This window comes from Mesoflavibacter sp. (assembly GCF_964226795.1).
Taxonomy (GTDB): Bacteria; Bacteroidota; Bacteroidia; order Flavobacteriales; family Flavobacteriaceae; genus Mesoflavibacter; species Mesoflavibacter zeaxanthinifaciens.
This window is the reverse complement of sequence record NZ_CAXQQP010000003.1, coordinates 1-57671: the sequence shown is the minus strand read 5'-3', so window position 1 is coordinate 57671 and position 57671 is coordinate 1. Positions and strand designations below refer to the sequence as shown.

General features: G+C 30.4%; 49 protein-coding genes (1 of these 49 running past the window's edge). 22 read left to right on the top strand and 27 right to left on the bottom strand.

Annotation, left to right across the window (positions count from 1 at the left end):
- Together ACEQT4_RS01335 and ACEQT4_RS01330 are read left to right on the top strand one after the other, a co-directional pair.
- Nucleotides 1-19: the 3' portion of an N-acetylglucosamine kinase gene (locus ACEQT4_RS01335; RefSeq protein WP_027879054.1), read on the top strand. The gene continues 842 nt to the left of window position 1, outside the view; only the last 19 of its 861 coding nucleotides appear in the window; its start codon lies beyond the left edge, outside the window; it ends in the stop codon at nucleotides 17-19.
- Nucleotides 20-31: 12 nt separating this feature from the next.
- On the top strand, nucleotides 32-394 hold the full coding sequence (locus ACEQT4_RS01330) for a methylglyoxal synthase (protein WP_370225646.1): 363 nt from the start codon (nucleotides 32-34) through the stop codon (nucleotides 392-394).
- Between the two features lie 19 nt (nucleotides 395-413).
- Here the strand turns inward: ACEQT4_RS01330 and ACEQT4_RS01325 are convergent, their stop codons facing one another.
- The 3 genes from ACEQT4_RS01325 to ACEQT4_RS01315 all read right to left on the bottom strand — a co-directional run bounded on the left by ACEQT4_RS01325 (nucleotide 414) and on the right by ACEQT4_RS01315 (nucleotide 4733).
- Nucleotides 414-1454 (bottom strand): GMP reductase, encoded by a 1041-nt coding sequence (locus ACEQT4_RS01325; protein ID WP_027879052.1) that lies wholly within the window; start codon nucleotides 1452-1454, stop codon nucleotides 414-416.
- A gap of 109 nt (nucleotides 1455-1563) precedes the next feature.
- Entirely contained in the window at nucleotides 1564-1944 is a 381-nt protein-coding gene (locus ACEQT4_RS01320) for a Rid family detoxifying hydrolase (protein ID WP_370225644.1), read from the bottom strand.
- Between the two features lie 8 nt (nucleotides 1945-1952).
- The gene (locus tag ACEQT4_RS01315) at nucleotides 1953-4733 is read right to left on the bottom strand and encodes a putative LPS assembly protein LptD (RefSeq protein ID WP_370225643.1); all 2781 of its coding nucleotides are present in this window, start codon (nucleotides 4731-4733) and stop codon (nucleotides 1953-1955) included.
- 87 nt (nucleotides 4734-4820) lie between these two features.
- Between ACEQT4_RS01315 and ACEQT4_RS01310 the strand changes: the two genes are divergently transcribed.
- From ACEQT4_RS01310 to bshA, 9 genes are all read left to right on the top strand, one after another.
- Entirely contained in the window at nucleotides 4821-5930 is a 1110-nt protein-coding gene (locus tag ACEQT4_RS01310; RefSeq protein WP_027879049.1) for an N-acetylmuramoyl-L-alanine amidase, read from the top strand.
- Nucleotides 5931-5981: 51 nt separating this feature from the next.
- Nucleotides 5982-6938, top strand: coding sequence for an MlaD family protein (locus ACEQT4_RS01305; RefSeq protein WP_051169811.1), 957 nt, complete (start codon nucleotides 5982-5984; stop codon nucleotides 6936-6938).
- Nucleotides 6939-6959: 21 nt separating this feature from the next.
- The gene (locus tag ACEQT4_RS01300; protein ID WP_370225642.1) at nucleotides 6960-8273 is read left to right on the top strand and encodes a 4Fe-4S dicluster domain-containing protein; all 1314 of its coding nucleotides are present in this window, start codon (nucleotides 6960-6962) and stop codon (nucleotides 8271-8273) included.
- A gap of 17 nt (nucleotides 8274-8290) precedes the next feature.
- Nucleotides 8291-8611, top strand: coding sequence for a hypothetical protein (locus tag ACEQT4_RS01295; RefSeq protein WP_223076695.1), 321 nt, complete (start codon nucleotides 8291-8293; stop codon nucleotides 8609-8611).
- A 12-nt stretch (nucleotides 8612-8623) separates the two neighbouring features.
- A complete protein-coding gene (locus ACEQT4_RS01290) occupies nucleotides 8624-9412 on the top strand; it encodes a (Fe-S)-binding protein (RefSeq protein WP_106677643.1) in 789 nt (262 codons plus the stop codon).
- 219 nt (nucleotides 9413-9631) lie between these two features.
- A complete protein-coding gene (locus tag ACEQT4_RS01285; protein ID WP_106677645.1) occupies nucleotides 9632-10114 on the top strand; it encodes an ABC transporter ATPase in 483 nt (160 codons plus the stop codon).
- Nucleotides 10115-10125: 11 nt separating this feature from the next.
- Entirely contained in the window at nucleotides 10126-11349 is a 1224-nt protein-coding gene (gene serB, locus ACEQT4_RS01280) for a phosphoserine phosphatase SerB (RefSeq protein WP_370225641.1), read from the top strand.
- Nucleotides 11350-11462: 113 nt separating this feature from the next.
- Entirely contained in the window at nucleotides 11463-14423 is a 2961-nt protein-coding gene (locus ACEQT4_RS01275) for a glycoside hydrolase family 3 N-terminal domain-containing protein (protein ID WP_370225640.1), read from the top strand.
- Between the two features lie 89 nt (nucleotides 14424-14512).
- On the top strand, nucleotides 14513-15649 hold the full coding sequence (bshA, locus tag ACEQT4_RS01270; protein ID WP_370225638.1) for an N-acetyl-alpha-D-glucosaminyl L-malate synthase BshA: 1137 nt from the start codon (nucleotides 14513-14515) through the stop codon (nucleotides 15647-15649).
- 51 nt (nucleotides 15650-15700) lie between these two features.
- Here bshA and ACEQT4_RS01265 read toward each other — a convergent pair whose 3' ends face one another.
- Entirely contained in the window at nucleotides 15701-16189 is a 489-nt protein-coding gene (locus ACEQT4_RS01265) for a hypothetical protein (protein ID WP_027879039.1), read from the bottom strand.
- Between the two features lie 133 nt (nucleotides 16190-16322).
- On the opposite strand from ACEQT4_RS01265, the gene ACEQT4_RS01260 reads away from it, so the two are divergent.
- The gene (locus ACEQT4_RS01260) at nucleotides 16323-19217 is read left to right on the top strand and encodes an FAD-binding and (Fe-S)-binding domain-containing protein (protein ID WP_370225637.1); all 2895 of its coding nucleotides are present in this window, start codon (nucleotides 16323-16325) and stop codon (nucleotides 19215-19217) included.
- On the opposite strand, the gene ACEQT4_RS01255 is transcribed toward ACEQT4_RS01260, so the two are convergent.
- The gene (locus ACEQT4_RS01255; RefSeq protein ID WP_370225636.1) at nucleotides 19209-20045 is read right to left on the bottom strand and encodes a hypothetical protein; all 837 of its coding nucleotides are present in this window, start codon (nucleotides 20043-20045) and stop codon (nucleotides 19209-19211) included. The genes ACEQT4_RS01260 and ACEQT4_RS01255 overlap by 9 nt on opposite strands.
- 52 nt (nucleotides 20046-20097) lie before the next feature.
- The gene (locus ACEQT4_RS01250; protein ID WP_027879036.1) at nucleotides 20098-20934 is read right to left on the bottom strand and encodes a UDP-2,3-diacylglucosamine diphosphatase; all 837 of its coding nucleotides are present in this window, start codon (nucleotides 20932-20934) and stop codon (nucleotides 20098-20100) included.
- A 175-nt stretch (nucleotides 20935-21109) separates the two neighbouring features.
- On the opposite strand from ACEQT4_RS01250, the gene aroC reads away from it, so the two are divergent.
- The 3 genes from aroC (at nucleotide 21110) to ACEQT4_RS01235 (ending at nucleotide 24769) form a co-directional block, all read left to right on the top strand.
- A complete protein-coding gene (gene aroC, locus ACEQT4_RS01245; protein ID WP_027879035.1) occupies nucleotides 21110-22168 on the top strand; it encodes a chorismate synthase in 1059 nt (352 codons plus the stop codon).
- A 73-nt stretch (nucleotides 22169-22241) separates the two neighbouring features.
- The gene (locus ACEQT4_RS01240; protein WP_370225635.1) at nucleotides 22242-23567 is read left to right on the top strand and encodes a dicarboxylate/amino acid:cation symporter; all 1326 of its coding nucleotides are present in this window, start codon (nucleotides 22242-22244) and stop codon (nucleotides 23565-23567) included.
- 53 nt (nucleotides 23568-23620) lie between these two features.
- A complete protein-coding gene (locus tag ACEQT4_RS01235) occupies nucleotides 23621-24769 on the top strand; it encodes a sulfurtransferase (protein ID WP_370225634.1) in 1149 nt (382 codons plus the stop codon).
- A 390-nt stretch (nucleotides 24770-25159) separates the two neighbouring features.
- Here ACEQT4_RS01235 and ACEQT4_RS01230 read toward each other — a convergent pair whose 3' ends face one another.
- On the bottom strand, nucleotides 25160-25576 hold the full coding sequence (locus ACEQT4_RS01230; RefSeq protein WP_370225633.1) for a thiol-disulfide oxidoreductase DCC family protein: 417 nt from the start codon (nucleotides 25574-25576) through the stop codon (nucleotides 25160-25162).
- 41 nt (nucleotides 25577-25617) lie between these two features.
- Here ACEQT4_RS01230 and ACEQT4_RS01225 point away from each other — a divergent pair, with 41 nt between their 5' ends.
- Nucleotides 25618-26076 (top strand): DUF962 domain-containing protein, encoded by a 459-nt coding sequence (locus ACEQT4_RS01225; RefSeq protein WP_370225631.1) that lies wholly within the window; start codon nucleotides 25618-25620, stop codon nucleotides 26074-26076.
- A gap of 1 nt (nucleotide 26077) precedes the next feature.
- On the opposite strand, the gene ACEQT4_RS01220 is transcribed toward ACEQT4_RS01225, so the two are convergent.
- From ACEQT4_RS01220 to ACEQT4_RS01200, 5 genes are all read right to left on the bottom strand, one after another.
- Nucleotides 26078-28252, bottom strand: a complete 2175-nt coding sequence (locus ACEQT4_RS01220) for a DNA mismatch repair protein MutS (protein ID WP_370225630.1) — start codon at nucleotides 28250-28252, stop codon at nucleotides 26078-26080.
- Between the two features lie 115 nt (nucleotides 28253-28367).
- A complete protein-coding gene (locus tag ACEQT4_RS01215) occupies nucleotides 28368-29549 on the bottom strand; it encodes an AbiH family protein (RefSeq protein ID WP_370225629.1) in 1182 nt (393 codons plus the stop codon).
- A 102-nt stretch (nucleotides 29550-29651) separates the two neighbouring features.
- On the bottom strand, nucleotides 29652-30365 hold the full coding sequence (locus ACEQT4_RS01210; RefSeq protein WP_370225628.1) for a DUF3307 domain-containing protein: 714 nt from the start codon (nucleotides 30363-30365) through the stop codon (nucleotides 29652-29654).
- Nucleotides 30362-30961, bottom strand: a complete 600-nt coding sequence (locus ACEQT4_RS01205; protein ID WP_223076708.1) for a SatD family protein — start codon at nucleotides 30959-30961, stop codon at nucleotides 30362-30364. The genes ACEQT4_RS01210 and ACEQT4_RS01205 overlap by 4 nt, the downstream gene beginning before the upstream one ends.
- 96 nt (nucleotides 30962-31057) lie before the next feature.
- Nucleotides 31058-32548: a YfcC family protein gene (locus ACEQT4_RS01200; RefSeq protein ID WP_370225626.1), complete on the bottom strand. Its 1491-nt coding sequence runs from the start codon at nucleotides 32546-32548 to the stop codon at nucleotides 31058-31060.
- Nucleotides 32549-32887: 339 nt separating this feature from the next.
- Here ACEQT4_RS01200 and ACEQT4_RS01195 point away from each other — a divergent pair, with 339 nt between their 5' ends.
- Complete coding sequence (locus ACEQT4_RS01195; RefSeq protein ID WP_370225625.1) at nucleotides 32888-33553, top strand: uracil-DNA glycosylase; 666 nt, start codon at nucleotides 32888-32890, stop codon at nucleotides 33551-33553.
- 204 nt (nucleotides 33554-33757) lie between these two features.
- Here the strand turns inward: ACEQT4_RS01195 and ACEQT4_RS01190 are convergent, their stop codons facing one another.
- The 5 genes from ACEQT4_RS01190 to ACEQT4_RS01170 form a co-directional block, all read right to left on the bottom strand.
- Complete coding sequence (locus ACEQT4_RS01190; protein ID WP_370225624.1) at nucleotides 33758-34612, bottom strand: substrate-binding domain-containing protein; 855 nt, start codon at nucleotides 34610-34612, stop codon at nucleotides 33758-33760.
- Between the two features lie 61 nt (nucleotides 34613-34673).
- On the bottom strand, nucleotides 34674-35543 hold the full coding sequence (locus ACEQT4_RS01185) for a nucleoside phosphorylase (RefSeq protein ID WP_370225623.1): 870 nt from the start codon (nucleotides 35541-35543) through the stop codon (nucleotides 34674-34676).
- On the bottom strand, nucleotides 35543-36475 hold the full coding sequence (locus ACEQT4_RS01180) for a DUF1835 domain-containing protein (protein ID WP_370225621.1): 933 nt from the start codon (nucleotides 36473-36475) through the stop codon (nucleotides 35543-35545). The genes ACEQT4_RS01185 and ACEQT4_RS01180 overlap by 1 nt, the downstream gene beginning before the upstream one ends.
- Nucleotides 36476-36477: 2 nt before the next feature.
- Nucleotides 36478-36804 (bottom strand): translation initiation factor, encoded by a 327-nt coding sequence (locus ACEQT4_RS01175; RefSeq protein ID WP_370225620.1) that lies wholly within the window; start codon nucleotides 36802-36804, stop codon nucleotides 36478-36480.
- A gap of 71 nt (nucleotides 36805-36875) precedes the next feature.
- On the bottom strand, nucleotides 36876-37823 hold the full coding sequence (locus ACEQT4_RS01170) for an isopenicillin N synthase family dioxygenase (RefSeq protein ID WP_370225619.1): 948 nt from the start codon (nucleotides 37821-37823) through the stop codon (nucleotides 36876-36878).
- Between the two features lie 135 nt (nucleotides 37824-37958).
- On the opposite strand from ACEQT4_RS01170, the gene ACEQT4_RS01165 reads away from it, so the two are divergent.
- Nucleotides 37959-39935 (top strand): thiamine pyrophosphate-dependent enzyme, encoded by a 1977-nt coding sequence (locus ACEQT4_RS01165; protein ID WP_370225618.1) that lies wholly within the window; start codon nucleotides 37959-37961, stop codon nucleotides 39933-39935.
- A gap of 36 nt (nucleotides 39936-39971) precedes the next feature.
- Here the strand turns inward: ACEQT4_RS01165 and ACEQT4_RS01160 are convergent, their stop codons facing one another.
- Nucleotides 39972-40103, bottom strand: coding sequence for a hypothetical protein (locus tag ACEQT4_RS01160; RefSeq protein WP_255593076.1), 132 nt, complete (start codon nucleotides 40101-40103; stop codon nucleotides 39972-39974).
- Nucleotides 40104-40463: 360 nt separating this feature from the next.
- Here ACEQT4_RS01160 and ACEQT4_RS01155 point away from each other — a divergent pair, with 360 nt between their 5' ends.
- On the top strand, nucleotides 40464-41228 hold the full coding sequence (locus tag ACEQT4_RS01155; RefSeq protein ID WP_370225616.1) for a hypothetical protein: 765 nt from the start codon (nucleotides 40464-40466) through the stop codon (nucleotides 41226-41228).
- On the opposite strand, the gene ACEQT4_RS01150 is transcribed toward ACEQT4_RS01155, so the two are convergent.
- From ACEQT4_RS01150 to ACEQT4_RS01115, 8 genes are all read right to left on the bottom strand, one after another.
- Nucleotides 41221-42603 (bottom strand): TolC family protein, encoded by a 1383-nt coding sequence (locus ACEQT4_RS01150; protein WP_370225615.1) that lies wholly within the window; start codon nucleotides 42601-42603, stop codon nucleotides 41221-41223. The two genes, ACEQT4_RS01155 and ACEQT4_RS01150, sit on opposite strands and share 8 nt — an antisense overlap.
- 2 nt (nucleotides 42604-42605) lie before the next feature.
- Complete coding sequence (locus tag ACEQT4_RS01145; RefSeq protein ID WP_106677712.1) at nucleotides 42606-43958, bottom strand: HlyD family secretion protein; 1353 nt, start codon at nucleotides 43956-43958, stop codon at nucleotides 42606-42608.
- 1 nt (nucleotide 43959) lies between these two features.
- A complete protein-coding gene (locus tag ACEQT4_RS01140; RefSeq protein WP_027879017.1) occupies nucleotides 43960-45627 on the bottom strand; it encodes a peptidase domain-containing ABC transporter in 1668 nt (555 codons plus the stop codon).
- Nucleotides 45620-46306 (bottom strand): TetR/AcrR family transcriptional regulator, encoded by a 687-nt coding sequence (locus tag ACEQT4_RS01135; protein ID WP_036226918.1) that lies wholly within the window; start codon nucleotides 46304-46306, stop codon nucleotides 45620-45622. Before ACEQT4_RS01135 ends, ACEQT4_RS01140 begins: the two co-directional genes overlap by 8 nt.
- 58 nt (nucleotides 46307-46364) lie before the next feature.
- Entirely contained in the window at nucleotides 46365-47636 is a 1272-nt protein-coding gene (locus ACEQT4_RS01130; protein ID WP_370225614.1) for a mechanosensitive ion channel family protein, read from the bottom strand.
- Nucleotides 47637-47707: 71 nt separating this feature from the next.
- Entirely contained in the window at nucleotides 47708-48295 is a 588-nt protein-coding gene (locus tag ACEQT4_RS01125) for a pseudouridine synthase (protein ID WP_223076723.1), read from the bottom strand.
- Nucleotides 48285-50591 carry a DNA topoisomerase 3 gene (locus ACEQT4_RS01120; RefSeq protein WP_370225612.1) on the bottom strand — a complete coding sequence of 769 codons (2307 nt, stop codon included), beginning with the start codon at nucleotides 50589-50591 and terminating at the stop codon, nucleotides 48285-48287. Before ACEQT4_RS01120 ends, ACEQT4_RS01125 begins: the two co-directional genes overlap by 11 nt.
- 84 nt (nucleotides 50592-50675) lie before the next feature.
- Nucleotides 50676-51488: a DUF1853 family protein gene (locus tag ACEQT4_RS01115; RefSeq protein WP_370225611.1), complete on the bottom strand. Its 813-nt coding sequence runs from the start codon at nucleotides 51486-51488 to the stop codon at nucleotides 50676-50678.
- Between the two features lie 105 nt (nucleotides 51489-51593).
- Between ACEQT4_RS01115 and ACEQT4_RS01110 the strand changes: the two genes are divergently transcribed.
- Together ACEQT4_RS01110 and ACEQT4_RS01105 are read left to right on the top strand one after the other, a co-directional pair.
- Nucleotides 51594-53153 (top strand): DEAD/DEAH box helicase, encoded by a 1560-nt coding sequence (locus ACEQT4_RS01110; protein ID WP_106677725.1) that lies wholly within the window; start codon nucleotides 51594-51596, stop codon nucleotides 53151-53153.
- 41 nt (nucleotides 53154-53194) lie between these two features.
- Entirely contained in the window at nucleotides 53195-54310 is a 1116-nt protein-coding gene (locus tag ACEQT4_RS01105; RefSeq protein WP_370225610.1) for a DEAD/DEAH box helicase, read from the top strand.
- A 52-nt stretch (nucleotides 54311-54362) separates the two neighbouring features.
- Here the strand turns inward: ACEQT4_RS01105 and hpf are convergent, their stop codons facing one another.
- Nucleotides 54363-54668: a ribosome hibernation-promoting factor, HPF/YfiA family gene (gene hpf / locus ACEQT4_RS01100; RefSeq protein WP_027879009.1), complete on the bottom strand. Its 306-nt coding sequence runs from the start codon at nucleotides 54666-54668 to the stop codon at nucleotides 54363-54365.
- Nucleotides 54669-54793: 125 nt separating this feature from the next.
- On the opposite strand from hpf, the gene ACEQT4_RS01095 reads away from it, so the two are divergent.
- The gene (locus ACEQT4_RS01095) at nucleotides 54794-57631 is read left to right on the top strand and encodes a M16 family metallopeptidase (protein ID WP_370225608.1); all 2838 of its coding nucleotides are present in this window, start codon (nucleotides 54794-54796) and stop codon (nucleotides 57629-57631) included.
- Nucleotides 57632-57671: the final 40 nt, after the last annotated feature.

Sequence of the window (57671 nt, the reverse complement as noted above, 5' to 3'; positions counted from 1 at the left end):
TCATACAAACGCATCTTAATACCAAAGACCTATGGAAATAGCAATTATAGCACACGATGGTAAAAAAGCAGAAATGGTTCAGTTTTTAAACCAGCACAAAGACTTATTACTAAATAAAAGTATAACATTAATTTCTACAGGTACAACTGGTAAAAAAGTAAAAAAAGCAGGATTTGATGTTACTAGACTTTTATCAGGACCTTTAGGAGGAGATGCACAAATTGCAGCAAGAGTAGCAGAAGGAAAATGTAATATGGTATTGTTTTTTAGAGATCCTTTAGAAAAACATCCACACGAACCAGACGTTTTAATGCTAATGCGATTATGTGATGTACATGATGTACCATTAGCTACAAATCCTGCTACAGCAGACCTTTTAATGAAAGCACTTTAAATTAATAAAGTGCTTTTTTTTATGAGTTATAAACTTGATTTTCTTGTTCTGCAACACGAATAAAAGTAGTTCTTTTTGTTAGCTCTTTTAGTTTTGCAGCACCAACATACGTACATGTGCTTCTTATGCCTCCTAAAATATCTTGCAATGTGTTTTCTACATCACCTTTAAAAGCTACTTCTACAGTTTTACCTTCACTAGCTCTATAATCTGCTACGCCACCAACATGTTTATTCATTGCTGTTGCAGAGCTCATACCGTAAAATTGCTTATACTTTTTTCCGTCTTTTTCTATAGTAGTACCGCCACTTTCTGTATGACCAGCAAACATACCGCCAAGCATAACAAAATCAGCACCTGCTCCAAAAGCTTTAGATAAATCTCCAGGAATAGTACAACCACCATCACTAATTATTTGTCCACCTAACCCATGAGCTGCATCAGCACATTCGATAATTGCAGATAATTGCGGGTAACCAACAGCTGTTTTAACACGTGTTGTGCAAACACTACCTGGTCCAATACCTACTTTTACTATATCTGCTCCTGATATTAATAGCTCTTCAACCATTTCTCCGGTTACAACATTTCCTGCCATAATAATCTTATCAGGAAAATTATCTCTTGTTTTCTTTACAAAATCAACAAAATGCTCTGAATAGCCATTAGCAACATCTATGCAAATAAACTTTAAATCAGGATGAGCATTAAAAATTGAATTTAGCTTTTCAATGTCATTTTTTCCTGTTCCTGTACTTACTGCTATATAATTACTAATGTCGTTGCCTGAAGTAGATAGAAATTGATTCCATTGCTCTAAAGAATAATGCTTATGTATTGCAGTAAATAGTTTGTGTTTAGATAGGGCAGAAGCCATTTCAAACGTACCAACAGTATCCATATTAGCTGCCATAATAGGTATGCCTTTCCAGGTATGGTTACTGTGTAAAAATTTAAACTCTCTTTCTAAGTCTACTTGCGATCTACTTTTTAATGTAGATCTTTTAGGTCTTATCATTACATCTTTAAAACCTAATTTAATATCTAATTCAATACGCATTGATAGTAATGTTTGGGTTACTATCAAAAATACAAGTAATTAAAAAAGAAGCCTTATCTTTTTTTAAAAAGATAAGGCTGTTTTATTAACAATTGTTTATAGTTATAGCTTATTTTGAAGCAATCATACTAATTTCTACATTTACAAATTTTGGTAAGTTTGCTACTTCTACGGTTTCTCTTGCTGGAGCTGTGTCTTCATTAAAATAACTTCCATAGACTTCGTTGATTAAAGAAAAGTTATTCATATCACTAATAAATATTGAAGTTTTTATGACATTTTCAAAAGTCATTTCTGCAGCTTCTAACACTGCATTTAGATTTTCCATGACTTGTTTAGTTTCTGTTTTAATATCATCTAAAACAAGCTCATTAGTTTCAGGATTAAAAGCAATTTGACCTGATGTGTATAAAGTATTTCCGTTTAAAACCGCTTGGTTATATGGTCCTATCGGAGCTGGTGCTTTTGTTGTTGTTATGATTTTTTTCATAATTAATATTATAATTGTTCGTCTGGTCTACGACGTTGTTCGTATTTTAAATCTTTAAGTAAGCTTGATTTTATTCCTATGAAAAAATTCCAACGATTATAAGTACCAAAAGGTACCCAACTAAAGTTCATTCTCCAACTTAATAAATCACGTTGAAATCTTAATTGAGTTAAACCAAATCCTTTGTTTTTAAAATCATAACTTGATGATCCACCAATGGACCATTTTGGTGAAATTTCTATATCACCAGAGAACATTAATGAATGTGAGGATATTTCATTTTGTCTTGCTGCGTTAGAGTAGTTAACAGCATAGGCAAGTCTTAAGCTCCATGGTATTTTGTAATTATAAAGTTCGGATTCTTCTTCTTCCTCTTCTTCTTTATCGACACCATCTCTATTAAATTGTTGATCTGCAAAATCTTCAGATACACCAAATAAGTCATCTGCACGTCCACCACCTTGTAACCTTTCGTTAATAGAGTTTTGACTTTCGTTAGTAGAATTGCTTATACCATCACTGCTTAAGCTGTAGTTTAAAGTAAGGTTAGCGCTGGTCATTCTAAATAAACTTCCACCATTATCTATATTAAAAGTGTTTATTCTTCTGTTGTTTGCATCTAATGCATATGGGTCTAATGTAGCACCAAAGTTAATGTTCATTTTATTATTTAAAATTTGCATACCACCGGTAACTCTTACAGGACTCCAATTTAAAGAGTCTCCTGCAACATTATATGATGTAGAAAAATTAAGGTTATTTAATAGTGTAATTTTTTTTGGTTCTACTTTTGTGGTGTCTCTGTCTCTTACTTTTGCTTCAAAGTTATTTGCTATACCAATACCTATAGAACTAGAAAAGGTATTGTTTGGACTACCAAAAAGACTGTTTTCAAAACGAGTATATTCTGACCTTGTTGTTCCATCTGCGTCAATAACTTCTACGGTATCATAATAATTATCAAAAGCTGGATTAATATTGTAACTAATAGATGGTCTAATAACGTGTCTTATTTTTTGTAATCTTTTGCCTTCTCCTTTTTTGTCAAAGTCAAACATACCATAAATGGTTGTACCAACACTTGTGCTAAAATTATAGGTTCTAAAAGAATCAAATTTGTTTAATTCTTCTGTAACGATATCATCTAGCACAGGATCATAATATTTTCTAATTGGATTTAATGTCCATACTTCTTCATAATTAGCATTAGCACTTACACTAAAATAGTCAAACACTTTAAAGTTTGTAGAAATTGGTATAGAATGCCTTGCGCCAACTTGCGCATCATCAAACATTTCACTTTTAAAGAAAAATTCTTCTTCTGTGCTTATTCTATTTTCTGCTCTAACATTATACTGTAAGTTAATGTTTTGAATAATTCCTTTTTTAACTCCAGTTTTTGGTGCAAAAGGGAATATACGACTTATACTACCTTGAAACGTTGGTAGTGTCATATTTACAAGTCCTGTTTGTGTGTTTTGAGAGTGAGTAGCTGTTAAACTAATATTTGCTTGTGGCTCTCCTTGAAATGTTTTAGAATAGGAGATAGAAGATGCTAGTGTGTTGTTTTGAGTGTTAGGTAAGTTTACTTGATTTACAGACTGTTGATAATAATTACTACTACCAAGGTTTACAGACGCAGAAAAACGTGAGTTAGGATTGGCTTTACTATCTTGATTATGAGACCAACGTATGTTATAAATAGTAGTTTTTGCATAATCAGGAAAGCCACGCTCGCTAGTAATTAAATTTTCATATCTAAATCCTACGTTACCATTAAACTTATAACGTTTGGCATATTTACTTTCTAGTCTTAATCCGTAACTACCATTGGTATAATAATCTCCGATAGTAGCTAAATCTACATAATCACTAATCGCAAAATAATATCCACCATTTTGTAAAAAGTAACCACGTGTACCATCTTCTCCAAAACTAGGAAATATTACTCCAGATGTACGTGTTTTGGTTAACGGGAAAAAAGCAAAAGGTATCCAAACAGGAGTAGGGACATCATAAATATGCATTTGTGTTGGACCTGTAATTACTTTTGAGTTTGGTACAATTTTACCTTTACTGATTAAAAAATAATATTCCGGATCGTCTAAATCTTCTGCAGTAGTAAATTTTGCATTTCTTACATAATATACAGAATCATTAATTTTTTTAGTAGTTTCTGTGATTAAAGTACCTCCGTTTTGTTCTGTTTGTGAGTTGTAAATTAACCCTTTTTTTGTCACTGTGTTAAATATAATAGAATCTGGCTCTATTAAGTTTTGACCTTGCTTAAAGCTTGGTCTTTGTGTATAATTACCTAATGTATCCTTTATACCGTAAGCATATACTAGATCTTTATCAAAATCTAAAATAATACTACCGGCTTTAATTTCCATATCTTCATAATAGACTTCTGCTTCATTATAAAGATACATTTTAGATTCTTTTTTCTTGTAAGCCATATAATCTGTAGCCTTATAAGTTACAGTACTTGATAAAAGTTGAGCTTTAGGCTTAATTGTATCATTTTTGGTAGAGTCTATTTCTTTATTACTTGCCAAAAAGCTTTCTGCATCAATGGTAAGACTATCATTAACTTCTTCTTCAGGTAATTCTTCTGTGTTTTCTACAGGCGGAATTTTTGTTCCTTCCTTAGGCAAATCTTTTTGTGCAAAGCAAACAATGTTAATAAACATTGTAAAACTCAGGGCAAAAAGTATGTTAAGACGTTGTGTATGCAATGCTTTTAAATGTATTTTTGTAAAAGTATGGCTTGGTTTTTGAAATGACAAAACTACATATATTTTTTATTGAAATATTTATATTTCGTTAAAATTTATATTCCATAATAAACCTATAAAAAAAAGGTTATAATATCTATGCAAACGAACACTTTAAAACATTTCGTATCTTTTATTATAGTATTAACATTTTTTACATTAAATAATGTTTTTGCCCAAGTAGATAAAGATAAATTTATAGTAGTCTTAGATGCTGGTCATGGTGGTAAAGATCCTGGTAAACATGCTAAATCTGGACTAAAAGAAAAAGATATAGCTTTAAAAGTTGTATTAGGAATTGGTCAGATTTTAGAAAAAGAACATGATATAAAAGTAGTTTATACCAGAAAAACAGATGTATTTGTAGATTTATTTAAAAGAGGTAAAATAGCAAACGATGCTAATGCAGACTTGTTTGTCTCTGTACACTGTAATGCTCATACTAGTCAAGCTTATGGCTCAGAAACCTATGTTTTAGGGTTGCATAGAAATAAAACCAATTTTGAGGTTGCTAAAGCAGAAAACGAAGTGATCTTTTTAGAAGAAAACCATGAAGAAAATTACGCAGGCTTTAATCCAAACTCACCAGAATCCTTTATTGGTTTGTCCTTTATGCAAGAAGAGTATTTAGATCAAAGTATTAAGCTAGCAACCAACATTCAAGGTAATTTCACTAACAAGCTAAAGCGAAAAAACAGAGGTGTAAAACAAGCAGGTTTTATTGTTTTACATCAAACAGTTATGCCAAGTGTATTGATAGAAACAGGTTTTGTAACCAACACGCACGAAGGTAAATACCTTAACTCTAAAAAAGGTCAAGCAGAGTTATCTACAGCAATTGCTAATGCGATTAAAGATTATAAAAAAGATTTAGATTTTAATGTAGGTAACCATATAGAAAAACCTATTGCCGATACGATACCAACAACAGAAAATACCATTACAAATGTTGTTTTTAAGGTACAATTGGCTGCAAGTAGTAAAGCTTTAGACCCTAAACCGTATAATTTTAAAGGTTTAAAAGATATTTCTAGACAAAAAGTAGGTAAGCTTTACAAATATTATTATGGTTATACTTCAGACTATAATCAAATACAAAAGCTTCAAATTCAAGCAAAAAACAAAGGTTATAATACAGCATTTATTACTGCATTTAAAGATGGTAAACAGATAAAAGTTTCAGAAGCTTTAAAAACAGAAAAAAAATAGCAGTCCATTAATAATTTTATTTCTAATTTTGTTACATAACCAAGTTCTAATATGATAAAAATTACAAAAGAAGTCAAAACCTCTATAATTGTTCTTACAGGTATTTTCCTGTTTATATTCGGTTACAACTACTTAAAAGGAAATAATATTTTAGAAAATGACGATGTATATTATACCGAATTTGAATACAATGCGCTTTCAAAATCTTCTTCTGTAACTATTAAAGGAAATAGAGTTGGTAAGGTAAAAGATATTGTTTACGATATAAACACTGGTAAAACAAGAGTGTCTTTTACTGTTGATGAAGAAATAAAGTTTTCTAAAAATAGTATTATAAGACTTTACAAGCCAGGTATTATGGACGGTAATGCTTTAGCTTTAATTGCTGCTAATGATAATGATTATGCTAAGGATGGTGACTTTTTAAAGTCTGAAGTAGAGCAAGGATTAGTAGATAAACTAACAGGAAACTTTTCTGAACTTAGTACAGACCTAAATTCAACTTTAAAATCTGCAGACACATTATTAATTAACCTAAATGGTTTAGTTACAGATACATCAGAAAACGGATTAAAAAATACAATTGCAGAGTTAAATTCAACTTTAAAATCATTTAAAAATCTTTCATATTCAATAAACGGAGTTGTTAAGAAGAATGATGAGAATATAGCTCAAGTTTTAGAAAATTTTAAAACCGTAAGTCAGGATTTAACTACATTATCAAAAGAGTTAAAAGAAGCTCAAATAAGTAATAGTATTGAAAAATTAGAGAATACATTAAACAGTGTTAATGGTATATTAGCAAGTGTAGAAAATGGAGAAGGCTCTTTAGGAAAACTTTTAAAAGACGATAAATTATATAATAATCTTGAAGGCGCAGCATTGCAAATGGAACAACTTCTGCAAGACATGAAGTTAAACCCAAAACGTTATGTACATTTTTCATTATTTGGAAAAAAACCAAAACGTTATGATGCTGAAGGTAATGAGATTAAAGACAATAACTAACTAAATTAAAATTGACTAACTATGGAATATATTCCTAATATTCTATTTGCAATTGTCCTTATTTTAGGCATTGGCTACTTTGTAAAAAACGTAAAAAAATTATCAAGAAACATTAAGCTAGGTAAATATTTAGACGTTTCAGATAATAAACCACAACGTTGGAAAAACATGGCTTATATTGCTTTAGGGCAAAGCAAAATGGTAAAAAGACCTATAGCAGGATTGTTACACATAATTGTTTACGTAGGCTTTGTTATTATAAATATTGAAGTTTTAGAAATTATCATTGATGGACTTTTCGGGACGCATAGAATAGGATTAAAAGTATTACCAACATCTGTTTACGGATTTTTAATAGGTAGTTTTGAAATCCTTGCAGCATTAGTATTTGTTACAGTTGTTGTGTTTTGGTTAAGACGTAACGTTATAAAACTAAAACGTTTTTTAAGCGCCGAAATGAAAGGTTGGCCTAAAAATGACGGTAATTTTATCCTTTATTTTGAAATGGTATTAATGACCTTGTTTTTGGTTATGAATGCAACAGATACAACATTTCAATCCTTAGATTCAGGTAATGTAATTAGTCAATTTATTTCACCTTTATTTTCTGGATTATCAGAAGGAACATTACACATTATAGAAAGAGCTGCTTGGTGGTTACACATTGTAGGTATTTTAGTATTCTTAAATTATTTATACTTCTCTAAGCATTTACATATTTTACTAGCGTTCCCAAATACGTATTACGGTAAATTAACGCCAAAAGGACAGTTTCCTAATAACCCAACAGTAACTAAAGAAGTACAGTTAATGATGGATCCAAATGCAGATCCATTTGCTGCGCCAGCAGAAGACGAAAACGCTGCAGAACCAGAAAAATTTGGAGCAAGCGATGTGCAAGACTTAAGTTGGTTAAACTTATTAAATGCTTACACCTGTACAGAATGTGGTCGTTGTACTAGCGAGTGTCCTGCAAACCTTACAGGTAAAAAATTATCACCACGTAAAATCATGATGGATACCAGAGATCGTTTAGAGGAAGTTGGTAAAAACATTGATGCAAACGGTGGTAAATTTGTAGATGACGGTAAACAATTATTAGGAGATTATATTACTAATGAAGAACTTTGGGCATGTACCAGCTGTAACGCTTGTGTAGAGGCTTGTCCAGTTAGTATTGATCCATTAAATATTATCATGCAAATGCGTCAATATTTAGTTATGGAGCAAAGTGCGGCACCAATGGAATTAAATAATATGATGACTAATATAGAAAATAACGGTGCACCTTGGCCATACAACCAAATGGATCGTTTAAAATGGAAAGACGAGTAGACTAAAATTTTTAAAAATTGAAATATAGAGTTTTAATATTAATCATGTTCATTTTTGGTTTAAACCAAACCAAAGCACAAGATTATACAAAAGACTCATTACAATTTAAAATAATCACAGCAATAAAGTATCATAAAAGTAAAGTAGAAGATATAAAATTAAAAAAAGTACTTTGTGATTATTGTACCGAAGAACAAAAAAAACAATTAGGATTACAAGCGATTAAATTATCAGAACTTGAACAAAACGATCCTAAAAACCGTAGAGATAACGGAATAAAAATATTATCAATATACATAAGGCTTTCAAAAGAAGATTTTAAAGCTTTAAACAAATAAACTCCTAATAGTATGAGCGAGCAATTAAATGTGCCAACAATGGAACAAATGATGGCAGAAGGTAAAAAACCAGAATATTTATTTTGGGTAGGTTCTGCAGGTGCTTTTGATGATAGAGCAAAAAAAATAACCAAAGCATTTGTAAAATTATTAAATAAAGCTAATGTAGATTTTGCTGTTTTAGGAACAGAAGAGTCAGATTCTGGTGATGCTGCAAAAAGAGCTGGTAACGAGTTTTTATTTCAGATGCAAGCTGTAACTAACATTGAGGTAATGAATATGTATGAGGTGAAAAAAATTATAACAACAGATCCTCATGACTATAATACCATAAAAAATGAATATCCTGGATTAGGTGGTAATTATGAGGTGTTTCATCATACCGAATTTTTGTCACAATTAATTTCTCAAGGAAAACTAAAAGTTAAAGAATCAGAATTTAAAGGAAAAAAAGTTACTTTTCATGATCCGTGTTACCTTGGTCGTGCTAACGAAGTATTTGAAGCTCCTAGAGATTTAATTCAAACATTAGGTGTAGATTTTAAAGAAATGAAACGTAACCAACGTCACTCTTTATGTTGTGGTGCTGGCGGTGCACAAATGTTTAAAGAACCAGAAAAAGGAGATAAAGACATTAACGTTTTAAGAACAGAAGACGCTTTAGAAACTGATCCAAAAGTAATTATTACTGCATGCCCATTCTGTAATACAATGATGACAGATGGTGTTAAAGCCAAAGAAAAAGAAGCAGAAATAGATGTTATGGATATTGCAGAACTAATAGCTAACACTCAAGAATAAATAAGCTTTGGAAAACCAACAAAAACCACCGTTAAAACAAAGAGTTATAACTGGTTTCATAATGGCTATTATAGGGACATTAATAGTTACATTTATTAACTATTTAAGAGATATGCCGTTCAATAGCTTATATACTACAATTAGCTTTTTCTTATTTTGGATTTTTGGCATTTTTATGGCAAAACGTAAACCTAACAACAAAAACAAAAATTTAGATTAATGTTAGTAGATTTTAATACGCTACCAGAACATTCAAGAGTTTGGATATACCAAGCCAATAGAAGTTTTTCTGAAGAGGAACTTACAGAAATCAAACAAAAATTAGATACATTTATTACCAATTGGACTGCTCACGGTTCAGATCTTAATGCTGGCTATGATATTAGATATAAACGTTTTATCATATTGGCAGTAGACCAAACATCACAATCTGCAACAGGTTGTAGTATAGATGCGTCTGTTAGATTTATTCAACAATTAGAACAAGACTACAATGTAGATTTAATGGATAAAATGAATGTATCCTACAAACAAGGTCAATTTGTTGCCCATAAAACATTACTTGATTTTAAAAAAATGGTAAAAGATAAAGCAGTATCTAAAAACACCATAGTTTTTAATAATTTGGTAACAAATATCGGAGAACTTAACGAAAATTGGGAAGTTCCTGCAGAACAAAGCTGGCATAGCAGGTTTTTCTAAACACAAACAACATGACCAAAGACATTTTTCTGCTAAACATTTCAGGACAAGATAAACCAGGTTTAACCTCTAGTTTAACTAACGTTTTGTCTCATTATGGAGCCAAAATTTTAGATATAGGACAAGCAAATATACATGACACGTTATCTTTAGGTTTTCTTTTTGAAATAGAAACAGGAAATAAGTCTTCAGCAGTATTAAAAGATTTACTTTTTAAAGCTTACGAATTGGGTGTAAAAGCAAAATTTACGCCTATATCTTTAGAAAATTATGAAAATTGGGTAACTCTACAAGGTAAAGACAGATATATTGTAACTATTTTAGGAGAACAATTAACAGCAGAACAAATATCTAAAGTTACTCAAGTCATTTCAGATAAAAATCTGAATATTGATGCGATAAAACGACTAACAGGTCGTACATCTTTAGTTAAAGAAGACGATTATCCACGTGCATCAATTCAACTTTCTATTAGAGGAAAAATTGATAATAAAGCTGAGTTTACAGAAAAATTCATGCAGATATCTCACGATTTAGATGTAGATATTGCTTTTCAAGAAGATAATATTTATCGACGTAACAGACGCTTAGTATGTTTTGATATGGATTCTACGTTAATTCAAACTGAAGTTATAGATGAGTTAGCAGAACTTGCAGGCGTCGGAGCAGAAGTAAAGGCTATAACAGAATCTGCAATGCAGGGCGAAATAGATTTTAACCAAAGTTTTAAGCGTCGCATGAAGTTGTTGGAAGGTTTAAGTGAAGATGTTTTAAAAAATGTAGCTGAAAATTTACCCATAACTAAAGGTGCAAAACGATTAATAGATACTTTAAAAACTTACGGATTTAAGACAGCAATACTATCTGGTGGATTTACTTATTTCGGATACTATTTACAAAAAAAATTAGGTATTGATTATGTGTATGCCAACCAATTAGAAATTAAAAACGGTGTCTTAACAGGCGGATATCTTGGAGAAATTGTTGATGGTAACAAAAAAGCAGAATACCTTAAAGAAATAGTAAAAAAAGAAGGTATCCATATAAATCAAACCATTGCAGTTGGAGATGGTGCTAATGATTTACCAATGTTAAATTTAGCTGGTTTAGGTATTGCTTTTCATGCAAAACCTAAAGTTAAAAACAATGCGCAGAGTTCTATTTCAAGCGTAGGTCTAGATGGTGTGCTCTATTTGTTAGGGTATCATGATAGACATATAGATCTAATAGATTAATTTTGTTTATAACGCTTTTATAAAACAATCTTAAAGTCCTTTATTTATCCTGCAAAATATACTAATTTGGCATAGTTTTTAGTTGAATATATAAAAACAGACAACTCATTTTTATGCATAAATTATTTTTCTTAGCTATATTTTGTTTATTCTCTATTTTCTCTATTTCTCAAAATAGTGATAACCCTTTATTAACCAAAGACAAAGAAGCCCAAAAAAAATGGGTAGATAGTGTGTATAATAGTTTATCATTAAACGAGAAAATTGGTCAATTATACATGGTTCAACTGTTTTCTAACGGAGATGGTCCATCAAAAGATGATATATTAAAGCTTATTGAAGACAATAAAATTGGCGGAATTATCTACAGTAAAGGAGGACCAGTTAGACAGGCTCAATTAAATAATCAGTTGCAAGCAGCTTCAGCTACACCGTTATTAATTGGTATGGATGCAGAATGGGGATTAAGTATGCGATTAGATTCAACCTATTCTTTTCCTTGGAATATGACACTTGGCGCCGTAAAAAATAACGAACTAATTGAACAAACAGGAAGACAATTAGGCGAGCATTGCAAACGTTTAGGTGTTCATTTTAATTTTGCTCCTGTTGTAGATATTAATACCAATCCCAACAACCCGATTATAGGTAATCGTTCTTTTGGGGAAGATAGAGATAATGTTACAGAAAAAGCTTTAGCTTTTATGAAAGGTATGCAAAGCGCAGGCGTTTTAGCTAATGCAAAACATTTTCCTGGTCACGGAGATACGTCTTCAGATTCACATAAAACCTTACCAACAATAGATTTTTCAGCAAAAAGAATTGATTCTATTGAGCTTTATCCATATAAAAAACTAATAAAAAAAGGACTATCTAGTGTAATGGTAGGACACTTAAACGTACCAAGTTTAACAGGTCAAGAAGGTTTACCATCTTCAATATCTAGTATAATTATAAAAGATATATTAAAAGAACGTTTAAAGTTTAAAGGATTAATTTTTACAGATGCTTTAACAATGAAAGGTGTTTCAGAATATGTAAGTCCTTCAATCGACGGAAATAAAATAAATAGACTTGATACAGCAGGTGATGTGGATTTAGCTGCTTTTTTAGCAGGTAATGATGTAATGCTAATGTCAGAAAATGTTGCTGCTGGTATTAATAAAATAGCTGTAGCATATCAAACTGGTAAAATTACTGAAAAACGCTTAGCACATTCGGTTAAAAAAATATTAATGGCTAAATACAAAGTTGGATTAAATAACTATAAACCAATTTCTACTAAAAATTTAGTTGAAGATTTAAACCGAATTAAAGATGATGTTTTGTATGAGAAATTAATGGAAAACGCCATTACTATTGCTAGAGACTCTATAAAACAGTTACCATTTAGGCATTTAGAAACTAAGAAAATAGCCTATGTAAAACTAGGAGATGATTCTGGTGATGTCTTTTATAATGAGTTAAAAAAATATACAGATGTTCATATAATTTCAGATGATAATTTAGATAATTTAATTAGTAAACTTCAAAATTATAACACTGTAATTATTGGTTTTCATAAGTCAAATGATAACCCTTGGAAGTCATACAAATTTTCTGATAAAGAATTAACCTGGTTATATGAAATAGCAAGAAACAATAATGTTGTTTTAAATGTTTTTGCAAAACCATATGCGTTAATGGATTTAAAAACGATTTCTAATTTTGAAAGTATTATTGTTAGCTATCAAAATAGTGATATTGCACAACAAAAATCAGCTCAGTTAATTTTTGGTGCTATCCCTGCAAGAGGTTGCTTATCTGTTTCTGCGGGTCCTTATTTTTCCGTTGGAGATGGCGTCCAAACAAATAGTTTAGATCGATTAGGATATTCTACACCAGAGCGAGTAGGCATGTCTAGTATGATATTAAAAAAAGTAGATTCTATAGCCAATTATGCGATAACTAATAAAATGACGCCAGGTATTCAGTTAATTGTAGCTAGACACGGTAAAGTAATTTACAATAAAAACTTTGGTAAACATACATATGAAGGTGATGAACAAGTAAAGTTTAATGATATTTATGATGTAGCTTCTCTTACTAAAATTGTAGCTACATTACCATTATTAATGGAATTAGAGGAGCAAGGAGTTGTAAGCTTAGATACAAAACTTTCCGATATCATACCAGAATACAAAAATTCTAATAAAAAAGATGTGACTTTAAAACGCATGTTATCACATTATGCACAGTTAAAACCATGGATTCCTTTTTATTATAAAACATTAGATACACTTACTAAAAAACCGTCATTAAAATACTATAGAAAAGAAAAAACAAAGGGATTTACAGTTAAAGTTATGCCTGATTTATATATGCGAGACGATTATAAAGACTCTATAAATGGTATTATTAAAGACACAGATTTATTATCAAGATTAAGATACAGATACAGTGATTTGCCGTATTATATTTTAAAACAATATATAGAAAAACACTACGATAAACCTTTAGATGAACTTGTTCAAGATCATTTCTACAAATCATTAGGTGCCAATTACACAACTTATAATCCTTCTGAAAAATTTAGTAACAAACACATAGTTCCTTCAGAAAATGATGATTATTACCGTTTCCAAACTGTACAAGGATATGTGCATGATATGGGCGCAGCAATGCAAGGTGGTGTTGGTGGTCATGCAGGTATTTTTAGTAATGCTAATGATATTGCCAAAATCATGCAGTTGTTTTTACAAAAAGGGTTTTATGGAGGAAAACGCTATTTTAAAAGTGAAACATTAGATAAATTTAATACATGTTATTTCTGCGAAAGTGATAACCGTCGTGGTATTGGTTTTGACAAACCACAATTAGGAGATGTTGGACCAACATGCGGTTGTGTTAGTATGACTAGTTTTGGACATTCTGGCTTTACAGGTACTTATGCATGGGCAGATCCAGAAACAGAAATTGTATATGTTTTTATGGCAAATAGAACCTATCCAACATCTATGGGAAAAAACATGTTACTTAGAGAAAACATAAGAACAAATATTCAAGAAGTTATATATGAAGCAATTATTGAATAACTATAATCTTTTGTAAGTTTTAATTAAAATTATTGACCAACTTATAAATATTTGAAAGTTAAATCTTTCAATTAAAACCAATCAAATAAATGAGAATAGCCATAGTATGTTATCCAACCTTTGGCGGTAGTGGTGTAGTTGCAACAGAATTAGGTTTAGAATTATCCAAGCGTGGACACCAAATTCATTTTATAACCTATAATCAACCAGTGCGATTAGAGTTATTAGGTAATAATGTGCATTTTCACGAAGTAAATGTTCCAGAATATCCATTATTTCATTATCAACCATACGAGTTAGCTTTATCAAGTAAATTGGTAGATATGGTAAAGCTTCATAAGATTGAAGTTTTGCATGTGCATTACGCAATACCTCATGCCTATGCTGCATATATGGCACAAAAAATGTTGTTAGAAGAAGGTATTTATGTACCAATAGTAACAACTTTACACGGTACAGATATTACACTTGTAGGTAATCATCCATTTTACAAACCAGCAGTAACATTTAGTATTAACAAATCTGATGCTGTTACAACAGTATCACAAAGTTTAAAAGAAGATACGCTGCGTTTGTTTAATATAAAAAAGGATATAAATGTAGTTGCTAACTTTATAGATATTTCTAGGTTTAATCATGATTTTACAGATTGTCAACGTGCTATGATGGCAACAGAAGATGAAAAAATTATAACACACATTAGTAATATGCGAGAAGTTAAACGTATACCAGATGTAATTAAAGTGTTTTATAATATTCAAAAAGAAATACCAGCCAAATTAATGATGGTTGGAGAAGGACCAGAACGCGAACCTGCAGAACGTTTATGTGAAGAATTAGGTATTGCAGATAAAGTAGTTTTCTTTGGGAATAGTAACGAGATTGATCGCATACTATGTTTTTCAGATTTATTTTTACTACCTAGTAAAACCGAAAGCTTTGGGCTTTCTGCTTTAGAAGCTATGGCGTCAGGTGTTCCTGTAATTTCAAGTAATACAGGTGGAATACCAGAAGTTAATAAAGAAGGTTTTTCTGGATTTTTAAGTGAAGTAGGAGATGTTGAAGATATGAGTAAAAATGCGATTTATATTTTAAAAGATGAAAGTAGATTTAAAGCGTTTAAGAAAAATGCTAAGTCACAAGCCAAAACTTTTGATATACAACAAATCGTTCCAAAATACGAAGCTATTTATCAAGAAACCCTTAATAAATGTAAAGTATATTAATAAAAAAAACCATCTAATCTAGATGGCTTTTTTATTTGTATTTTAATTGGTTTAGAATCTATATCTAATCCCTAAAGCGATGTCAAAATCTAAATCATCTCTATAATCTCCAAATCCTAATTCAGGTCTAGCATCTAAAGATAACTGTAACGGAATATCAAAATTATATTCAATACCAATATCTCCAGCTACAAATAAAAATGTTTCGCTATCATCATCAAGACCAGGTATATCATTGTCAAAACTATAAGAACCTAATCCTCCACCAGCACCTGCATACCAGTTAAAACCACCATCAATATTCCATACCCATTGGTATAAAGCAGCTAATTTAAATCCATCGTAGTTATTCCCGCTTCTTAAACCTAAGTCAGCTTCTAAACGATTGTTATCTCCTAAAGCTCTTTGATAAGATATTTCTGCCCCAAAACCATCACTATCTCCTAAACGTAATCCAATTGCGTTTGGAGAAATGTCTTGAGCAAACGTAAATGTTGCAAAACCTAATAATGCAACAGTTGTAATAATAAGATTTTTCATAAATTTTAATTGTTTTGGTTTTACGTAAAATTAATTATAAAACGTTTCAAATGTTAAAATTCGTTCATAAATCGTTGTTAATATTAGTTAACATGTCTTAAATTTGATTTTTAGCAAAAACATCCTAACACTTATGAACGCTAAGCTTCAAGCACTTTCAAAAAACTTAGACGGAACACTTCATTTTGATCAACTATTAAAAACATTATACGCTACAGATGCTTCTGTTTATAGGATTTTACCACTTGCGGTTGCTTATCCAAAAACAGTAAATGACATAATTAAACTTATTGATTTTGCTAAAAACAACAAAACTTCATTAATACCGCGTACTGCAGGTACATCACTTGCTGGTCAATGTGTTGGTAGCGGAATTGTAGTTGATGTTTCAAAGCATTTCAATAAAATAATAAGTTTAGATAAAAATAATAAAACAGTAACCGTACAACCTGGTGTTGTTCGTGATCAATTAAATAACTATTTAAAACCCTTTGGATTATTTTTTGGTCCAAATACATCTACGTCTAATCGCTGTATGATTGGCGGAATGGTTGGTAACAACTCATCAGGGACAACGTCTATTAAATATGGAGTGACAAGAGATAAGGTTATTCAATTAAAAACTATTTTAAGTGATGGAAGTGAAGCTGTTTTTAATTCAAAAACTAAAAGTGAAATTCAGCAATTAAAATCTAATAATACCTTAGAAGCCAATATTTATAAGGTTTTAGATGAAATTATTTCTTCAGAAGAAACCGTAAACGAAATAAAAAAGAACTTTCCAAAACCTGAAATTCATAGAAGAAACACTGGTTACGCAATTGACGAACTAATAGAAAAAGAAGATATTAACGTCGCTAAATTATTATCAGGAAGCGAAGGTACATTAGCGTTTACCACCGAAATCACCTTGCAATTAGACGCTTTACCACCAAAACATCGCGTCATGGTTGCCATGCACTTTAAAACTATTGAAGATTGTTTAAATGCAGTAAAACCAGCAATGCAACACGATTTGTTTAATTGCGAAATGATGGATAAAACCATATTAGATTGTACAAAAGCCAATAAAACCCAACAAGAAAATAGAAGCTTTATAGTAGGTGATCCTGTGGCAATTTTAATGTGCGAAGTTAGAGCAAACACATTAACAGACGCCAAAGACAAAGCAAATGCTTTTATTATTGATATTGAAACACATAATTTAAGCTACGCTAATCCTATTTTAATAGAAGATGAAATAGATAAAGCTAACAATCTAAGAAGTGCAGGTTTAGGATTATTAGGTAATATTGTTGGCGATAAAAAAGCGGTTGCTTGTATTGAAGATACAGCTGTAACTGTTGATGATTTAGCCAATTACATTAATGAATTTACTGCTTTAATGAAGCGTTACAACCAGAATGCAGTGTATTATGCGCATGCTGGTGCTGGCGAGCTTCATCTACGTCCAATTTTAGATTTAAAGCAATCTGAAGACGTTAAATTATTTAGGCAAATTACAACCGATGTAGCCAAATTAGTGAAAAAATATAATGGCTCTTTTAGTGGCGAACATGGTGATGGTATTGTACGTGCAGAGTTTATCGAGTTAATGATAGGTAGCAAAAATTACCAAACACTAAAGCAAATAAAGTACACTTTTGATCCTGATAATATTTTTAATCCTGGTAAAATTGTAGATGCATTACCAATGGATAAAAACTTACGCTATCAACCCGATAGAGTAGAACCTAGTATTGAAACTAAACTTGATTTTTCTAAATCTTTAGGGATTTTACACGAAGCTGAAAAATGTAACGGATCAGGAGATTGTAGAAAATTGCCAGAATTTGGCGGTACAATGTGTCCAAGTTACAGAGCTTCAAAAAACGAAAAAGATACCACAAGAGCTAGAGCCAATGCGTTACGTGAGTTTTTAACGACTTCGGATAAAGAAAACAAATTCAATCATAAAGAATTAAAAGATGTTTTTGATTTGTGTCTAAGCTGTAAAGCTTGTGCTAGCGAATGCCCAAGTAGTGTTGATGTTGCTAGTTTGAAAGCCGAGTTTTTATATCAATATCAAAAAGAGAATGGAGTTAGTTGGCGCACCAAATTGTTTGCTTACAACAATCAATTAAATGTATTTGGAAGACGTTTTAAAAGTGTAACTAATTTTATGTTTTCTAATAAAATTTCAGCTTCATTAATTAAAAAAAGTTTTGGAATTGCGTCTAAAAGAAGTTTGCCTTTATTATCAAGTGTTAGTTTAGATAAATATTACCAAAATGCTAAAAATCAATTAATTGAAAATAATTTAATAAAAAAAGTATATTTATTTAATGATGAGTTTACCAACCAATTAGATAGCCAAATAGGTCAAGATGCAATAACAGTGTTAAACGCGTTAAATTATCAAGTTGAAATTGTAAACCATACCGAATCTGGTCGTTCGTTTTTATCCAAAGGATTATTGGACCAAGCAAAAACCGTAGCAGATAAAAATGTTGAAACTTTTAAAAAGTTAATTACTGAAAACACACCTTTAATAGGCATAGAACCTTCAGCTATTCTAACGTTTAAAGATGAATATTCTAAGTTAGTAGATGATAAAATTTCAGCAGAACGTATTGCTAAGCACACCTTTTTAATTGAAGAATTTATTAGTAATGAAATTGCTAAAGGACACATCACTTCAGATCAATTCACTCTTGAAGAAAAAACAATAAAATTTCATGGACATTGCCATCAAAAAGCATTGTCTAATCAAATACATAGTTTTAACGTTTTAAACCTTCCTAAAAATTATAAAGTTACAATCATACCAAGTGGTTGTTGTGGTATGGCAGGAAGTTTTGGTTACGAAAAAGAACATTTTGATATAAGTATGCAAATAGGCGAGCAAACTTTATTTCCAGCAATAAGAAAAGCTGATAAAAACACTGTTATTAGTGCAAATGGTACTAGTTGTAGGCATCAAATAAAAGATGGAACTCAGAAAACTGCATATCATCCAATAACTATATTAAAAGAAGCTTTATTGTAAAGTGTAACTTGTCAATTCTTGTGTGTTTAATATTGACGTGCTTGTTGGTAGCATGCTTAAATCTACACCTAGTTGCTGTAAAATGGTTACTGTATTTTCGTTTAAAGAATAACCAATATTAGCATTAGCGGTAATCAATCCTATATCTTTTGCATAAAACGCATCTACAGATAAGACATTTTGAGTATCTAAAAGACTTATGGTTTGCGTTAAACCAAATACAGACACTTCTGTAGATACAGATAATTCAAGTGAAATATTAGCAGATGTTACAGTATCAAAATTTGCACCTAAAACTTCCATATTTTCTAGGTTTTCTAACTGTGTGCTAAACAAAGAATAATTAATAGTTATTGGGTATCCTTGAAAGTCTTGAGCAAAAGTACCTGACTGTGTATATAGTATTTCGCCATTTGGTGCTTCAGTATTGTATAATAACGCATTTTCTAAAACAATATTAAAATCAAATCCGTCAATAGGTAAGCCTATTGTTCCGTTAGAAACTAAAGTGGTTTCTGTTAAAGATAAATCTCCAGTGGTTAAAATGCCACTCATAGTTCCATTAGCTACGCCATTATCATTAACTGATAAAGAAAATCCTGAGGCATTTTCACTTTCAACCTTTAAAACGTCTTGACTATTTGTAGTTTCGTTTGTATTGTTATTTGTGTTTTCTATATCATAATTCCATTGGTTATCAATGGATAATGGTAAAAACTCACCAGAAAATTGAATTTGATTATTTATTTCTGAATCATCACTATCATCAGAACAATTAAATAAAAATAGACTTAAAAATAAGAGTAAAATAGATTGCGTAAGTTTCATGTGGTGCGTTTTTTACAAAGTAAAGAAACTTAATCTATTTTAAAAAACCGAATTATTTCATTGGTTTCATAACTGTAATTGCCGCAATCAATTCGGCTTCTGTCATTTCTTTAAGATCTTCATCAGCATAAAAGGCAGAAAGTTTATCTTCGCTGTATTTGTATAGTTTCCAGCGTTTAAACTGATATTCTAAAGCAGTAAAGTTTTCAACCCAATCACCAGAATTTAAATAGTGTGTTTTTCCTTTTTTAGACTCTACGATTTCATTTTTTGGCTGGTGTATATGACCACAAATCACATAATCGTAACCGTTTTCTATAGCTAAATCTGTAGCTGTCTTTTCAAAATTACTAATGTATTTAACTGCAGATTTTACGCTGTTTTTGATACGTTTTGATAAAGAATACCTTTCTTTTCCTAAGTTAACTAACATCCAATTAGTAAAACGGTTTATTAAAATTAAAAGGTCATAACCATAACCACCAAGTTTTGCTAACCATTTAGCATTTTGGATTGAGGCATCAAAAACATCTCCATGAAAAATCCAAGCTTTTTTATCGTCTAATTCTAAAACTAATTTATTAACAACTGCAATGTTTCCAATTTCGGTATCAGTAAACTTTCTAAGCATTTCGTCATGATTTCCAGTAATGTAAGTTACTTTTGTTCCTTTTGCAGCAAATGATACAATTTTTTTAATCACTTGCATATGTGATTTAGGAAAATAACGCTTACTAAACTGCCAAACATCTATAATATCACCATTTAAAATTAAATGTTTTGGTTCTATACTATTTAAATAGGTAAGAAGTTGTTTAGCATGGCAACCATAAGTACCAAGATGCACATCAGATATAACTACAATTTCAACTTTTCTTTTAAATTTCAATACTTTAGATTTTTTACGCTACAAATATTGATAATGTTTGTTAATACAACGTGTCTTTACAATTATTTAATTATCAGTATATTGTTAAGTTAATATTATCAATTTTTTAAAGTTGAAATAAAACCTGTTTTGTTTAGGCATTTTTTATGATTACATTAGCGTAAATTAAATATTTATGGCAGGAAATAGCTTCGGAAACTTATTTAAACTTACCACATTTGGTGAGTCACACGGAACTGCAATTGGCGGAATTATAGATGGTTGTCCACCAGGAATTGAATTAGATTTTGAAGCGATCCAGCACGAAATGAATCGTCGTAAACCAGGACAATCAAAAATTGTAACCCAACGTAAAGAACCAGACGAAGTCAAATTTCTTTCTGGTATTTTTGAGGGTAAAACTACCGGTACACCAATTGGTTTTGTTATAGAAAATGCCAATCAAAAATCTAAAGACTATTCGCATATTAAAAATGCATACAGACCAAGTCATGCAGATTTTGTATACGATAAAAAATACGGGTTTAGAGATTATCGTGGTGGCGGACGCAGTAGTGCTAGGGAAACTGCGAGTAGAGTAGTAGCTGGTGCTATTGCTAAGCAAATGCTTAATACTATACAAATTCATGCTTATACATCTTCTGTTGGTGATATTTTTCTTGAAAAACCGTACCAAGATTTAGACTTTTCTAAAGTAGAATCTAATATTGTACGTTGTCCAGATGAAGAATATGCTGATAAAATGATTGAAAAAATCAAGCAAATCAGAAAAGAAGGTGATACTATAGGAGGAACAGTAACTTGTGTATTAAAAAATGTGCCAATTGGATTAGGCGAGCCTGTTTTTGATAAATTACATGCAGAGTTAGGTAAAGCTATGCTATCAATAAACGCCGTAAAAGGCTTTGAATATGGTAGCGGATTTTGCGGCGCTAAGATGAAAGGTAGTGAACATAACGACCAATTTAATATTGACGGAAGTACCAAAACAAATCTTTCTGGTGGTATCCAAGGAGGAATAAGTAACGGTATGGATATTTATTTTAGAGTTGCTTTTAAACCTGTAGCAACAATTATGCAAGATCAAACCACTATTGATAAAGAAGGGAATGAAGTTGAAATGCAAGGTAAAGGAAGACACGATCCTTGTGTTGTACCTCGTGCTGTACCCATTGTAGAAGCTATGGCTGCACTGGTTTTAGCTGATTATTTTTTGATCAATAAAATTTACTAAAAATATAATAAGCTTATAAAGAACTATAAACTAACTAATTACAGAATTTATCTAAGGAAAAGAAATATATTATATGAAGAAACTAGCGTTACATTGGAAGATTATTATAGGAATGATACTAGGGATAATTTTTGGTTTTTTAATGAATACCATTGATGGCGGAAAATTATTTACAACACATTGGATTGCACCATTCGGTAAAATTTTTATTAATCTTTTAAAGTTAATTGCTGTTCCTTTAATCTTAGCTTCATTAATTAAAGGAGTATCTGATTTAAAAGATATTTCAAAAATTAAAAAAATGGGCTTACGTACCATTGGTATTTACATAGCAACAACTTTAGTAGCTATTGTTATTGGTTTAAGCATTGTAAATATTGCAAAACCAGGTACAGGTATGCCTAAGGATACCATCGAAAAAATTAAAATGAAGTATGAAAATGATGCAGGTGTTGTTGATAAATTAAATAAAGCAAACGCAACTAAAGATGCTGGTCCATTACAACCTTTAGTAGATATTTTCCCGAGTAATATATTTCAATCTTTTGCAGATGCTTCAATGTTGCAAGTCATATTTTTCGCATTATTTGTTGGTATCTGTCTGTTGCTAATTGGAGAGAAAAAAGCCAAACCTATGGTAGATTTTTTCGATTCACTCAACGAGGTCATCATGAAAATGGTCGATTTAATTATGCTTTTTGCTCCTTACGCAGTATTTGCACTAATGGCAAATGTGATTATTGCTTTTGATGATACAGAAATTTTACTAAAACTTTTATTATATGCATTATGTGTTGTTGGAGGATTGTTTTTAATGATTTGTTTTTATTTGATTTTAGTTAGTGTTTATGCTAAAAAATCACCATTATGGTTTTTAAAACAAATTAGTCCAGCACAATTATTAGCATTTTCAACCTCAAGTAGTGCAGCAACTTTACCAGTAACTATGGAGCGTGTAGAAGAACATATTGGTGTAGATAAAGAAGTTTCTGGATTTGTATTACCTGTTGGTGCTACTGTCAATATGGACGGCACAAGTTTGTACCAAGGTATAGCAGCTGTTTTTATTATGCAGGTAATTTGGCCAGAAGGATTAACTTTTACCAATCAAATTGTTATAATTTTAACCGCATTATTAGCTTCTATAGGTAGTGCTGCTGTGCCAAGTGCAGGTATGGTAATGTTAGTTATTGTTTTAGAATCTATTGGTTTTCCTGCAGAATTATTACCAATTGGATTAGCCTTGATATTTGCAGTAGATAGACCTTTAGATATGTGTCGTACTGTGGTAAATGTAACTGGTGATGCTACTGTATCAATGTTAGTTGCAAAATCATTAGATAAATTGCATGAGCCACATCCAAAAGAATGGGATGACAATTATGAAGATGTAAAATAATCATGTATTATAATTATTCTAAATTTAAACAGATAAAAACTTAATATCTAATTATGGATGGTTTTGATAATATTGTTTCTGTAAAGTGGTTAAAAGATCATTTAAACCATCCAAACGTTGTTGTTTTAAATGGAACAATACAAAAAGTTTCTAGCAACTTTCAATCAGAAGAACAACAAATAGAAAATGCTAGATTTTTTGATATAAAGAATGCTTTTAGTGATGCTTCAGCAGAATTTCCTAATACAATTCCTTCTGAAATTCAATTTCAAACCGAAGCACAAAAATTAGGAATAAATCACGATGATTTTATTGTTGTTTATGATGAATTTGGAATATATTCAAGTCCGCGTGTTTGGTGGTTATTTAAAACATTTGGACATAACAATGTAGCTGTTTTAGATGGAGGTTTTCCTGAATGGAAGGCTCAGAAATTTCCAACAGAAGTTAAAACTGAAAAACAATATAACTCAGGAAATTTTATAGCTAAATACAAACCAAATAACATTGTCTATTTTGAATCTTTAGAAGCTATAAATAAAGATCCAAATTTTAAGATTATCGATGCAAGGTCTAACGATCGTTTTATGTGTCGCGTACCAGAACCAAGAGAAGGTTTACGCTCAGGATATATACCAAACTCGGTTAATTTACCATATCAAAATATCTTAAACGAACATAAATTTCAGCATAAAGAACAAATAGCTTCAACTTTTAAAGATTTAGCAAACAATAATCAACATTTAGTGTTTACTTGTGGCTCTGGTATTACAGCTTCAATTTTAAGTTTAGCTGCAACACTATTAGGTTATAACAATAGCGTTTACGATGGTTCGTGGACAGAATACGGAACTTTAACAACAGGAAACATGCAAGATCCTAAACAATGGTCTAAAGAAGAATTATTAGCATACATTTTAATTTTTGTAGCTCATTCTGATTTAGAAGAAACCAAAAAAGAAAAAGAATATATTTTATCTAGAGTCGATAAGGATATTTACAAAAGAGTAGAAGAGAAGTTTAACCAAGATAATGATTACCAAAGCATACAAAATATTATCGAAGCTGTAAAAACTCATGACTATTATCGTAATGATTTAGCAGATTTATTTGCTGATATAAAATTAATGGCTTTTGCAGATGGTGGTTTTGATATTATGGAAAAAGAAGCTTATCATTATCTAAAAAAGATTTTAAAATAATTAAATATTTAAACCTCTTTACCTAAAAAATTAAATCTCAAAACATTACATTGTCCATTAGTAATCTAAGCTAAACAAACGGTTAGACATGCCTTTTGTTTAGAACTTAACTCGTTCCTTACTAACAGAAGTAAGGGTTAAGTTAACAGTAATGCTTTGAGATCTTTTATTACTTACTCTCAATGCTAAATTAATTTGAAAGTATAAACTAAAAAATATGTAATTAGGGAAGTATAGTTTTTATCAAGTAAACTAATACTTTGGGTGAGATAAAGCTTTTTGATGCATTTTCTCATTCTTCAAAAAACACTCGAAGTGTCGCGGTTTTATATATCTTAAACTCGTCGATTCTAGTATTGCGACAATAGGAGTATTGTATCGAGAACCATATTACTCCAAAAATTTGCTCTTTAACTCTGGTGTAGGAATCATACAAGCTTCTTTTTTACCGTACCATTTGTAGCGGTTTTTGGCTATAAAATCGTAAACCATATTTCTGATAAAAGCAGGAACAATTAAAAACATTGAAAGTAGAGCGTAAGGAAACCCTAAATCTTTAGATATATATAATGCTGCTGTAGACTTCAACTTAAGTCCTTTTTCTTCAGAATATAATAAAATTGAATCTGTTTTTGCGGTATCAATATTGTATTTATTAATGATCTCTTGTCCAGCTTTACCTTGTAAAGGAGCAAACATAAACTGATTCTTTTTGTCATGCTTTATTACAAATTGAACAGAGTTATTGCACAGGTTGCAAACGCCATCAAAAAGTATTAATTGTTTATGCTTTGGTAAGTGATTCATAATAACAAAAATAATTTAATATATTTACTAAAACCAATTATATGAGAACAGCTAAAGAATGGTTTGATAGTTACGCAGTAAGCCATCAAAACCCAACAAATATTTCTATTCACTTTATTTGTGTGCCTGCAATTTTTTTAAGTATAGTTGGTCTGTTTATGTCTATTCCTAGTGTTTTTTTAAGTCGTTTTTTACCACATCCTATTATAGCAAACTGGGCTTTTGTTGTATTAGCTTTTGTTTTAGTGTTTTTTTATTTTAGAATGTCTTTAAAAATTGGTTTACAAATGCTGTTTTTTTCTGCATTTTGTCTAATAGTAAATTACTTTATAGCTCAATATTTTAATTTAGCAATTACATCTATAATAATTTTTGTCTTAGCATGGATTGGCCAATTTTATGGACATAAAGTAGAGGGTAAAAAACCTAGTTTTATTGATGATTTACAGTTTTTATTAATTGGTCCAGCTTGGGTTATTTACAAAATGTTTGGTAAATAATTTACTTTTTTACCGCTTCTACCAATTCTAATTGGTCTAAGCTTACGTTAGTTGTAAACACACCATAATTAACAATAGCTTTACCTTTATCGTCAATACTATCAATACTTCCTACTGCTTTACCATCTTGCATACGTACGCGGTCACCAACCTTTAAAACTGGTTTTGGTGGTGCTGGTTTTTCAGCTTCTTTTTTCTTCGCTTCTTTCTTTTTCTTACGTATAACTTCTACCTTTTTCTCTGCTTCTTCTTTTACTTGTTGTTGTTTTGCTTTTTCGGCTTTTGCTTGTTTGGCAGATTGTTTTTTACGTTTAGAATTTTCAATTTGGACAAGTTTGAACAATTCAGCCATTAATTCACGTTTACGCTTATTGTTAAAGTAACCTTCGGCTAAATCATTTACTTTTTGACCTAAATAAATCAAACGCTGATTGCTATCATACAATTCTTGATAGCTTTCTAATTTTTTCTGAATTTTAGCATTGATTTCTTCTAATTTATCAGCCTCAGATTGCTTTTTCTTTTCGTTTTTCTTTAGGTTTTCACCTGTTTTTTCAAGCTTTGCGCGTTCTTTTTGAAGTTTAGCAATTGTTGCATCAAAACGTACTTTACTACGTTCTATCTTCTTTTTAGCGCGGTTAATTAAGCTATACGGAATTCCGTTTTTTTGTGCAACTTCAAAAGTAAAACTACTTCCTGCTTGTCCTAATGCTAGTTTGTACATTGGTTCTAACGTACGCTCGTTAAACATCATGTTGGCGTTAATCATTTCGTCTTTTTCATTAGCTAACAGTTTTAAATTAGCATAATGCGTTGTGATTATTCCAAATGCTTTACGGGCATAAAATTCTTCTAAAAACGTTTCGGCTAAAGCGCCACCAAGTTCTGGATCCGATCCTGTACCAAATTCATCTATTAAAAACAGCGTATTCTTGTTTATTTTCTTTAAGAAATAATTCATCTGTTTTAAACGATAACTGTAGGTACTTAAATGATTTTCAATAGATTGATTATCTCCAATATCGCTAACAATACGGTCAAACAAGCAAACTTTACTACGCTCGTGCACCGGAATTAACAATCCGGATTGTAGCATTACTTGTAATAAACCAACAGTTTTTAAGGTGATACTTTTCCCTCCAGCATTAGGTCCAGAAATAACTATAATACGACTATCTTCTTTAAGCTGGATAGTTTGCGGATGTGTTGTTTCTTTTTTCTCTAAATTATTTAAATAGAGTAGTGGATGAAAGGCATCACGTAAGTATAGCTCACGATTTTCTGTGATTTCTGGTAAAATCGCATTCATCGATTTGGCATATTTTGCTTTTGCCGAAATCACATCTATTTTAGTTAAAAACGATTGATAAAGCTCTAAAAGCGGTAAATAAAACCTAATGTAATTAGTTACTTCTTTTAAGATACGTACAACTTCTTCGCCTTCTTCGTATTGTAAATTGTTAAGTTCTCTAGTGTGTTGTAAGGTGGTTTCTGGCTCTATATAAACAATGCTTCCTGTTTTGCTTCCGCCCATAATTGCGCCTTTAACCTTACGTCTGTACATCGCTTTTACAGCCAATACACGTTTATTATCGACTACAGATTCTCTAATGTCATCTAGGTATTCTAAATTATGATAATGGTTTAGAGCACTTGTAAAACTAGAGTTAATCTTTCCTTTTAACTTGTTAATTTGTTGGCGTAGTTGGTATAATGTTGGTGAAGCATCGTCTTTAACCTCATTAAATCGGTTTACAACACTATCTATTTTGTTTATAATATCTGTAGTAACTTCAATTTTATTGCTAAACTGCTGTAAAGTTGGATAATAGGTTTCGAACTTTTTAAAAAATTTGATTAAATCGTTACTGGTTAATGATATAGAAACTAATTTTTTTAGACTATGTGGCTCTAAAAAAGTGTTTTCAATTTTTAGTAGTTTTAATTCTTTTGTAATTGAATCGAAACCGTGATTTGGTATGCGATTATCGTTATAAAAAGACGAAATATACTCGTTAGTTAATTGTAACGAAAATAGTAATGTCTCTTTGTCTTTGTATGGCGAAATAGAAAGCGCAGCTTCATTACCCAAAGCAGTGATACAATACTCACTAACTTGGTTTAAAACGGTTGCAAACTCTAAATCTTGTAACGTTTTTTGATGAATGTTTATCATGTCTATCCTGTCTGCTTTTGCAGAACTTTCAATGCTGGATTAATTCTTTTATAGCGTTGCAAAGGTAAGGAATTGTGGTTGGAAAACATTAGTCAAAAAAACTATATGATTAAATTTAATAATCAATTATTAATGAATTTAATTGAGATGTATAAGATTTTACAAACACTAAATAGTTTTCTTTCATCATATATTCAATATCATTTTCGCCTCGAATAGAAAATAAATTAAGTAAAAGTTTAGATTTAGCATTTTCGTCATGATATATGATCACTATTTTTTTGTAATTAGATTCTAATTTTTTTATAAAATCAAAAACTTCATTAATATACTTTTTATCTGATCTATCTAATGAATGGCCCCAAAAGAAAAACATGTAATCATTTTCTATATCTTGAAACTCTTTCAAGAATAAATAATCTGTTTGGTAATTTAGCTTTTGATAAGTTTTTGTAAATGGTATAAAATAATTTTTGTCAACAAAGTCATCAACAATTTCATTAATTCCTAAAACTATATTATTTCTTTCTGATTCTATATTACCATGTAAATAATTAGTTTTAACATCTATAAAATCTGTAACTTTTTCAAATGTTGGTGTGTAATTAAATGTAAAGTGATGTGTAAACTGTTTTAAAAAATAGTATTCGTCCTTTAATTTTAAGTTATCATAAAATGGGAATACAAATATTTTAAAATAATAGTTAAATATTTTTTTAAAATTATTTAAGTTTAATAATAATGATTTAGATATTTTATCTAAATCAATGTCAATGTAAGAATCGTATTTACTTATCAAAAAGTCTTCATTAAGAATAAAAAGAGATTTATTACTCTTATGAATTTCAATTATTTTAAATGTCTTTAAAACATATATTACTTCTGCATTATTATTAAAAATGGTATTCCGATAAAAAGAATCTTTTTTTGTCAAGGAACCTTTTTCAAAAATTTCTTTTCTAATACTTTTAGAAGAAGTAAATAAAATTTTTAAAACTCTTTCTATTTTATTTTCAAAATCAATCCAAGTATCAATTCTATACTCAGAACTAAAAAAAATATACCATAAATTGTTTTTCAATAAAATTTTTAAATCATTAATTGATTCAACATTTATTTTAAAGGATTTATATTTTCGTAAAATATTTTCATACTTATCCACATTAGAATATATTTGATTAAATTCATATTTATCATTTTGTTCTACAAAATTTAAAATATTTATAAAATCACTGTAAGATGTAGGTAAATTATAATTTAGGTCAAAACCATTTCCTGTAATTAGTACTTTTCTCATAATTAATTTAAAAAATTAAGTTAACAGAACAATCAATCAGATACAATCGATTAAGTGAATAAGTTATTGAAAGTTATTAACGCTTAAAAATTTATTTAGCAGCTAATTTTTTATAACAAAATTAAAAAGTAAACCAACTGCTATAGCGATACCAAAGCTTAACAATGTACCTATTAGGACATATTCGGTAAGTTTTCTGTTTTTAGCTTTAGATAAATCACCAAATCTAAATACAGATTTTGCAGTTATTAGCAATCCAATAGCGCTCCATTGATTTAACACGATAAATCCAAAGACAAACAAACGCTCTAGTATGCCTATGTATTTTCCTGCTTTATCTAAAGAGTTTTCTGCATCGTCTTCATCTAACTTCCATTTATTCATTATTAGTTGCATAATTACGGAAGAAACTGATGTTAATGTCATTAATGCTAATAACAAAGCTATGACTTCTTTAGAGTAAATAATATTAATATCAAACTTATAGTTTGTATATAAAGCTGAAACAATTAGTATTACTATAATATGTGCTATCTGGTCTGCAATAAACAGATAGTGTGCTTTTATTTTATTATTTAAATAGAGTTTTATTAAATCTATTATATAATGAGATACTGTAATAGCTAAAATACCTATCCAGAAACTAAATTTAAACTTTAAAAGAATTATTAAGGCTAAAGCATGTATAAGGACATGAAAATAAAGGTATTTTGATTTATGCTTCTTTTTATTTTTTTGCTTGACCCATTTTTTTGGTTGTAACACAAAATCACCAATTACGTGAGCTAATAATAGTTTTAATAAAAGTACAATCATAGGTTTAAGATTTGTTCTTTATAGAACGCGTTTAACTGCATAATTTCTTCATATCCGCCTCTTTTTAAAGCTTCGCTAATGGTGCTTTGAGATTTTCCTAAAAGTAAAGCAATGTCATTTTGGTTTTTTTCAGGATTTTCTATTACTGTACTAATTACCTTTGCAACAGTATTACTCCAACTATTGGCTGTTAACAAAGCTAGATTAATCATAATATTAATCGTGTTGTCCCATTTTTTGTTTTCAGATACAACTGTTAATGTTTGTTTTTTAAGAGATTCAAAACCTTCACCAGAATTAACAAAAGCAGTTCCGTTAGATTCAGATATAGTTTTACTATCATAAGATTGTTCTCCTAAACCTATTGCTATGCGTACATCATAAGGTTTTACTTGTTTTATTACAGCCTTAATATGCAAAGCTATACGTAAAGCATTTTCTGGATTTGTTTTTAATTGAAAACTATCGCCTCTAAATATTTCCCAATCTTTTGGTGTCTGTCCATAAAGATTAAGTGTTGACTTTAGTTGATTTAACCACAAGGATGTTTGACCTTGTCTAGAATTAATAATATCTCCTGTTAATACTGCTATCATGTATATTTTTTTATAAAGATATCGTTTTAAAACACGATTACCAAAAAAATCGTCTTATAAACCGATATTTTAAAATATCGTTATATAAGACTATAATTATAAGTAGCAAGATATTGTCATTACAATTAGTGTAAAAACAACTAGAGTAATAAATAGAGGCATTATAAACTTTAACCATTTATCAAAACCAATTTTTACTACTGCTAAAGAGGCTAATATTAAACCTGTAGGGTTAATCATATAAAATAATCCCATACCATATTGGTAGGCATTAACTACAATTTCTCTTCCAATTCCCACGCTATCTGCTAACGGAGACATAATTGGCATAGTCAACACAGCCATACCAGAACTACTAGGTATAAAAAATGATAAGCCTGCGTAGATTGCAGTCATAGCGCTTGCAAAAACACCTTTATTCATGCCTTCTGTTGCAGAGCTTGCATAAAACAATAAAGTATCACTTATCAAACCATCAGCCATAATTACAGTCACACCACGAGCAATACCTATAATTAATGCAACACCTAATAAATCACTTGCGCCTCTAATAAAAGTATCTATAAAATCACTTTCATTAATTTTTGCAATAACACCTATAATAATTGATCCAACTAAAAATGTAGTAGTCATTTCTATAAACCACCATTCTAAAAAGACAACACCATAAATCATAATTACAAAACATAATGCAAATACAAATAAGGCTAAACGTAATCTGCTATTAAAATTAACTTTCTTTTTGTCATGTTTAAATAGCGCAGCGATTTGTTGTTGCTGGTCGTAAACTATAGATTTAGTAGGATCATTTTGTACACGTTTACCATAACGTATAATATATATTAATGAAATGGTTAAACATGCTAAAAGCATTATAAATCTTCCCCAAATACCTGTTGTCCAGCTAATACCAGCAGCATCGCTTGCTATAATAACACTAAACGGATTAATTGTAGAACACATGGTACCAATTGTACTTCCTAAAAAGATACACGCAATACCAACAATAGCGTCGTAACGTGCTGCTAAAAACACAGGAATTAAAATAGGGAAGAAGGCAATAGTTTCTTCAGCAAAACCAAAGGTTGTTCCACCAGCAGCAACCAATATTGTCACAAATATGATTAGGATAAATTCGCGTCCTTTTAATGAGTTAGCCAACCAACCAATTCCTGCGTCAAAAGCTCCTGTACTATTAATAATACCAATTAATCCACCAATAATTAGTACTAAAAAAATAATATCTGCTGCTTCTATAACTCCTTTGATTGGTGATTTTACAAAATCAAAAAAACCTTGTGGTTTAGCTTTTAATTGATGGTATGTATTTGGAATATTTATTGGTTTATAAATATCTCCGTTTGTGAATTTTTCTAGAGGAATTTTAATATTTAAGTTTTCTAAAGTTTGTTGAGTTGCTGGTAAATTTTCAGTTTCAGTGATACCAGTTTTAGTAAATGTGTTGCCAGCACTGTTATAGCCTAAAGTTTCATATTTTCCTGCAGGAATTACCCAAGTTAATAAAGTTACTAATCCTGCAATGATTAGTAAAATGGTTTGTGCTGAAGGGAATTTTAGTTTTTTCATATGTATTAAATACTTATTATAATCTGAGAACTATTTTAAATTTAAAGATGCTTCGACAAGCTTAGCATGACAATTAATTTATGTTGTCATGTCGAATGTATATGAAATATCACATAACGCTTTTTCTAAATAATGCGATTTCTCCTTTTCAGTCGAAATGACTAATTTTATTTTGTCATATCGAACGCATGTGAGATATCTTATAATACTTGTTGCAATAAGTGCTGTAATTTCTTCCTATGGTCGAAATGACAAATATTTTTAAAAATAAAGATAGTATTATTTTTATCTTTGAAAGCACTTCAGTAATTAGAAGAATACCATTTTATTTACAAACTTATGAACGTTGATATTAACCCAAGTTGGAACGCTATTTTACAAGACGAATTTGATAAACCGTATTTTAAAAAATTAGCCGAATTTGTAAAGGAAGAATATAGAGAACATCAATGCTTTCCACCAGAAAACCTAATATTTAATGCGTTTAAAAAATGTGCATTAGATCAATTAAAAGTCGTGATTATTGGTCAAGATCCTTATCATAATTACAATCAAGCCAACGGATTATGTTTTAGTGTTAATGATGGTATTGCGCATCCGCCATCTTTAATTAATATTTTTAAAGAAATTGAAACAGATGTAAAAAAAGTATATCCAAAAAGTGGAAATTTAGAACGTTGGGCAGAGCAAGGTGTGTTTTTACTAAATGCAACGTTAACTGTTAGAGCGCACGAAGCTGGTAGCCATCAAAAACAAGGTTGGGAAACCTTTACAGATGCTGTTATTAAAACAATAAGTGATCAAAAAGAAAATGTCATATTTTTACTTTGGGGCGGATTTGCTAAGAAAAAAGTCAAACTAATTGACAGTGAAAAACATCATGTTTTAACATCAGGTCATCCGTCGCCATTAAGTGCTAATCGCGGATATTGGTTTGGGAATAAACACTTTAGTAAGACTAATGCTATTTTAAAGAATAATGGGTTAGAGGAGATAGAGTGGTAATTATTTTTTTAAAACACGTTTACCAATCAAAATCACGATAACTAATGGTAAAAAATAGACTATAATTTGAAACCAAAGCGTTGATGATAATTCAGTTGTATTTGTTTTTGAGTCAAATACAGAAAAGGAGATTTTAATTAAAAGATAAACTATAAAAAGATAGAGTAGTGCTAAGCCAAATATTTTAACAACTGTTTTCATATTCTACAATTCGGCAACAAGGTCTTTATAACTCCACTTTTCTTCTATAATATTTAAATCAAATAGTTGATCTTGTACTTTTTTTATTGTCGCTTCAGAGATGTTTTCTTGGCTCCATTCGGTAAGACTTAACCATTCTTGTACATCTTCTAATTCTTGCTCATATCTATTAGCAATCATACGATCAATACTTGGTATATCTTTAAACTCTGAAGTAGTAGCATTAACAATATCTAAAATGGTTTTTACATCTTCTTTGTTAGTTTTTAAGAACTCTTCTCTAACTGCTATCACAAAGCATGGCCAAGGAGAAGGACAATTACCAACACGTCTAAAAGTACCGTTATCTACTAAAGGTTTTGTGGTAAATTTTTCCCACATAAAATAATCGGCTTTACCTTCTGTAAGACCTTCAACAGCGCCATCTAAGTTTTTTATGACCTCAAAATTAAGATCGGTTTCTAAATTCCAATTATTATTTTTTGCGTTAACATAAGCCATTAAATGAGAACCAGATCCGTATCTACTTATTGCTGCTTTTGTTCCTTTAAGGTCTTCAATTTTATTATAATCAGATTTAGAAGCGACGTGAATTCCCCAAATTAATGGCGACTCTACAAAGACTTGAACAATTTTAGATTTATTACCTGCTATTATATCTTTAATAATCCCTTCTGTTAAAATAACAGCCATATCTATATCACCATCGCGTAAACCTTTGTTCATTGCGCCTGTTCCTCCAAAATAGTCTTTCCAACGTAGATTTATACCTGCATCTTTATATTCTCCATTTTTTAAGCCTAAATACCAAGCCAGATTGAAATGTTCTGGTACGCCACCAATGTTTATTTGTTTCATTTAATGTGTTGTTATGTTTTTCCGCGAAAGCGAAATTCTTAGATATGTTTAAAAAGTTTAATTACTTTGTAAACTTATCTAGCGTGTATTCTATTAAGTTTTCGACTACTTTTTTTGGGTCTTTACTGAAAGTACCATTAGCACGATTTGCAATTATTGCATTAAGTGATAGTGCGTTATGGCCTAAAAGTTTTGATAGACCGTAAATTACAGATGTTTCCATCTCTAGGTTTGTGACTCTAAAACCTTCATGTTTAAATGTGTCCATTTTATGATTTAAATCTGCATCAAAAAGAGGTAATCTTAATACTCTACCTTGTGGACCGTAAAATCCACCAGCTGTTGCTGTCATGCCTTTAAAAATATTTGATCCTTCAAATTGTTTTTCTAAAGCTTTACTATTATTTATGATAATTGGACGTGCTTTTTTACTGTCCCAATTTGTAAAATTTATAAAAGCATCTTCGATTTCTGGATTACTAATATGATCTATCTGATAAAAGTGTAGCATTCCATTTAAATCTAATGCATGCGATGACATTAAAAATGAATCTACAGGTATATCTTCTTGCAAGGAGCCTGAAGTACCAACACGTACAATATTTAATGATGTTAGATTTTCTTTAGGTTGTCTAGTTTTTAAATCTATATTTACTAATGCATCTAATTCATTTAAAACAATATCTATGTTATCTGGTCCGATACCTGTTGATATAACACTTAAACGTTTGCCTTTATAAGTCCCAGTTTGTGTTTTAAATTCTCTTTTTTGTGTGGTAAACTCAATCGAGTCAAAGTGTTTTGTTATTTTTTCGACACGATCTTGATCTCCTACAAAAATTATGGTATCGGATATATGTTCTGGTTTTAAATTAAGGTGGTAAACACTACCATCTGGATTTAAGATTAATTCTGATTCTTGTATTGCCATTATTTGATGGTATTTACTAATTTACTTTCGGTTTTTAAATATTGGAAATCTGACTTTTTTACGCCTCCAAATTGGAAGTCTGATTTCATTTCTTCAAAGAAGTTTTTTTGATGCTCTAAAGCTAAATGACCGCTTCTGTTAAGGGTTAACTGCTCTTCTTTTTCGTCATAGAATATTGAAATATTATCAATTATTCTTTTTATTTGAATATCTCCATAACCGTAATAACCTTGATAATGTAAGCCATAACCAAGTAAATGATGGCGATCTTTTATTTTATACTCATTAATTAGTTTTAAAAGATTATACTCCATCATATTTAATCCTGATCTTGTATCTGGAAAACGTTTCATGTGCGCTTTTAAACAATTGCTCATGTAAATGTAATTAGATGGACGTATAATTAATTCTTTTAATAAGTTATGATCGTTTTCGCAATATACACGCCAAGCTTTTTGTGCAAAAGCTATATCGTCTACATTTAGTTGAATACGGTTTTCGTAATTAAAATTAATTTGTTTTGGAGTTAACTCTCCAAAGCCTTTTAGTTGTTTTTCTCCTTCAATTTTCCCACAATTAACTAGGTATATGGGTAATTGACATTTTTTCTGTTTTAGAAGACTTATTGCGGCTATCATATTGATATGGCAAAACAAATCATATTCAAACCAAAGGATAACTTCTTCGTAACTTTCTAATTCTGAAAGTTTATCTAGCTCTTTTTTAAAAACTTCTGCTTTGTAAGGAATATTATAAGTAGACTCGATAAAATTTTTTCTAATACTGAAAAAATTATCATTATCTATTTCTTTTGTAGTAGGTCCAACGCATAACATTTCGTGCCATGTTAGCATGTCGCCTTCAAAATCTAATTTGGTTAAATACTCTGTTAATACACCACCATTTGTAATATGAAGCGTTTTTTTACCCATAATTAGCCTCCAACACGTTTTACATTAAAACCTTTATCTTTTAATATTTCCATAATTTTATCACGATAATCACCTTGAATAATGATTTTATCGTTTTTAAAACTACCACCAACGCTTAGTTTTTGTTTTAACTCTTTGGCTAGTAGTTTAAAATCTTCATCAGAACCAGTATATCCTTCTAAAATTGTAATGGGTTTTCCTTTACGTTTTTCGTATTTACAAATTATAGGATCATCTTGTAACCAAATGTTGCTTTCTTCTTGCTGTTCTTCGGTTTCTTCAGGGACGTGATCAGGAAATAGATTTTTTAATTGATCTTGTAAATCCATGTTGTTTAGTTTACAGTATCAGTTTGCAGTCACAATTATTTAGAAGAAACAACTGTGACTGCGACTGAAAACTATTTTTTTAATCCTAATTCTCTTAATCGTTGGTCTAAAAATTCTCCAGCAGTAATATCTTCATATTGCTTAGGGTTGTTTTCGTCTACACAACTATCTAATACATCTAATTTCATTTCACTAATTGGATGCATAAAGAATGGAATAGAGTAGCGAGATGTACCCCATAATTCTCTTGGCGGATTAACAACACGGTGAATTGTAGATTTTAATCTATTATTAGTATGGCGTGATAACATATCACCAACGTTAATCATTAATTCATCAGGTTCTGCAATAGCATCAATCCAATCTCCATTATGGTTTTGTACTTGTAAACCACGACCTTGTGCACCCATTAATAAAGTGATTAAATTAATATCACCATGTGCTGCTGCACGAACCGCATTATCTGGTTCTTGAGTAATTGGTGGGTAATGAATTGGTCTTAAAATTGAATTTCCGTTATGGATATAATTATCAAAATACGTTTCTTCTAAACCTAAATGAAGCGCTAAAGCACGTAATACATACTTAGCTGTTTTTTCTAAAGTTTGGTATGCTTTTTTTCCAACGACATTAAAATTAGGAACTTCTTTAACTTCTACATTTTCTGGATATTCTTTAGCACGTTGTGGATCATCTTCTACATATTGTCCAAAATGCCAAAACTCTTTTAAGTCTCCTTCTTTTTTACCTTTTGCACTTTCTTTTCCAAAAGACACATAACCACGTTGTCCACCAATTCCAGGTATTTCGTATTTCTGCTTAGTTTCTACAGGTAATTCAAAAAAGTTCTTTATTTCTTCGTATAAATCGTCAACTAATTTATCGTCTAAAAAATGACCTTTAAGAGCTACAAAACCTATCTCTTCGTAAGCCTTACCAATTTCATCTACAAATTTTTGTTTTCTCTTAGGATCATCAGATAGAAAATCCTCTAAATTAACACTTGGTATTTTATTCATAATGTGTAAAAATTATAATCTTCTAACTACAAATGTAACGAAAACTAAGCAAAAACAGTAGTTTATTTTATTCGTAATTATACTATATTTGGCATAGTATATATTATCATATTTTCAATTTTTGAAAGCTTATTAATGAAATTTGACAAATCAACCCTAAATAACGATACGCTGTTAGATCTTTACAAGCGTTTACTTAAACCTAGATTAATTGAAGAAAAGATGCTTATTTTACTTAGACAAGGTAAAATAAGTAAATGGTTTTCTGGAATTGGGCAAGAAGCTATAGCAGTAGGAGTAACATCTGCTATGCAAGACGAAGAGTATATTTTACCAATGCACCGTAACTTAGGTGTTTTTACAACAAGAAACATCCCGTTATATCGTTTGTTCTCGCAGTGGCAAGGAAAAGCTAATGGATTTACAAAAGGTAGAGATAGAAGTTTTCACTTTGGTACACAACAATATAAAATTGTAGGTATGATTAGCCATTTGGGACCACAATTTGGTGTGGCCGATGGTATTGCTTTAGCGTCTAAACTAAAAAATAAAAATCAAGTAACTACAGTGTTTACAGGTGAAGGCGGAACAAGTGAAGGCGATATACACGAAGCCTTAAACGTTGCTTCTGTATGGCAATTACCTGTGCTATTTTGTATAGAAAACAACGGTTATGGTTTGTCTACACCAACAAAAGAGCAATACAATTGTGAGAATTTAGCAGATCGCGCTATTGGTTACGGTATGGAAAATCATATTATAGATGGTAATAATATTTTAGAGGTTTACACAAAAATTTCTGAAATTACAGAAAGCATCCGTAAAAATCCTCGTCCTGTTTTAATAGAATTTAAAACCTTTAGAATGCGTGGTCATGAAGAGGCTAGTGGTACCAAATACGTACCGCAAGATTTGATGGACGAATGGGCTAAAAAAGATCCAATTGAAAACTATCAAGAATTTTTAAAAAATGAAGGTATTTTAACCGATGAAGAAGAGGTTAAAATTAAAGAAGAAATTATACACGAAATAAACGAACATTTAGAAATCGCTTTCGCGGAAGAACCAATCACGCCAAATTTAAGTACTGAATTAAATGATGTTTTTCAAGAGGTTAAATACCAAGAATTTAAGCCGAAAGAAAACATGTCAGAATTACGTTTGGTTGATGCTATTTCTGAAGGGTTAAAACAATCTATGCAACGTCATGAAGACCTCGTAATTATGGGCCAAGATGTAGCAGAATATGGTGGTGTTTTTAAAATTACAGAAGGCTTTGTTGAAGCTTTTGGTAAAGAACGTGTACGTAACACACCTATTTGTGAATCTGCCATTATAGAATCTGCAATGGGATTAAGTATTGCGGGTATTAAAAGTGTTGTAGAGCTACAGTTTAGTGATTTTGTAACCTCAGGTTTTAATCCAGTAGTTAACTATTTAGCAAAATCACATTACCGTTGGAACCAAAATGCAGATGTGGTATTACGTATGCCATGTGGTGCAGGTGTCGCTGCTGGACCATTTCATAGTCAAACTAATGAAGCTTGGTTTACAAAAACTCCAGGTTTAAAAGTTGTGTTTCCAGCGTTTCCTTATGATGCAAAAGGTTTATTAGCTACTGCTATTAATGATCCAAATCCTGTATTATTTTTTGAGCACAAAGCGTTATATAGAAGTATTAGACAAGATGTACCTACTGATTACTATACATTACCGTTTGGCAAAGCTTCATTATTAAAAGAAGGTAATGATATAACAATTATTGCTTACGGTGCAGCTGTACATTGGGCTTTAAATACATTAGACGTACATTCTAACATCTCAGCAGATCTTATAGATTTAAGAACACTTCAACCTTTAGATACAGAAGCTATCTATACTTCAGTAAAAAAGACAGGTAAAGCTATTATTCTGCAAGAAGATTCTTTATTTGGTGGTATTGCTAGTGATATTTCATCTTTAATAATGGAACATTGTTTTGAATATTTAGATGCACCAGTAAAACGTGTAGCCAGTTTAGATACACCAATTCCTTTTATTAATCAGTTAGAAGAACAATATTTAGCAAAAGGAAAATTTGAAGAAGAATTATTAAAATTATTAGAGTATTAAAATAAAAAAAGCAAGTGAATTTCACTTGCTTTTTTATTAGTGTGCATAGCGTTTAACGCCTCGCCATAATCCGTTTTTTGTACAACTAAACCTAAAGATTTCTCTATTACAGTGTACGTTTGATAAAGTATTTTGATTTAGTCTTCTTATAATTTTTGGTGTTTTCATGATCTTTGTGGTTTAGTTGTTATTTACTTAGTGTCTATAACGTCTTTTACTATTCCAAACGTTACTTTTAGTTCCTTTTAAAGTTTCTGATAATCGATTGTTGTTTAAAGTTCTCATAATTAATAGTTTTATTTGATTGATTTAAAATGATTTACACCTATATGACGAGTATAAAACAAAAATGTTACAGTACTTTGTATAACATAATACTGTTTTAACAATTTTTAACATTTATGTATATTGTAAAAAAATTAATAAAACCCTTTTGCTTATAGTGTTAATAGTAAATTAACAAGGATTAATATAATTTTAGTATTTAGGTATAGTTTTTGAATTAATTTAGTACCAATTAATTTAAACATGAAGATTTTAATTTCATTCTTAATATTTTTTTCAATAACAGTATCAAGTTTTTCTCAAATTGATAGTGAAAGAATTGGTATTGCAATACCTGCTGAAGAAACTGAAGATCCAAAAGATGATCCAGAATTAATTATTGAACCTGTAGAAGAGCAGCAAAATGATATAAAACCAGACGATAACGATAATGTAGTAACTGCACCAAAAGATGCTAAAACAGAAGCTCTACCTAAAAAAGAATTTTCTATGGTAGAAAAAAATAATTTGAGAAATCCTGGTGAATTATTTAAAAAACAACTGGATAGGCAATTAAAATTTAAAGAAGACGACGAAAAAAGTAATAACGGTAGCTTAGTTAATCAGTTTTTAGGTGAATATCGTACCACAGCAAAAGCCGTAAACATTATTTATCGTGATCATCAATATCCTGATGGTGATAAAATTAGAGTATTTATCAATAAAGACATTGTTGTACCTAGCGTTGTTTTAACATCTGGATTTAATGGGTTGCTGTTACCTTTAGATGAAGGTATTAACGAAATAGACTTTTTAGCTTTAAACCAAGGGACTTCTGGTCCTAACACAGCAGAGTTTCAGGTATTAGATGAATTTGGAAATGTTATTGCTGTTAACCAATGGAACTTAGCAACCGGTGTAAAAGCAACGATTATTGTAGTAAAAGAAAAAGATAGTCCGCTAAAACTAAAGTCTCAAAGCGTAGAAAAAAATGATTCTACACAAACTTCAAATAATAAATCTAATTAGGTAATACGCCTAAACTATTAAACAATTTTGCTTTAGTTGAAAGAAATTTATTTTCAAGTTTTACAGCTTTAACCTGTACTTCAATTAATTTATTTTCTCGTGTATTAATTAAAAACACAGAGCTTTCTCCAAAACTAAATTTACGTTCTTCTGCTTTTAACATAGCATCATAATCTTGGACTATGTCTTTAATAAGTTTGTTTTGTGTAACGTAAGATTCTAACTCTTTAGTAATAGCATCTATTTTATTTTTTAATTGTAATTCTGTATCAGATAATTCAAAATTAGCATCTTGTACTTTTAATTTAGATAGTTTTAAGTCACCACGTTCTTTTCTTAAAAACAAAGGAAAAGCAGCACTTATTTTTGCTTTGTATGCTGATGAATTAAAGGAATTTGAAATATCTGGCGTTTCGGTTAAAAAGTTATATTCTAAATCTATTTTAGGTAGTAATTTATTAGCTTTTAATTTTTGATCTACGCCTAAACCATCTATTTTTCTTTGCAAAGCAATTAGTTTTGGATGATTATTTAATTGAAAACTTTCTAATTGATTTAAAGCTAAAACATTATCAATTTCTTCTTCATTAATTGTTACTGGTTTTACAGTTTCGCTAATATCTACAGGTGTTTTGTTTAGCCAAATGTAATTTGAAGCTTCAAGTCTTGCTTTCATTAATTTAACTTTAGCTTGTTCTAATTCTAATTTTCTGTTTTTTACTGTTATGCCAGACTCTAAACTATCTATAGCTGCTTTATCACCAGCTAAAACACTTGATTTTACACCATTAAATCTTGTAGTAGCGTTATTTAAAAAATTCTCATAAATTTTAGTTTCATTATAGGCTTGAACCCAATTAAAATAGGCTATAGAAGCATTATAAATAACCTCATTAACCATTAGTTTACGTTCTGCAACAGTTTGTTCTCTAAAAAATTTGGCTTTTCTTAAATCTGCCATTCTTTTATTGATAAATAACCCTTGTCCAACCGAAAAAGCTACACCAGCACTAAATAAGCCATCTTCAGGGACTGTATTTTCAGGATTTAAATAATATCCTGAGTTTTCTTCAAAGTTTGCTTTTAACTCTATACCGTACCATGTTGGGACTTTAAAAGTTGCATTTAGTCTTTCGTAATATTCTGTGTTTTTATAGTCTTTTTCGTTAAAACTACCTTCAACTTTAGGGTCAAATCCTCCACGAGCTTTTAGTAAAGTCGCTTCACCAGATGCCAACTTTAAATCTGCTTGTTTTGCTATGGGATGATATTGTTTTACATAACCCAAATATTCGGTATAACTTAAACTATCTAAAGTTTGACCTAGTAATAGGATAGGTAAGAGGCTAAATATGAAAATAAATGTGTTTTTCATTTTTATTTTTTAGTCTTTGTGTTTGATGCATCTTCAGGTTGATAGTAATTTGGAGGGAAACCATTAAGCTGTCGCCATAATTCAAACCAAATAGGCACATCTTCTAATAAACCTATTGTTCTGGCTCCAGAACCAACTCTAATAGCTTCTGGCCAATCATAATCATTTTCATCAGGTGCTAATAGTATTCTGAATTTACCGTTTGGACTTATAAAACGTTCTATAGCAACCACTTTTGCACCGTATGTTCCATAAGATACGTTAGGCCAGCCACTAAATATTATTGCAGGCCAACCATCAAACTGCACTCTAAATTCTTCACCTAAATGAACTAAAGGTAAGTCTATTGGATCTACAAATGTTTCTATAGCTATATCATATTTAGAAGGCATAATACCTACTAATTGCTCTCCTTCTTTAAAAGTTTCGCCAATACCACCTTTTATAGCTTTATTAATAAAACCATCTTGTGGTGCTTTGATATAATACATATCATTACGTATAGAATAATTTGTGTAGTCGCTTTCTAATTTTGATACTTGAGCTTCGGCGTCAAACTGATTAGATTGCGCAGTAAATTTATCACTTCTTGCTTTTGAAATTTTATCTGCATACTCGGCATCTATACGATTTAACTCTACTTGTGCATTGATAATTTCATTTTTAGATGCTAAAAATTTATTTTCTTGCGATATTAATTTTGCTTGAGTTTCTTGTAATTTTAATCGTTTAGCTTCTACATCTGTAATTGCTTTTAAACCTTCTGACTGTAATTGTTGTGTACGATTAAATTGAGTTTCGGCAATATTTAGATTTGTTTTTGCAGCTTCAAAATCTATACTATCACTTTTGGTTTTTAATCTTGCTTGTAATAATTTGTTTTCTGCTTGTTGCAGCTTTAACTTTCTTTCGTTACTTAAAGCAGCTATCTGTGTGTTAAGCGCTTTAACTTTTTCTCCGTAAGATGAAACTGAAGATGATTTGGCTTTTATTTGTTGATCGGTTCTTTCAACTAAATTAGGATCAAAATATTCATTCTTAATTTCAGAAATATGAAGAATTGTATCTCCTTTTTTTACAAAATCACCTTCCCTTACATACCATTTTTCTATACGACCAGGTATAGGAGATTGTATGGTTTGTGGGCGTTGATCTGGTGTTAAGGTTGTAACCTTACCTGCTGCTGTTATATTTTGGGTCCATGGTAAGAATAATATTATTATACCTACAACACCAAAGGTTACTAAAAAGCGGTTAAACGCTTTAAAATGCTCTTTACCAAATGCTTTTTTACCGCACTCGTACTTGGTTAAATCTAACCTATTATCAAGCTTATTATTTGAAATATTTAACATCTTATTTATTGTTAATTATTTGACCGTTATCTAATGATACTACTTTACTTAATTTGTTTTCCCAAAGTTGATTTTGGCTAACAACAATTAATGACCAATCATGCTTTTTGTCTATTAAAAAGTCTATTATTTTTGACGCTTCTTTTTGATCAAAATGATCTAATGGTTCTTTTAATACTAATAGTTTTGGCTTTTTTATTATGGCTCTTGCTAAAATGATTTTTTTAGCTGTAGTGTAAGAGATTTCTTTTCCTTCTGGACGTAAAATAGTATTTAAACCTTTTGGTAAGTGCTTAACATAATTAGATAATCCTACACTTTGTATTGCCCAATCTAAGTCTGACTTTGATATTGATGGATCACCAAAAGTAATATTATCTTTTAACGTACCTTCAAAAGGAGTTTCTTCTTCTAGTGTTTGCCCTAAATGTGCACGATATTGATTAAGGTTTAAACTAACAAGAGAATGATTATTAACAAAAACATTTCCTTTTGTTGGTTGGATGATGCCAGATATTAGTTTTAATAAACTTGTTTTACCAGATCCATTTGTACCGTTAACTAAAATTCTATCTTTATTATTAATTTTAAGGTTAATATTTTGCAGGATAGGTGTTTCTTTATCAGGTACTTCGTAATAGATGTTTTCAAATTCTAAATTGAATTCTTTATTATCAAAATCTATAATCTCTCCATCTTGTGGCTCTAATTCTTTATCAACTACTTTTCCTAATTTTTCAATAGAAGTAAGTACATCATAAAACGTTTCTAAACCAAGTATTAATTTTTCTACAGAATTAATTACTAATAGAATAATAATTTCGGCAGCAACAAATTGACCAATATTCATTTGCTGATTTAAAACCAATGCACCACCAATAACTAAAAGCCCAAAAGTTACTAAGACTTTAAAACCAATTAATTGCATAAATTGCATAACCAGTACTTTAAAGTGCGATTCTCTTGCGTCTAAATAATCGGTGACTAATTGGTCGTTTTTAGAAAGCGCTAAATTTGTTTTTCCTGAAAGTTTAAAACTAACTATAGATCTTGCTATTTCTTCTAACCAATGTGCAACACGGTATTTGTGGTCTGATTCTTTTATGCTTGTCTTTAAGCCTTTTTCTGCAGTATATTTAAATACAATATACATTAGTACTATTAGTAATACACCATAGATGATAAAAAATGGATGGTAAAATGATAGTAGTAATAGTCCAAAAATAATTTGAAGTATAGCAGCAGGAAAATCTACTAAAATCTTAGCTAATCCTTTTTGTACGATGACGGTATCAAAAAAACGATTTACTAGTTCTGGAGGATAATAACCTCTTAATGCGCTCATTTTAATTTTTGGTAATCGATATGCAAAATCAAAAGATGCTCTTGTAAATATTTTTTGCTGAATATTTTCTATTATTCGTATTTGCATTAATTGTAAAACACCAACAAATATGACTCCTAAGGTTACTAAAATGACTAAAACAATCCAAGATGTACTTACTTGAGCTGCTTGTAACAAATTAATAATTGCCTGAATACCTAAAGGTAAAGATAGGTTAACTAATCCAGCAAAAATGGCGTAGAAAAAAACTTGTTTTAAATCTTTTTTATCAAGCTTTAATAGGTTGATAAAGCGTTGCCATGCTGTTAATATTTTTTTACTCATTAGGTGAAATATTTAAAGTGTTAAACACTAAATCTTTATAAAATTCTGTCGGAGCTTCATTTGGTTTTAATCCAGAAATGGATTTAAAATGATCTTTTAAATATTGCTGATGTAAAGATCCTTCTATAACTGTATTAGCTAAACAAAAAGCATATTTATAGTCTTTATTCGCTTCTTGTATTAATTCTTTAAGCCTAATTACTAGTCTTTTGTAAATCGAAAAGTAACCTTCATCGTTATCTAAGTCGACCTGTTTTGTTAGATAGGATTTACTGTATTCGTTAATAATAATGCGTTTTAAAACAACTTCGTCTATATGTTTAAAAGTACTATCTAAAGTTGTAGTCTTTGTCAAAACTTCTATAGCTAAGTCTAATTTTTTTAAAGGATCTGCAATATTGTTTATAGCAAATACTAATTGGTATTCTGTCCAGCTCCAATACCATGATGCTAAATAGACTAATAAATTATGTTTGTTTTCAAAATAACGATATATACTACTTTCATTAGAGCCAATTTTGGCTCCTAATTTTTTAAAAGTAAAATCGTCAAAACCTATTTCGTCAATTAATAAAATGCTGTTTTCAACAATACGTTTTCCTAAATCTGAAGACTCTGGATCTTTTAGAAAAATATTCTCGTTAATTGTAATTTTTAAATTAGATAGTAACTTTTGCATATAACATCTATTTATTTGCAAATTTAATAGTATTACTATCGGTTTTGAAATTAGTTAACTATAAATTAACGTTTCCCTTGTTACTTAGACTTTTAAAAGTTGAATTATCTGGAAATTCAAAAATTTCTAAATCAAAATAAGGCACTGCTGCTAAAAAGTGATCAAATAAATCACTCATAACATACTCGTAATTTTGCCAACGCTTATCTTTACTAAAGCAATAAATTTCTATAGGAATACCTTCTGCAGTAGGTTGTAATTGTCTTGCCATCAATAACATTTGGTCATTTATGGCAGAGTGTTGTTCTAAATAGGTTTGTATAAATTTTCTAAAAACACCTACATTAGTTAGATTTCTACCATTTATTAATAAAGACTTATCTGCGTTGTTAGCCGTATTATATTGCTCTATTTTTTGTTGCATATTAGTTAGGTAGCTTTCTATAATTTGAATACCTTTTAAACGTTCTATATCTTCATCAGTTAAGTATTTAATAGAATTTTGCTTGATTAACATATGTCTTTTAATACGTCTACCATCAGAATTTGTCATACCACGCCAGTTCTTAAAAGAATCTGAAATCATGGCATAAGTAGGTATTGTGGTTATGGTATTATCCCAGTTTTGTACTTTAACCGTTGCTAGATTAATTTCGGTAACTTCACCATCTGCACCATATTTTTCAAAAGTTATCCAGTCTCCAATTCTAACCATATCATTTATAGCGACTTGAATACTTGCTACAAAACCTAAAATAGTGTCTTTAAAGATTAATAAGATAATGGCAGATATTGTACCAAATCCTGCTATAAACTTTGTTAACGACAACTCTATTACAACAGCTATTGCTAATAAAATACCAGCAGACCAAGCAAAAATCATAAAGACCTGTATATAGCTATCTATTGGTTTATCTTTAAGTCTTGGCAGAGTTTTAAAATAACTTTTTAAAGTATTTAGTAAGCTTCTAACTATCCAAAGACCTAAAATTATAGCAATGATTGTAGTTATTTTTTCAAGAATAATATGAAGGTTTTCAAAATCATGAAAAACAATCGGAATACTCTCATGCACTAAATATAAAGCAGGCACATGCGCCGTATTTGCAGGAACACGATTAGAAATTAATAAATCGTCAAAATTAGATTTTGTAGTAGAAGCAATTCTTGCCGAAATAAATCTTAGAATCGTTCTTACAATCAAATCGACAATAAATATACCTACCAAAGCTATTACAAATAGCAAAAGCATATTCATGTATTTTGCAGAAGTGTCTGTAAAACTTAATTCTTTAAAATAATCGTAAAAAAAGTGTTGATATTTATTCATGTTAATTGTTTGTAACAAGCAAAAGTACAGAGTTTTTGATTATTTAAACAACTAAATAAATTAAAGATACGTTAAAGTATTTCTGGTAAATTTTCTAATAAAACTACATCTCCAGATTTCATATTTTCTAGAAGAATATTGCCAATTCTAACACGGACTAATCTTAATGTAGGAAAGCCAACAGCGCTAGTCATTTTTCTAACTTGTTTAAATTTACCTTCTGTTAAAGTTATAGATATCCAGGTAGTTGGTCCATGTCTTTCGTCTCGTATTTTTTTAGTACGTTGCGGTAGATTAGGAGTAGATTCTAAAATTTTAGCTTTACAAGGCTTTGTGTTATATTTTATTCCGTCAAAACCAATTTTGACTCCAGTTTGTAAATCTTGTATCGCTTTCGCGGAAATTGCGCCATCAACCAAAGCATAGTATTCTTTTTCTATTCCAGATTGGTTAATGTGATTACTCAATTTTCCATCGGTAGTTAATAGTAATAAACCTTCACTTTTTTTATCTAATCTGCCAATTGGCATTGTACCATCTGTAAATGTACCAAGCTCTGATAAAAAGCGTTTTTTTTGCTCATGCTTAGCATTGCTGTCAAACTGACTAAGCATTCCGTAAGGTTTATATATTTTAAAGTGTTGGTGTTTAGTTTTCATTTAAAATTTTAAAAACCAACTCTTTAGTTAGTTGCTGTCCTTTTGCTTTCTCTCTTATTAAATCGTAGCTAAACCTGAAATCGCAACCACTTTTATAGTCGCTACAACCATAAGCGGTTTTTCCTTTTATAATTGTACCTTTTTTACATTTAGGACAAGTTTTTTCTTCTACGTTTGTTTTTGTCGCTTTCGCGGAAATTTCTTTTTTAGGCTCTAATTTTAATTTAAAATTATCATCAAAACGAAGCAAACCTTCAACAGAAGCCTCATTAACCTTAAATCCTTTTAAGTTTACAGTAGATCCTTTATCTAATAAGCGTTTGTATTGATTTTCTGATATTTTTTTTGAAGCATATTCAAAAGGTAAAACAAAATCACAATCTTTTCCATATAATGTGCAACCGTAAGCCGATTTTCCTTTTAATAATTGTCCTTTTTTACATTTTGGACAAGATTTACCTATAATACCTTTTTTTGAAGTTTTCTTGGAAGCCGGTTTACTGGCATTGGCTGGTTTGTTATTTGTGTAGCTTAATTTAGCTTGAACCTTTTCTGTTCTAACTTCGTACACCAAATGGTCTACCATTTTTTTCATGTTATTAATAAATGCTACAGCGCTATATTCACCTTTTTCTATGTCTTTTAGTTGTTTTTCCCAAAGTCCTGTTAGTTCTGCAGATTTTAATAATTCATTTTGAATTAAATCAATCAATTGAATACCCGTAACCGTTGGCAACACCTGTTTTTTATTACGTTTTATGTATTTACGTCTAAACAGCGTTTCAATAATATTAGCTCTTGTAGATGGACGACCAATACCATTTTCTTTCATTAAATCACGTAACTCGTCATCATCTACTTGTTTGCCTGCGGTTTCCATTGCACGCAATAAAGATGCTTCCGTATATTGTTTTGGTGGCTTGGTTTCTTTTTCTAAAAAAGAAGGCTCATGCGGACCTTTTTCGCCTTTTTCAAATGTAGGCAAAATGCCAGTTTCTTTAGTTGGCTTATCTTTAGTTTCAAAAACAACACGCCAACCTTTTTCAAGTATTTCTTTACCAGTGGTTTTAAAATTTACAGTTTCTGCTTTACCAATTACGGTTGTGTTTGATACTTTACATTCTGGATAAAACACCGCTATAAAACGTTTGGTAATAATATCGTAAACCTGTTGTTGATTATACTGCAAATTGGTTTGTACACCTGTTGGAATTATCGCATGGTGATCGGTTACTTTAGAATCGTCAAAAACCTTTTTTGATTTCTTAATTTTTTGACCTAAAAGTGGCTGAATTAATTGACTGTAATTAGTCAAGTTTTTTAATATTCCAGGTACTTTAGGATAAATATCGTTTGGAAGAAATGTAGTATCTACACGTGGATAGGTTACCACTTTCATTTCATATAACTTTTGAACTATTTTTAAGGTTTCTTCTGCCGAAAAGCCAAATTTTGTATTGCAATACACTTGTAAACCTGTTAGATCAAACAGTTTTGGTGCAAATTCATTTCCTTTCTTTTTAGTTATGCTTACAATTTCAAAATCATGTTCTTTAACGATATTGGCTAATTTTTCGCCATCTTCCATTTTAAGAAAACGTCCTTCTTCATAACTAAATAAGGTGTCACGATAAAGCGTTTGTAGTTCCCAATAGGGTTGTGGTTTAAAGTTTTCTATTTCTTTCCAACGGTTAACAACCATGGCTAGCGTTGGTGTTTGCACACGACCAATAGACAAGACTTGTTTATAACCACCATATTTTACGGTGTATAATCGGGTAGCATTCATCCCTAAAAGCCAATCACCAATTGCTCTAGAAAATCCTGCATAGTATAAGTTATCGTATTTTGTACTAGATTCTAATTTTTCAAAACCTTCTTTTATGGCTTCTGTGGTAAGAGAAGATATCCATAATCGTTTAACTTCACCTTTATAATTGGCTTGGTCTAAAACCCAACGTTGTATTAATTCTCCTTCTTGACCGGCATCACCACAATTTATTACAACGTCTGCTTTATCAAATAAGGATTTTACTATTTTAAATTGTTTTTTAATACCAGAATCGTTTGATACTTTGGTTTCAAACTTATCTGGCAACATGGGTAAGTTGTTTAAATCCCAACTTTTCCAATAGGGTTTATAATCGTTAGGTTCTTTTAGTGTGCATAAATGACCAAACGTGTAAGTTACCGCATAACCATTACCTTCAAAGTAGCCATCACGTTTGGTTTTGGCGCCTAAGACTTGAGCAATTTCTCTTGCCACACTAGGTTTTTCGGCTATACAGACTTTCATTTATATTAAAAAATTTAGTGTTGCAAATTAAATGAAATTGTTAAGTTTTGGAAGCAGTTTTATGACTAAGTTATTAACGGTTAATCACCACCAAACCATAAAACTTTTTTTAATTTCTCCGTTTGAAAATTTTAACCAAAGCATTGGCGCGTATTTTTCTTCATAAAATGTTTTTAATTGAGGAAGCATTTGCTCATAGTTATTCCAGTTTACATTTGGGTTTACATCTACTAACCAATCTAATTTTTTAGGAATATAAAATTTACAGTGTTTAAAATTTTCTAAGTTATTATAGTTGAAATAAAAGCCATAAACACAATCATTATTTAGTGTTTTAAGCATGATATTTTTGCCATAAGGCATAAAAATTTGAGCTTTAAAATAGATTTTCTGTTTTACATCTACTGCTTTTAGATTTAGTTGTTCTAAGTAAGGTGTTGTTGTGTTAGAATAGAGTAGTGGTAATTGCTTGTCTTTTAGCTTTTTTAGTTTTTGTGTTAAAGTATCTTTACGGTTTGGTCCAATACAATGATCAATTTCTGTCTCTCCAACAGTGGTGTCAAAAAGGTAGAATTTATATTGAATTTCTAGATGAAATGGCTTCTCTTCATCCAAATAAATAGCATCAATCTCTCCAATTGTTACTTTATTTTTATTTATAATTTGAAGATTTTCTGATAGTATTTTGATTGATTTAAATTGTTTTAACTCATCAAAAACAAAATGTTCTACCAATTGTCCTAGTCTTAACTTTTTAGTTATCAGCTTTGTAAAAACAAATTGTTGTGGTAAGGTTTTAGTAAAAGGTGTAATCCCTAGTACATCAGAATTAAATAGATGTGGCGTTTTAAAAAAACCACTAAAGTTATCTTTATAATTTTCAATTATTCTTGTCATATTAAGGGATAAATGTAATCAATAAATTTTTTTCGCTAATTATTCGTCATAAGTCTATTATCATTGTATTTTTGCACATCTTAAATTTTATAGAACTATTAATTAATGTCAGTCCAAACACAAGAATTACAAGAACGTACAGAAGGGAAAAGTTTATATAATTATCAAAAAGGAGCTATAGATAAGATTTTTACTTGTTTTGAAGAAGCACCAGATAATTATCACTTACTCTATCAATTACCAACCGGTGGTGGTAAAACAGTAATCTTTTCTGAAATTGTTAGACAATATCTTAAAACTAGAAAAAAACAAGTTTTAGTAATGACGCATCGTATAGAGCTTTGTAGACAAACCTCTAGAATGTTGTCTGAGTTTGGTGTGTCAAACAAAGTTATAGATAGTAAAGCAGATTTAAGTGATCAAGGTGACTATAATTGTTTTGTAGCAATGGTAGAAACTTTAAATAACCGTTTAAATGATAATAAACTTGATATTTCAGATATAGGTTTAGTTATTATTGATGAAGCACATTACAATAGTTTTACCAAATTATTTAAGTTTTTTGATAATTCATTTATACTTGGTGTTACAGCAACACCTTTAAGTAGTAATATTAACCTTCCTATGAAGGATAATTATAATGAGTTAATTGTAGGAGAAACCATACAATCTCTTATAGAAAACGAATTTTTAGCACGTGCCGAAATCTATAGCTATAATGTAGGTTTAACATCTTTAGTTGTTGGTGCTAATGGTGATTACACTGTAAAATCTTCGGAAGATTTATACACCAATACAGATATGTTAACTAAGCTTTTACAAGCTTATGAAGAGCGTTGTAAAGGAAAGAAAACATTAATATTTAATAATGGTATTAATACATCTTTGCATGTTTACGATACCTTTAGACGTGCTGGTTATAAAATTGCTCATCTTGATAATAACAATACAAAAAAAGAGCGTAAAGCTATTTTAAAATGGTTTAAAGAAACACCAGATGCTATCTTAACATCTGTAAGTATCTTAACTACTGGGTTTGATGAGCCTACAGTAGATTGTATCATGCTAAACCGTGCGACAAAATCATTAACATTATACTATCAGATGATTGGTCGTGGATCTCGTATTTTAGATAAAAAAGACAAGTTTACCGTTATAGATTTAGGTAATAACGTACATCGTTTTGGTGCATGGGGCGCAGATTTAGATTGGCACAAAATTTTCCGTTCTCCTAACTATTATTTAGATGGAATTTTAAGTGATGAAGAACTTGAAAATAATTTTAAATACGAAATGCCAGATGACATGCGTGAGCAGTTTAAAAACTCAGAACATGTATATTTTGACATCAAAAAAACCTATATAAACTCAATTAGAGCAGGAGAAAGTTCTAAAGTAGTATTAGAACGCTCTATTGCACAACACGCGCATATTTGTGTAGAAAATAGTGAAGATATGTGGGACGCCTTAGCTTTAGCAAAGCTTTTAGGAGATGATATTGATTATAGAATTGGCAGATACACAAAATGTATTAGTAAAAGTACACATAACTTTGTAGATTGGCTTAAAGACGATTATCGAAAAAAATTAAATGCTAAAATAAGATCTGAATTTGACGAAATCTATGAAGAAATTCATGGTTTTCCTCCTCCAGAAGAAGAATAAATTAATATATTAACAAGTCTAACGACTACAAATAAAATAATATGACTTTTAAAGACTTAGGCTTAGATAAAAACTATACAAAATCTTTGAAAGAGATTGGTATTAAAACACCAACCGAAATTCAAGAACAAGCCATACCTATACTATTAAGCAGTAATACAGACTTTGTTGGTTTAGCCCAAACAGGTACTGGTAAAACTGCAGCTTACGGTTTACCTTTACTACATAAAGTTGACCCTAAAAAAAGTCATGTTCAAGCATTAGTCTTATCTCCAACACGCGAGTTAGTTCAACAGATAAAAAAACAACTTTTTAAGTTTACTAAATACAATGCCAATCAAACTTTTGTAGAACCTGTTTATGGTGGCGAAAAGATAGATATACAGCTTAAAAATTTAGCTCGAACTACACATGTTATAGTGGCTACTCCTGGTCGTTTAGTAGATTTAATGCAGCGTGATGCTGTAGATTTATCTAACATTAAAACAATAGTTTTAGACGAAGCAGATGAAATGCTAAGCATGGGTTTTAAAAACGATTTAACAACTATATTAAACGCAATAAAAAGCAAAAAAAATACTTGGTTGTTTAGTGCTACAATGTCTAACGATTTAAAAGATATTGTAAAAAGATACATTGCAGATAATGCTATCCGTATTGAAATTGACAGAAATAGTATTGTCAATAAAAATATAAGCCACTTCTTTATAGAAACTTCAATTCATCAAAAAGCAAGTACAATAATGCAAATTTTAGATGAAAGAGCAGAAGAACGAGGTATTATATTTACACGTACAAAAGCAGGTGCACAAGCTTTAAAGCATCAACTACAAGTAGAAGGTTTTAATGTAGATGCATTAGAAGGCGATATGACCCAAAAAGATAGAGATAAGGTTATGCGTTCTTTTAAAAACGAATCTTTACAATTTTTAATTTCTACAGATGTATCGGCTAGAGGTATAGATGTTAATGACGTTAGCTTTATTATCCATCATCAACTACCAGAACATTTAGAATATTATACACATCGTAGTGGTAGGACAGCAAGAGGCGGTAAAAAAGGAGTTTCAATTGCTTTAATTTTACCAAGTGAACATAGCGAGGTAACTAAGGTAGAACAAGCACTAGATATTAAAATGAAACAAATAACAGTTTAATATAACAATAAAAAAAGCGACCAAAATAGGTCGCTTTTTTTATTGTTATATCTTAATGATGGGTTTTCATTTTACCCTTTCGTTTAGCTAATTGATTATCTAATTCTCTAACAGCTTCACTTACACTTTTATGAAAAGTATCTTTACTATCTTTAGCAAATAATCTAGGTCCTGGAGCACTTAATCTAATACTAGATATCATTCCTGTTTTATCATCACTAGTATTTTCTACTTTAAAAAAAACATCAGCTCTAACTAAAAATTCATACTTATTAAAAAGTTTTTGTACTTTTTCTGTTGTGTATTCTTCTAAAGCCTTACTAGCCTTTACATTGTCATATTCAAATTTTATATCCATATTATTTTGGTATTAAAGTTCCTTTTAAAGATAATTAAAATAGATTTTTTTTCATATCGTTTTATTAAAAATTTAAGACAATTAAATATTGTTTATCTTTAGGCTTCAATCAAATATATAATTTAATGAGACTCTTAAAAACTTTATCCGTTTTGTCTGTATTTGCATTTATCTCATGCAACAATTCAGACTCAAAAACGCAAGTATCTAAAGCAGAAACTGCTGTAGATTTTAAAATTGATTATGAAAAATTCACTTTAGATAATGGCTTAGAAGTTATTCTTCATGAAGATCATTCAGATCCAATTGTTGCTGTTGCAACCATGATGCATGTTGGATCTAACCGAGAAAAACCAGGTAAAACAGGATTTGCCCACTTTTTTGAACATATGAGTTTTAACGACTCTGAAAATGTACCTGTAGGCGCTAACAGAAAAATGATTCCAGAATGGGGCGGAAGTCGTAATGGAGGAACATGGAGTGACGGTACCGTATATTACGAAGTGGTGCCAAAAGACGCTTTTGAAAAAATATTATGGATAGATTCAGACCGTTTTGGATACATGATTAATACGGTAACCAAAGAGGCTTTAGAGCGTGAAAAACAAGTTGTAAAAAATGAAAAACGTCAACGTGTAGATAATTCTCCTTATGGATATACAGATGAAGTTATTAGAAAAAATTTATATCCAGAAGGACATCCTTACAGTTGGACAGTAATAGGATCCTTACCAGATTTGCAAGCAGCTACATTAGAAGATGTTAAAGAGTTTTATAATCAATACTATGGCGCAAGTAATGCATCTTTAGTAATTGCAGGTGATATTGATGTAGAAGAAACTAAAAAATTAGTAAAAAAATGGTTTGGAGAAATACCAAGCGGACCAGAAGTTGAAGAGTTAAATTTTGAACCAGTTAAATTAGATAGTGTTAAAGCATTGTACTTTGAAGACAACTTTGCAAAATTACCAGAATTACGTATGGTAATACCAACAGTTAAAGAATACCATGAAGACACTTATGCTTTAAATATTTTAGGGCAAATATTAAGCGGAAGTAAAAAATCGCCTTTATATAATGTTATTGTAGAAGAAGAAAAATTAGCTCCAGGAGTTAGCTCTTACCAAAGCAGTAGTGAACTTGCAGGAGAATTTGTATTTAGAGTTCGTGCAAATGCTAATACAGATTTAGATAGCGTTAAGCTAGCTATTGAAGAAGGCTTAAAACGTTTTGAAACAAATGGAGTAAATGAAAAAGAATTAAAACGTATTAAAGCAGAGTTAGAAACTCAGTTATATCAAGGTGTTAGTACGGTTTTAAATAAAGCATTTCAATTAGTGCAAGATAACGAGTTTGGTGGTGATCCAAGCTACATTACAAAAACAGCAAATTTAACTAATGCTGTTACAGCAGAAGACGTTATGCGTGTTTACAACCAGTATATAAAAGGTAAAAACTACGTAATGACCAGTTTTGTGCCTAAAAATCAAATAGACTTGGCAGTAACAAATAGCAAAGAAGCAGAAGTTTGGATTGAAGAAGTAAAACAAAACGTTGCTAACGAAGAAGTAAGTCAAGGAGAAGAAGCTGTTTACGAAAAAACACCAAGTAAATACGATAGAAGTGAACCGCCTTTTGGAGAATTACCAGTATTTAAATCTCCAGACATTTGGAAAGGTCAATTAGCTAACGGTATGGATTTATATGGTATAGAAAATACAGAAGTTCCATTAGTTCAGTTTGATATTACAATTCCAGGCGGACAACTTTTAGACCCAAAAGGAAAAGAAGGTGTTGCAAGCTTATTTAGTGATGTAATGATGCAAGGTACTGCAACAAAATCTCCTGCAGATTTAGAAGAAGCTATTGGATTGTTAGGTGCTAATATATATATGTATAGCAGTGATGAAGATTTTCATATCGCTGGTTCATGTTTAACTAAAAACTTTGAAGAAACTATTAAGCTAGTTAAAGAGATTATCTTAGAACCACGTTGGGACGACAAAGAATTTGACCGTCTAAAACAAGCTTTAGAAACAAATTTAAAAGGACGTGAAGCTAATCCAAATGCTATTGCAAGCAATGTTTACAGTCAATTGTTATATGGCGAAGATAGCCGTTACGGTATCCCAAGTTCTGGTACTTTACAAAGCACTAAAGACATTACTATGGAAGACATGAAAACTTATTACAAAAATTTAGTACCAAGTCAAGCTACTTTCCATATTGCTGGAGATGTTAATAAAGACGAAACTGTTGCAGCACTTCAACCATTAAACCAATGGAAAGGAGAAGCGGTTTCTATTCCAGAAGCTGATGTTAAAACAAATGACACTGCAGGAAAACTATATTTTGTAGATGTTCCAAACGCAAAACAATCTGTATTATATATAGGTAAACTAGCCTTATCTGGTAAAGATGAAGATGCTAATAACTTAGATTTTGCTAACGAAATTTTAGGTGGCGGCTCTAGCGGAAGGTTATTCCAAACCCTAAGAATTGGTAAAGGATATACTTACGGTGCATATTCTAGTATTTCGCAAGCTAATATTATTAGTCCTTTTACAATCAGAACAAGCGTACGTGCTAATGCTACTTTAAAATCTTTAGAAATTATTAAAAATATGGTTAAAGATTATGAAAATAGTTTTTCAGAAAATGAAGTAGAACTTACTAAAAACAAAATCTTAAAAGGAAACACAAGAGCATACGAAAGTTTAGGTGCACAATTAGGCATTTTAAGACAAATGAGTAAATACGATAGAGCAGAGGATTACCTTGATAAAAATCAAGAAGAGTTAATTAACATGACACTGCAAGACTATAAGTCAATTATTAATAAATATATGGATGAAGAAGACTTAACTTATTTAGTCGTTGGTGATAAAGCTACACAGTTTGAAGAAGTTAAAAAGCTTGGTAAACCTGTTATAGAACTTGATGTTTATGGTAATAAGCTATAAACATAAAATATATTAGTAAAAAGGCGCAACTTAGGTTGCG

Coding starts and splice junctions, on each gene's coding strand:
- ACEQT4_RS01330 (WP_370225646.1), top strand. CDS start 32: ATGGAAATAGCAATTATAGCACACGATGGTAAAAAAGCAGAAATGGTT.
- ACEQT4_RS01325 (WP_027879052.1), bottom strand. CDS start 1,454: ATGCGTATTGAATTAGATATTAAATTAGGTTTTAAAGATGTAATGATA.
- ACEQT4_RS01320 (WP_370225644.1), bottom strand. CDS start 1,944: ATGAAAAAAATCATAACAACAACAAAAGCACCAGCTCCGATAGGACCA.
- ACEQT4_RS01310 (WP_027879049.1), top strand. CDS start 4,821: ATGCAAACGAACACTTTAAAACATTTCGTATCTTTTATTATAGTATTA.
- ACEQT4_RS01305 (WP_051169811.1), top strand. CDS start 5,982: ATGATAAAAATTACAAAAGAAGTCAAAACCTCTATAATTGTTCTTACA.
- ACEQT4_RS01300 (WP_370225642.1), top strand. CDS start 6,960: ATGGAATATATTCCTAATATTCTATTTGCAATTGTCCTTATTTTAGGC.
- ACEQT4_RS01290 (WP_106677643.1), top strand. CDS start 8,624: ATGAGCGAGCAATTAAATGTGCCAACAATGGAACAAATGATGGCAGAA.
- ACEQT4_RS01285 (WP_106677645.1), top strand. CDS start 9,632: ATGTTAGTAGATTTTAATACGCTACCAGAACATTCAAGAGTTTGGATA.
- serB (WP_370225641.1), top strand. CDS start 10,126: ATGACCAAAGACATTTTTCTGCTAAACATTTCAGGACAAGATAAACCA.
- ACEQT4_RS01275 (WP_370225640.1), top strand. CDS start 11,463: ATGCATAAATTATTTTTCTTAGCTATATTTTGTTTATTCTCTATTTTC.
- bshA (WP_370225638.1), top strand. CDS start 14,513: ATGAGAATAGCCATAGTATGTTATCCAACCTTTGGCGGTAGTGGTGTA.
- ACEQT4_RS01265 (WP_027879039.1), bottom strand. CDS start 16,189: ATGAAAAATCTTATTATTACAACTGTTGCATTATTAGGTTTTGCAACA.
- ACEQT4_RS01260 (WP_370225637.1), top strand. CDS start 16,323: ATGAACGCTAAGCTTCAAGCACTTTCAAAAAACTTAGACGGAACACTT.
- ACEQT4_RS01255 (WP_370225636.1), bottom strand. CDS start 20,045: ATGAAACTTACGCAATCTATTTTACTCTTATTTTTAAGTCTATTTTTA.
- aroC (WP_027879035.1), top strand. CDS start 21,110: ATGGCAGGAAATAGCTTCGGAAACTTATTTAAACTTACCACATTTGGT.
- ACEQT4_RS01240 (WP_370225635.1), top strand. CDS start 22,242: ATGAAGAAACTAGCGTTACATTGGAAGATTATTATAGGAATGATACTA.
- ACEQT4_RS01235 (WP_370225634.1), top strand. CDS start 23,621: ATGGATGGTTTTGATAATATTGTTTCTGTAAAGTGGTTAAAAGATCAT.
- ACEQT4_RS01230 (WP_370225633.1), bottom strand. CDS start 25,576: ATGAATCACTTACCAAAGCATAAACAATTAATACTTTTTGATGGCGTT.
- ACEQT4_RS01225 (WP_370225631.1), top strand. CDS start 25,618: ATGAGAACAGCTAAAGAATGGTTTGATAGTTACGCAGTAAGCCATCAA.
- ACEQT4_RS01220 (WP_370225630.1), bottom strand. CDS start 28,252: ATGATAAACATTCATCAAAAAACGTTACAAGATTTAGAGTTTGCAACC.
- ACEQT4_RS01215 (WP_370225629.1), bottom strand. CDS start 29,549: ATGAGAAAAGTACTAATTACAGGAAATGGTTTTGACCTAAATTATAAT.
- ACEQT4_RS01210 (WP_370225628.1), bottom strand. CDS start 30,365: ATGATTGTACTTTTATTAAAACTATTATTAGCTCACGTAATTGGTGAT.
- ACEQT4_RS01205 (WP_223076708.1), bottom strand. CDS start 30,961: ATGATAGCAGTATTAACAGGAGATATTATTAATTCTAGACAAGGTCAA.
- ACEQT4_RS01200 (WP_370225626.1), bottom strand. CDS start 32,548: ATGAAAAAACTAAAATTCCCTTCAGCACAAACCATTTTACTAATCATT.
- ACEQT4_RS01195 (WP_370225625.1), top strand. CDS start 32,888: ATGAACGTTGATATTAACCCAAGTTGGAACGCTATTTTACAAGACGAA.
- ACEQT4_RS01190 (WP_370225624.1), bottom strand. CDS start 34,612: ATGAAACAAATAAACATTGGTGGCGTACCAGAACATTTCAATCTGGCT.
- ACEQT4_RS01185 (WP_370225623.1), bottom strand. CDS start 35,543: ATGGCAATACAAGAATCAGAATTAATCTTAAATCCAGATGGTAGTGTT.
- ACEQT4_RS01180 (WP_370225621.1), bottom strand. CDS start 36,475: ATGGGTAAAAAAACGCTTCATATTACAAATGGTGGTGTATTAACAGAG.
- ACEQT4_RS01175 (WP_370225620.1), bottom strand. CDS start 36,804: ATGGATTTACAAGATCAATTAAAAAATCTATTTCCTGATCACGTCCCT.
- ACEQT4_RS01170 (WP_370225619.1), bottom strand. CDS start 37,823: ATGAATAAAATACCAAGTGTTAATTTAGAGGATTTTCTATCTGATGAT.
- ACEQT4_RS01165 (WP_370225618.1), top strand. CDS start 37,959: ATGAAATTTGACAAATCAACCCTAAATAACGATACGCTGTTAGATCTT.
- ACEQT4_RS01160 (WP_255593076.1), bottom strand. CDS start 40,103: ATGAAAACACCAAAAATTATAAGAAGACTAAATCAAAATACTTTATCA.
- ACEQT4_RS01155 (WP_370225616.1), top strand. CDS start 40,464: ATGAAGATTTTAATTTCATTCTTAATATTTTTTTCAATAACAGTATCA.
- ACEQT4_RS01150 (WP_370225615.1), bottom strand. CDS start 42,603: ATGAAAAACACATTTATTTTCATATTTAGCCTCTTACCTATCCTATTA.
- ACEQT4_RS01145 (WP_106677712.1), bottom strand. CDS start 43,958: ATGTTAAATATTTCAAATAATAAGCTTGATAATAGGTTAGATTTAACC.
- ACEQT4_RS01140 (WP_027879017.1), bottom strand. CDS start 45,627: ATGAGTAAAAAAATATTAACAGCATGGCAACGCTTTATCAACCTATTA.
- ACEQT4_RS01135 (WP_036226918.1), bottom strand. CDS start 46,306: ATGCAAAAGTTACTATCTAATTTAAAAATTACAATTAACGAGAATATT.
- ACEQT4_RS01130 (WP_370225614.1), bottom strand. CDS start 47,636: ATGAATAAATATCAACACTTTTTTTACGATTATTTTAAAGAATTAAGT.
- ACEQT4_RS01125 (WP_223076723.1), bottom strand. CDS start 48,295: ATGAAAACTAAACACCAACACTTTAAAATATATAAACCTTACGGAATG.
- ACEQT4_RS01120 (WP_370225612.1), bottom strand. CDS start 50,591: ATGAAAGTCTGTATAGCCGAAAAACCTAGTGTGGCAAGAGAAATTGCT.
- ACEQT4_RS01115 (WP_370225611.1), bottom strand. CDS start 51,488: ATGACAAGAATAATTGAAAATTATAAAGATAACTTTAGTGGTTTTTTT.
- ACEQT4_RS01110 (WP_106677725.1), top strand. CDS start 51,594: ATGTCAGTCCAAACACAAGAATTACAAGAACGTACAGAAGGGAAAAGT.
- ACEQT4_RS01105 (WP_370225610.1), top strand. CDS start 53,195: ATGACTTTTAAAGACTTAGGCTTAGATAAAAACTATACAAAATCTTTG.
- hpf (WP_027879009.1), bottom strand. CDS start 54,668: ATGGATATAAAATTTGAATATGACAATGTAAAGGCTAGTAAGGCTTTA.
- ACEQT4_RS01095 (WP_370225608.1), top strand. CDS start 54,794: ATGAGACTCTTAAAAACTTTATCCGTTTTGTCTGTATTTGCATTTATC.